Source organism: Tessaracoccus yangjingae (assembly GCF_055326235.1).
The window spans coordinates 1-57,671 of the sequence record NZ_JBUZNN010000009.1 but is presented as its reverse complement, the minus strand read 5'-3'; the positions used below and the strand labels follow the sequence as shown (position 1 = coordinate 57,671).

The window sequence follows — 57,671 nt, the reverse complement described above, 5'->3', positions numbered from 1 at the left end:
ATGCCCTCGATGTCCTCCTTGAGGCTGGCCATGAGCCCGAGCGGATCGGTGGACCCGATGATGTCCGCGGTCACGATGAGCGGGCCGTTGACGCCGGCTCCGAAGTGCTCGCTGATGAGGTCGAACGCGATGCGGGCGGGCTGCTCGGGGCGCTGCTGCCCGGCGTTCGGCAGCGAGACCTGCAGCCCCAGCGCCGGGACGGCCATCGCCAGCAGGGCGCCCACCGTGACGACGATGGTGACGATCGGGTGCGTGGTCGTCAGGGTGACCCACCACGCGAACGCCCCGCCGTGCGTCGGCGGCTTGGCGGCCGCCTTGCGTGGCCTGGGGCGCATCCGCTCCCCCATCAGGCCCATGAGCGCGGGCAGGAAGGTCAGCGCGATGGCCACCGAGATGGCCACGGTGACGGCGGCGAAGATGCCCATCACGGTCAGGAACGGGATGTTCGCCACCCCCAGGCCGAGCAGCGCGATGAAGACGGTGAGCCCCGCGAACACGACGGCGGAGCCGGACGTGCCGACGGCGCGGCCCGCCGATTCCTCGGGCTCGAGTCCGTCGCGGAGCTGGTCGCGGTGGCGCGAGAGGATGAAGAGGGCGTAGTCGATGCCGACGGCGAGCCCGAGCATCACCGAGAGGAGCGGGGTGGTGGAGTTGATGTCGAAGAGACGGGTGAGCAGGAACATCAGCGCCATCGCGATGCCCACGCCGGTGATGGCGGTCAGCAGCGGCAGGCCCGCGGCCACCACCGAGCCGAGCACGACCGTCAGCACCACCATCGCCACGAGCAGGCCGATGGCCTCGATGACGCTGAGATGCGGGAGCTCGATGTTGTAGGCCTCGCCGCCCATGCTCACCTGCGTGCCCTCGGGCATGGCCGCCTCGAGCGCGTCGGCGACCTCGGTGATGGGCTCGAGCTGCGCCTCGGTGGGCGTCTGGCCGTCGAAGTCCAGGCTGAGCTGGATGATCGCGGCGCGGCCGGAGTCGGAGACCAGCCCGTCGACGTACTCGTTCCACGGCGAGGTGACGGCCTCCACCATGCTGAGGCCGCCGAACTCCTCGATGGCGTCCTCGATCTCCGCGCGGTGGTCGGCGATCTGTTCCCCCTCCGGCGCGACGACGACGGCCAGCGCGGACAGCGCAGCCCCCTGCGGGAAGGTCATCCGAAGCTTGTCCAGGGCCTCCTGGGACTTCGACGACGGGATCTCGAAGGCGTTGTTGAACGAGCCCGAGAACACGGCGGCGGAACCGCCCAGGAGGATCAACAGGCCCAGCCACAGCCCGATCACGGTGAGCCGACGCCGGTAACACCAGCGGCCGACGGCGTACAACACAGCAGACATGCGGGGGGCCTTATCCGTAGAGTGAGGAGGCGCGTTAGGCTCGCTCTCTGAGGATACAACTATGCATCGAGTTGCCTACAAACCTGAATCGGCGGGAGACCTTGACCATGACGACTGAACCCACGAAACGGCGCGAGGACACCCGCCGAAGGCTCGTCCTGGCCGCCATCGACGAGTTCAGCCGCCGCGGCATCGACGCCACCAGCGTCGAGCACCTCTGCCAGGCGGCCGGGTTCACACGCGGCGCCTTCTACTCCAACTTCGCCACGAAGGACGACCTCTGCGTCGAGATCATGCGCCACGTGGCCCAGGAACAGGTGGACACCTACCGCTCCGCCCTGGCCGGGCTGCCGGAGGAGATGACCACCGAGCAGATCATCGCCGGCATCCTCAACGTCAACGACGCGGGCCCCGAGGTGCTGCGCACCCTGATGGAGATCGACCTGCGCGCCTACCGGGACCCGGCCTTCGGCGATCGGGTGGACGAGGTCCGCAAGGACGCCTGGCCGTCCTACGTGGACCTGGTCACCTCAGCGGCCGAGCGCGCCGGCGTCGAGTTCGAGGTGGACGTCGAGGACCTGCTCCTCATCTTCGAGGCCATCTGGCACCACCCCCGGACCGCCGCCAGCGGGCAGGCCGGGCTGCGGAACCGGCTGATCACCGCCGTCGCGAGCCGCCTCACGAGGGGGAAGGCGTGAGCGCGCGCGTGGTGCGCCTGGTCACGGCCGGGAACCACGACCCCGCCGGCCCCCCGGTTCACGAGAACAACGTGTGGATCGTCGGCGACGATGTGTGCGTCGTCGTGATCGACCCCGCACACGACGCCCGGGCCGTCGAGCGTGCCGTTGCAGGCCGGGAGGTCTCGGCCGTCCTGCTCACGCACGGGCACTGGGACCACGTCCGGGCGGCACTCGACTTCGCCGCCCTGGTCGGGGCACCGGTGCACCTGCACGAGGCCGACCGCTTCCTGTGGGCGGCGGAGCACGGCGAAGCCGCGTTCACGCCGCTGCCCGACGGCGACACTTTCTTGGCCGGAGACCTCACCCTGGAGGCCCGCCACACGCCGGGGCACACCCCAGGCTCGACGTCGTTCGTCGCGCAGCACGTGGGCTGCGTGTTCACCGGCGACACCCTCTTCGAGGGGGGCCCGGGCGCCACGAGGTGGGACTACTCGAGTTTCGACACCATCATCGGCTCGATCGGGTCGCGGCTGTTCACGCTCCCCGACGAGACGGTGGTGCACACCGGCCACGGCCCGTCGACGTCGATCGGCGCCGAGCGCCCGAACCTCGACGAGTGGGTCCGCCGCGGCTGGTGAGCTTCCTCACCACACATTGTTGCTTCGCGCACGCGAATCGGTGCGAAAGTTAGCATCCCGCGGCCGCTAGGCACCGCAGCAGAATCGCGCTGACAAGTGATGAAACAGCGCCCCCGGAGCAAGATGAGAAAGCTCTCATTTCCCCCCTCCCTCCCGCAGCCACCCCCTCATAGTCTCTGAAGCGAAACCTCTCCCAGGCCAGCACCACCTGGCTCGTGAGACCCAGCAGGGGGGACGTCGGCCATGATCCGATCCATTGTCTCGGCGAGTGTTCGCCTCCGTCTCCTGATCCTCACCCTGGCGGCAGCCATCCTGGTCCTCGGCTTCGTCCGACTCCCTCAGGCAACCGTCGACGCGCTACCCGAGTTTGCGCCGCCGTTTGTCGAGGTGCAGACCGAGGCCCTCGGACTCTCGGCAGAAGAGGTTGAGCAGCTCATCACCGTCCCCCTGGAGGCGGACCTGCTCAACGGCGTCCAGGACGTGGACGTCATCCGGTCCGAGTCGATGCCCGGGCTCTCCCGCATCGTCATGGTCTTCGCGGCGGAGACGAGTCTGTACGAGGCCCGCTCCAGGGTCCAGGAGAAGCTGACCCAGGCCCACGCGCTGCCCCAGGTGTCCAAGCCACCAACGATGCTCCAGCCGCTATCGTCGAGCAGCCGCCTGCTGATGGTCAGCATGTCGTCCGACACGCTGACCGCCATCGAGCGCTCGGTCCTGGCCCGGTGGGTGGTACGCCCGCGGTTGATGGGCATCCCCGGCGTGGCCAACGTCGCGATCTGGGGCCTGCGTGAGCGCCAGCTCCAGGTCCAGGTGGACCCGGAGGTCCTGGCGGCCAAGGACGTGTCCCTGGAACAGATCATCTCCTCGGCCGGGAACGCTCAGATCGTCTCGCCGCTGACCTTCCTGGAAGCCTCGACCCCGGGCACCGGCGGCTTCATCGAGACCGTGCAGCAACGGCTGCAGGTGAGGCACGTCTTCGACAAGTTCGCCACCACCGACGAGCTCGGGAAGATCCCCGTCGACGAGGGCGGCGGCCTCCTGCTGCGCGACGTGGCCACCATCGTCGAGTCGCATCAACCGATGATCGGCGACGCGATCGTCGGCGGCGCGGGCGAGGGTCTGCTCCTGGTGGTCGAGAAGTTCCCCCATGCCGACCCCGCCGTGGTGACGGGCGCCGTCGAGGATGCGCTCGACGAACTCCGCCCGGGACTCGCCGGGGTCGAGGTGGACTCCTCCACGTTCCGGGCAGCCGACTACGTCGACGCCGCGACGGCGAATCTCCGCCTCGCCGCCACCCTGGGCGTGGCTCTTCTGATCGCGGGTGTGGGGCTGTGGCTCCTCAGCTGGCGGGCCGCGGCCTTGACCCTGGCGTCCGTCGTCGTGTCGCTCACTGCGGCAGGGCTTGTCCTGCAGTGGCGGGGCGAGACGTTCAACGCCATGACCTTCCTCGGACTGGCCGCCGGCGCGGTCCTCCTCGCCTACGACGCCGCCCACTCGGCGACTGGACAGGCCGTCGCGGACCCCGGGGGCGGTGCCGCGTCGGCGCACGACGCGTCGGCCCTACCGGGCCTGCGTGGGTATGCCCTGGCGATCGGGCTGGCCTGGATCGTTCCCGTCGCCGTCGTCGAAGGCCGGCCGGGCGCGTTCATCACGCCCGCCGTGTCCGCGTACGTGGTGGCGCTGCTGGCCTCCTTCGTCGTCGGCATGACGGTCACAGCCGCGCTGGCCTCACTCCTGGCGCGTGGCGCATCGGCGAGACCGGCACCGCCGGCCGCGCGGATGGGCGCCGGATACGGGTCCCGCATCGCCAGCCTCGCCGGGGGCCCGATCGCGATGGTGGCGGTGGGGGTGCTGGCGATGGTCACCGTGGCGGGCGCCGCGCTCGTGCCGTCCAACATCATCCCCACCCTGCAGGATCGAAACGTGCAGGTGAGCCTCACGGGGGACTCCGGCGCCTCGCTGGCCACGACGACTGCAGCGGTTGCCCAACTGTCCGACGAGTTGAGCGCTGTGCAGGGAGTCGACGCCGTCGCCGCACACGTGGGGCGCGCGATCACCGGCGATCAGATCGCCGACGTCAACACGGCGAGGATCTGGGTACGCCTGGCCGCCGACACCGACTACGACCAGGCCCTGCCCGAGATCGAGGAGACCGTCGCAGGACTCTCCGGCTACGCGCACGACGTGGTGCCGTACTCGAGCCAGCGCCTCCGTGACATCGGCGCGGTGGTGCATGGCACGGCCGTCTCCGGCAGCACCTTCGACGTCCTCACCGGCTCGGCGCATCCGTTGACCGTCCGCATCTACGGCGAGGACCTGACCTCCATGCTGGCGAAGGCCGACGAGGTCCAGCAGGCGCTGTCGGCCGTCGAAGGGGTCGTCGACCCACGGGTCATCGCCCCGGCGATGGAGAAGGCTGTGGAGATCACCGTGGACCTCGACAAGGCCGCGGTGCACGGCATCAAGCCCGGCGACGTCCGCCGCGCCGAGGCCACGCTCGTGCAGGGGATCCAGGTGGGCAGCATCTTCGAGGGCCAGAAGGTCTTCGACGTGATCGTCCAAGGCACTCCCGCCACACGCGCCAGCGTCGAGGCCGTCTCCAGCCTCCCGATCGAGAAGCCCGCCGGTGGCGTCGTCGTCTTGTCCGAGGTGGCCGACATCAGGATCGTCGACGTGCCCGAGCGCATCGATCGCGACGCAGTGGCCCGACGGGTGGACGTCGTGGCCGACCTGGACGGACTCGATCCGGCCGGTGCGGCCCTGGCCGCCCAGGAGGTCGTCGACGGCGTCACCTTCCCCTTGGAGCATCACGCCGAGGTACTGACCTCGTCCACCGCGGACGAGCTGAACCTGGTGGCGGTGATCGGCTTCGCACTCGCCGCCGCGCTGGCCACCTTCCTGATCCTGCAGGCAGCCGTCCAGTCGTGGACACACGGCGCCCTGGCGTTCCTGTCCTTGGTCGCGGCGCTGGCCGGTGGCGTGTTGGTGGCTCTCGTGATCGGCGGTTCCCTCGGCGCCTGGGCGGGGGTGTTGGTGTTGGTAGGAATCGCCGCACGCAACACTCTGCTCCACATCGAGGACAGCGGCCGCACGGCCACCGAGGGAAGGCGTGCCGATCCGGGCCGGCACCTCTCCGTCGTCCTCGGCACGGCCATCGGCGTCGCGTTGCTGCTACTGCCGGCAGCGGTCATGGGACCGGTCGCGGGTCTGGAGCTCGTTCAGCCGCTGGCCCTCGTGGTTCTCGGCGGGCTGGTCACCACCACGGCCGTCGGGCTGTTGCTCCCCGCCGTGACACCCCCCAGACCGGCGTCCGCTGCGTCGCACGGGGGCGCGCTGGGGACGGAGGTGGCGTGATGCGCGCCCGGATGATCACGGCCACGGCCCTCGTGGTCCTGTGTGGTGTCCTCGGCGGGTGTGCGCAGGCTGAGGGACAGGCGGCCGGCCACTACGAGCCCGCGCACGTGGAGACCGTCGACCCGGCGTCGGGGCTGAAGCGGGTCACGTTCACCGAGGAGAGCGCCGCGCGGGCCGACATCCAGACCGCCCCCGTGACGGCGGCCGGGGTCCTGCTCGAGATCCCCAGCGCAGCGCTGATCTACGACAACGTGGGCACCACGGTCGTCTACGTCGCCCTGGATCCGCTGACGTACCAGCGAGAGACGGTCGAGGTGGTCGTCGACGACGGCCGGACCGTGACGCTGTCGCAGGGGCCGAAGGCCGGCACACTGGTGGTCACCACAGGTGCGAACCAGGTGTGGGGCGCCGAACTCGGGGTCGGTCACTGATGATGCGCCGGATTGTGGCCTCGAGCCTCCGGTTCCGGTGGCTGGTGCTGTTCGCCGCCGGCACGTTGATGCTGCTCGGATTCCTCGACCTGCGCACCGCCTCGGTGGACGTGTTCCCCGAGTTCGCACCCCCCAGGGTGGAGATCCAGACCATCGCCATCGGCAACAGCTCGACCGAGGTGGAGGAGCTGATCACCACGCCGATGGAGGAGCAGCTGGCCGGCATCGAGGGCGTCGAGGAGCTGCGCTCCAAGTCGGTGAGCGACCTGTCCTCGATCACCCTGATCTTCGCCCGCAGCTTCGACCAGGAGCGGGCCCGCCAACTGGTGGCCGAACGGATCGCCCAGCTGACGCCATCGCTGCCCACGTGGGCCTCCCCGCCGGTCCTGATGCCCCCCTTGTCCTCCACGAGCCGGGTGCTCAAGATCGGGCTCTCCTCCGAGACCATCTCGCAGATGGAGATGTCGCGGATCTCGTACTGGACCATCCGGCAGCGGCTGCTGCGCGTGCCCGGCGTCGCCAACGTGGCCATCTGGGGTGAGCAGTTGCAGCAGCTCCACGTGCAGGTTGACCCCCGCAAGTTGGCCCAGCACAACGTGACGATCGACGAGGTGATGGACACCACGGCGCAGGCTCTGGACGCCCAGATCCTGCGCTACACCGAAGGCTCCGTGATCGGCACCGGCGGCTTCGTGGAGCAGAACGGGATGAGGCTCACCGTGCGCTCGGTCCAGCCCATCGACAACCCGGAGGCGCTGGCCAAGGTCACGGTGGAGACCGACGACGAGACCCTGGTCACCCTTGGCGACCTCGGCGAGGTGCTGACGACCTACGGCCCCACCTGGGGCGACGGCGTCGTCAACGACAAGGCCAGCATCCTGCTGGTGGTGCAGAAGTTCCCCGACACCAACACCCTCCAGGTGACCAGGGGTCTTGAGGACGCGATGGCCGAGCTGCAGCCCGCCCTGACCGGCATCACCGTCGACACCACCATCTTCCGTCCCGCGACGTTCATCGAGACGGCGGTCGACAACCTGACCACCTCTCTGCTCATCGGCATCCTGCTGGTGGTGGCGATCCTGATCGCGTTCCTGATGGAGTGGCGCACCACCCTCATCAGCCTGATCGCCATCCCGTTGTCCCTGATCATCGCGCTGATGATCCTCGACCTCAACAACCAGAGCATCAACGTGATGGTCCTGGCGGGCCTGGTGGTGTCGATCGGCGTGGTGGTCGACGACGCCATCATCGACGTGGAGAACATCGTCCGCCGGCTGCGGGAGGAGAAGGCCAACCCGACCGGCACGTCGGTGTTCAACGTCGTCGTCGACGCCTCCGTCGAGGTCCGCAGCGCCATCATCTACGCGACCCTGATCGACGTGGCCGCGATCGTACCCGTCTTCTTCCTGGGCGGGCTCTCCGGGGCGTTCTTCCAGCCGCTGGTGCTGGCCTACGGCCTGGCCGTGATGGCCTCCATGATGGTGGCGATGACCGTGACCCCTGCCCTCTGCTTCCTCCTGCTGGGCAGGGGCGCAGTCAAGGCCCGCGAACCCTGGCTGCTGACCAGGCTGAAGGCCGGCTACACGCGACTGCTGGACCGGGTCACCCGCACCACCAGGCCCGCGATGACGGCCGTGCTCGTCTCCGTCCTGGCCGGGATCATCATCGCCCCCACGCTCGGCCAGTCGCTCCTGCCCAACTTCAAGGAGCGCGACTTCCTCATGCACTGGCTGACCCCGGCGGGCACCTCCCAGGGCGAAGAGGTCCGTATCTCGATCCGCGGCTGCCAGGACCTGCGTGAGATCCCCGGCGTCAACAACTGCGGATCGCACATCGGCCAGGCCCTGCTCGCCGACGAAGTGTACGGCGTGAACTTCGGCGAGAACTGGATCAGCGTCAGCGAGGAGGTCGACTACGACTCCACGCTGGCCGAGGTCCAGCGCGTCGTCGACAGTTACCCCGGCATCTACCGCGACGTTCAGACCTACCTCCGCGAGCGCGTCAAGGAGGTCCTCACCGGCACCAGCGAGGCGATCGTCATCCGTGTCAGCGGTCCCGACCTGGCCGTCCTGGAGGCGAAGGCGAACGAGATCGCTGACCGGATCAAGGACGTGCCCGGCATCGCCGACGCGCACGCCTCACTCCTCACCACCATCCCTCACATCGAGGTTGAGGTGAACGAGGCCGTCGCGGCCGCCCACGGGTTGAAGCCAGGAGACATCCGGCGTCAGGCCGCGACACTGGTCGCCAGCGAGGAGGTCGCTGACATCTTCCACGGCGGCAGGGCCTACGACGTCCACGTCTGGAGCACCCCGGAGACCCGGGGCAGCGTCTCGGCGCTCGGCGAGCTGCCCATCGACACGCCGGACGGTGAACGCATCAAGCTGAAGGACCTGGCCACGATCCGGATCGCCCCCACACCCAACGCGATCGAGCGCGTCGAGGGATCGCGCCACATCGACGTCGGCGCCAACATCGAGGGCGCCGACCTGAGCGCCGTCGTGCGCGAGGTCGAGGCGCGCCTCGTGGGCGTCGAGATCCCGGCCGAGACACACATCGAGGTTCTGGGGGAGGCCGACGAGTTCGGAGCCGCGCAGTCTCGGCTGCTGCTCTACGGGGCGGGCTCGTTCATCGTGATCTTCATGCTCCTCCAAGCCGCGTTCGGGCGGCTGCGCCTGGCCGTGCTCCTGTTCGCGACCCTCCCCATGTCCCTCGTGGGTGGCATCCTCGCCGCCCGGCTCACCGGAGGCGTCATCACACTCGGCTCCCTCGTCGGCTTCCTGACGGTGTTCGGCATCGCCGCCCGCAACGGGATCCTGCTGATCAGCCACTGCCAGCACCTTGAACGCGTCGAGGGCGTCCCCTTCGGCCATGACATGGTGATGCGGGGGGCATCCGAGCGGTTGGCACCGATCCTGATGACCGCCTCGGCGACGGGGCTGGCATTGATTCCCCTGGTGGTCATGGGCAACCAGCCCGGCCACGAGATCGAGTACCCGATGGCCGTGGTGATCCTGGGCGGCCTGGTCACGTCGACGCTGCTCAACCTGTTCGTCCTGCCGTCGCTGTACCTCCGCTTCGGCCGGTCGAGGAAGGAACGCCAGTCCGCCGTCGAGACTGAGCCGCAGCCCGTGGCCGGGTGAGCGTTGAGCCGGACACGGCTCTCGGCGGGCGGGCTTGAGCCGGACACGGCTCTCGGCGAGCCGCCTTGAGCACGCATCCGGAGTCAGTCGCGATTCCAGGGATTTGAACGATCCAAGCGCAACGACTCCGAAGTCGTGCTCAACGCCACCCCGGGGAGCAGGCTCGGAGCGGTGCATCGCGACGGGGGCTCGGGCACCACTGACGGCGTCCCAGCAATAGGATGGGGCGAGTCACCACGGAAGGTTAGGCATGAAGGTCTTGATCACCGGCGGCGCCGGGTACATCGGCAGCACCGTCGCATCGGCATGTGAGGACGCGGGCCACGAGGTGGTCATCCTCGACGACTTCTCCACAGGGCGCCGCGAGTTCATCGGGAACCGGGCCGTGTACGAGGGCGACTTCGCCGACGAGGCCCTCCTCGAGCGCGTCTTCTCCGAGCACGCCATCGACGCTGTGGTGCACTGCGCCGCGAAGATCGTGGTGCCCGAGTCGGTCGAGCAGCCTTTGGACTACTACGAGAACAACGTGTCCAAGACCATCACGCTGCTGCGGGCCATGGAGCGCGCCGGGGTGCTGCGCTTCCTCTTCTCGTCGTCGGCCTCCATCTACGCCCCCGACGAGAACTTCATCGTCACCGAGGCCTCCCCGCTGTCCCCGGGCTCGCCGTACGCGCGCACCAAGTACATCGTCGAGATGATCCTGGAGGACTTCACCAGGGCCTCCGCCATGAAGGTGCTGTCGCTGCGCTACTTCAACCCCATCGGCACGGACCCGAAGCTGCGCTCCGGGCAGCAGCTCGAGAAGCCCAGCCACGTGCTGGCCAAGCTGCTCGAGGCGTGGAGCAAGGGTGAGACCTTCACCGTCACCGGCGTCGACTGGCCCACCCGCGACGGCTCCGGCATCCGCGACTTCATCCACGTCTGGGACCTGGCCCAGGCGCACGTCGCCGCACTGGAGGGGTTCGACAAGGCCACCGCCAACTCCTCCTACGAGGTGTTCAACATCGGCACCGGCAACGGGGTGACCGTCAAGGAGCTGGCGGCATCCTTCGAGGCGATCTCCGGCGACGCCCTGAGCGTCGCTGAGGGCCCGTCGCGCCCGGGCGACGTGGCCGGCGTCTACACCGTCTCGTCGAAGGCCAAGGACGTTCTGGGCTGGGAGGCGAAGCTGACCGAGCAGGAAGCCGTCCGCGACGCAATCGCCTGGCTGCCCGTCCGCAAGGAGATGCTCGGCTACTGAGGTCCGCACACTTCTCGCTGTGAGGCCGATGGTGTGCAGATGCGCAGCGACGGCTCCACAGCGAGAGAGTGCGCCTGCTCCCGTCCGCCCCACCGGCTGGCTCCCCGCGGGAGCCGGCCATAGAGTGGGACCCATGTTGCGCAAGCTGGTGTGGATGGCGGCCATCCTGGTGATCGTTTCCGCGGTCTCCACCATCGTCGACCGTCGAGAGGCGGCGCGACGCCGCGAACTCTGGGCCGAGGCCACCGACCCCGCCTGACGCCCCTCCACTCCGCCGACTGCGCTCGTCGCGGCTGATTCGGCGAATAGGACCCTGAGGGCCGCCGATTTGCCGATAGTGAGTTGTAGGCTGCATGAAAGTAGGGTGCATTCCGGCTCGAGGGGGGCTGACATGGGATTCGTCAAGGCGGGTTCGTTGATTCTGGGGATCGTGCTGCTCTCAGCACTGGTGCCGCCGCCGACATCCGCTGAGGAGGTCACCCCACCTCCGGTCGTCTCCTCGGTCGAGCCCGAACCGACTGGCCCGACGCCCGAGGTCACCGCCGACCCCACACCCATCGATCCCACCCCAGACCCGACGCTGGATCCGACACCGGACCCCACCCCAGACCCGACGCTGGATCCGACCCCAGACCCGACGCCGGACCCCACGCTGGATCCGACCCCAGACCCCACCCCAGACCCGACGCCGGACCCCACCCCAGACCCGACCCCAGACCCGACCCCAGACCCAACGCCGGGCGAGCCCAGCGGCCCTGTCGCCCCGACGATCCAGCGCACGGCCGAGCAACGCGTCGGTGGGGCTGATCGGTACGCGACCGCCGCCAACCTCGCGCGGTGGCTCCCTGTTGGGGACGGGCACCGCGTCGTCGTCACCACCGGTGAGCTCTTCCCCGACGCACTCAGCGCCGGCCCCATGGCGGCGCGCGAGCAGTCGCGCCTGCTCCTGACCCGAACCGCCTCGCTCCCCGACGCCGTCGCGGCAGAGCTGGCGCGCAGCGAGCCGCAGGAGATCGTCATCGTCGGCGGAACCGGTGCGGTCTCGGCGACGGTGGCCTCGCAACTCGCGGCGATCGCCCCTGTCACCCGGATCGCGGGCGCCGACCGGTACGCGACCGCCGCGGGCGTCGCCGCCGGCATGACCGTGACCGACGTCGTCATCGCCTCCGGCGAGTCGTTCCCCGATGCCCTGTCGGCCGGGCCCCTCGCCGCGAAACTGGGAGCGCCCCTGCTCCTGGCACGCCAGCTCTCGCTCCCACCGGCCACCGCGCAGGCCCTCCAGGATCTGGCGCCCACCACGGTGACGGTCCTCGGTGGCCCCGGCGCCGTCGGCGACGCGGTCCTCCAGGAGATCAGGCGTGTCACCAGCGCCGTCGTCGTCCGCATCGGCGGCCAGGACCGCTACGACACCGCCGCCAAGGTGGCGCGAACCTACTTCGACGGCGCCGACACGGCCCTGTTCGCCTCCGGCGTGGAATTCCCCGACGGACTCAGCGGCGCCCCCCTGGCACACGCCTATGGCGCGCCGGTACTGCTGAGCACGGGCACCTGCGCCTCGACCTACACCACCGGAGCGGTCTCCGCGCTGGCCCCCGCTCACCGGTTCTACCTCGGCGGGGTCTCCGCGGTCACCAGCTCGCCCACACCCTGCGGCACATCGGCCGTCCGGCGCGGCGTCAATCCCCCTGTCGCGTCCATCCCCGACGACGTGCCCACCGGCAGCGCGGCGGACGAGGCCTTCTACTTCGTGCCGCATCAGGACGACGAGTTGATCTCGATGGTCGGGGGGATCACCCGCGACATCAACGCCGGACGTCGGGTCCACGTCTACCTGATCTTCGCCGGCTACTGGACGAGCGTGAAGGACTACCTCTGCGAGGACCTGAACCGGTGCCTCACGAACGCTCAGCTCACCGCGTCGCGCAACGCCGAGCTGTTCACCTCGCTCGAGAGGCTGGGCGTGCCGGCGGGCAACGTCCACTTCCTCTACATCACCGAGGAGGATTCGGACGCAGAGGAGGTCGCACGGGCGGCCATGGGCAAGATCATGGCGGCCGCAGGCTCTGGCGCACGGTTCCGCTCGATGAGCTGGCTCGACGCCCACCCCAGCCACTACCGGCTCGGCCACGCCGTTCGCGAGATGTGCGACGCGGACAGGGTCGACGACTGCCTGTTCTTCCAGTCCCCGCTGTACCAGGTCCACCCGGACGCGTTGGGCACGCGACCGGTCGTGACCCCCGTCGGCTCCGTCCTGACAGCTCAGCGTCCCCCTGTGAGCGGCGCGGTCGCGGCGTACAAGGAGGACTATCCGACGCTCGGCCGCCACTCGGTGGGGTGGCGCTCGGTGCACCAGCAGATCACGTGGATCGAGCAGAACGCCTATTCCTGGGCGCACGGCCGCACCTGGGCCTCGGCCGCAGACAAGCGGGCAGCTGATGCTTGGATAGCGCTCTATCAACCCGAATACTCGACCAGCGGCCTCGCCCGCATGGCCGCGCCTGCGGCGATCCCTCTCGAGGAGTACTCGGGCGGCTGATCGGTGCGCCACACTCCGGGCGCTGGGTTCACGACGGACCCGGGCCTCCGGAGTGCTCCGCCTCGGGGTCCGCGATGCCGAGCTCGGCAGACGCCTCGCGTCGGTCCACCGCCGGGTGCGGTCACAGGACGAGCAACGCCTCGCTCCGAGCCCACAGCCCCTCGGCAAGGCCGTCGTCGCGGGCCTGGGGATTCATCCGACCGGGCCTGTTGCGCTGTCGCGGAGGGCTGTCAGCCAAGTCGTCGACGATGGATACGAGCGCACGGAGATGGGTCGATCCACCTGGAGGCTCCTCCACCGCAATGATCGCCGTGCCACTGTCCAAACACAACGCGACCACGGGCCGCATCAGCCGTTCGTGGGCGACCGGCCGCCACGACTTCGACCGTGATGTGCCGTGCAGTCGACGGGCCATGGAGCCAGCTGTCAGACTGCGGTGCACCCGCGGCGGCGGATCGGCACCGACGGTCTGACACTCCCCCGCGACGCCTCCGCCTAGGCTGACCCCATCATGATGGACTTCCGATGGTCGCGCGACGGGCGGACGGTGCTGCGCGACGCCGCCCTGGCAGCGGTGTTCGCCGTCGGCACCGGCGTGCCCGTCCTGGCCGTGCCCGACGCGGACTTCTCCGGGCGAGCCATCATGTGGTCGCTCCTGATGTGTTCCTCGCTGGCGCTGCGTCGCATCGCCCCGCTGGCCGCGCTGGGCGTGCTCACCGCGGCGGGAATCGGCATGGCCGCGACGCTCGACACTCCCGTCCCAGCCCTTCTCGCCGTCCCCGTCGTGGTCTACAGCGTCGGCCGCCACCAGAGGATGTCGACGGTGCTGCTGGTGGCCGCCTTCGGGGTTGCCGGCTCGCTCGCCGGGCCACTGAGCTGGACCGCCGGCATGCCGCAGCCCTACCGGCTGCTCGGCACCACCCTGTTGGTGCTGCTCTGCTTCGCCATCGTCGCGCTGTCGTTCCTGTGGGGCCGTTTTCTGCGCGAACGGGCGCTGACGGAGACGCTGGACCGCGAGATCGTGACCGAACGGTTCGCCGCGGCGCAACGCTCCGAGCGGCAGCGCACCGAGCTCGCCGAGCGGCGGGCCCGCTCCGAGGTGGCGCAGGAGCTGCACGACGTCCTGGCCCACTCCCTCTCCGTGATCGTGGTGCAGGCCGAGGGTGCGCGGGCATTGGCCACGAAGCGCCCCGACGCCGCCGTCGAGGCCCTGGACGTCATCGCCGACACCGGCCGCAAGTCCATCGCCGAGGTGCGGCGGATCGTCGCCCTGATGCGCGGCGAGTCGGACTCGCCCTCATTCGGCCCCTCCCCCACCCTCAGCCAGATCCCCGAGCTGATCGCCGGCGCCGGTGACCGGATCACGCTGACGGTCGACGGCGACGTCCCGCTGGTGCCAGACTCGCTCGGGGTGACGGCCTTCCGGGTGCTCCAGGAGGCCGTCACGAACTTCCTCAAGCACGCCGGCCCCACGGCCACGGCGGAGGCGCGGGTGACCTTCACCCCCGAGGCCATCGAGCTCCAGGTGCGCGACGACGGCATCGGGGGCCTGTCCACGTCGGACGGGCACGGGTCGGGGCTGCCGGGCATGCGCGAACGGGTGCTGGCCATGGGCGGCGAGTTCCACGCCGGGCCGCGCTCCGGCGGCGGGTACGAGGTGCGGGTGCGGCTGCCGATGCCAAGCCAGCTGGGCAAGAGTTGGCTGAGAGGGGCCTAGATGATCTCCGTGCTGCTGGCGGACGACCAGTCGCTCGTCCGGAGCGGTCTGCGGATGCTGATCGATTCCGCGGACGACATGACGACGGTGGGCGAGGTGGACAACGGCCGCGACGCCGTCGCCGCCGTCCGCACGAGACCCATCGACGTGGTGCTGATGGACATCCGGATGCCCGTGATGGACGGCATCGAGGCCACCCGGCAGATCACCGCCTCCGGGGTGGACACGAAGGTGTTGGTGCTCACCACGTTCGACCTCGACGAGTACGTCTTCGCCGCCATCCGCAACGGGGCGAGCGGCTTCCTGCTCAAGGACGCCCTGCCCGAGGAACTACTGGGCGCGATCCGGGCGGTGGCCGCCGGTGACGCCGTCGTGGCCCCGTCCGCGACCAAGCGCCTCCTCACCCGCTTCGCTCCGCTGCTGCCCCGCGCCGCCAAGGACCCGGACGGCCGGCTCGACGCGCTGACCGATCGGGAGCGGGAGGTGCTCGCCGAGGTGGCGCGCGGCGCCAACAACACCGAGATCTCGCAGCGCCTCTTCATGGCCGAGGGCACGGTCAAGACCCACATCGGCAGGCTGCTGAGCAAGCTGGGCGCCCGGGACCGCGTGGGCCTGGTGCTCATCGCCCACGAGGCCGGCCTCCTCGACGGCTGACTCACGCGCGCAGCAGGTCCTCCGTGCCGCGCTCCAGCACGGCCGGGCCGAGCCGTCGGCTCACCGCCAGCAGAACGCCTGCGCACGCGGCGTAGGCGAGCGCGACCCCCAGGAAGGCCGCCGTCGAGAGGCCCGTGGGGGGCAGCGCCCAGACGGCCACCACCCCGGCGAGGACGAAGGCGGCGTTGAAGCCCATGTCGTAGAAGGTGAACGTCCTGCCCTTGTACTCCTCGTCGACGTGGGCCTGCACGACGGTGTCCACGCAGATCTTGAACGACTGGACCGTGAGACCGATGAGGAAGCTCGCCGCGAACAGGACCGGTTTGGCGGTGGTGAACGCGGCCCCCGCCGACACCACCGAGGCCACCAGCAGCACCAGCGCCGCGCCCCGGCGCAGCCCGAGCCGCCGCACCAGCGCCGGCACCGCGGGTGCCGCCAGCACGAAGCCCGCCCCGGTGAACAGCCCCCACACCGTGAGGTCCGCCAGCGCGTCACCCGGGCGGTCGACGGGGTGCCACAGGTGCCGTGCGGCCAGGATCACCGCCACACTCCACACCCCGAACAGCAGCCGGGTCATCGACATCAGCGCCAGCGCCAGCACGGACGCCGGCCGCGACACCAGGTGCCGCCCGGCCTCCGCCAGGCCCCCCAGCACGTCTCGCGCGCTGACGCGCTCGGCCGCGACGTCCGGGCCCAGCGCCCCCCGCGCGAACCCGCGACACACCAGCACCGAGCCCACGAACATGGCGGCGGCCAGGCCGAACACGACGGCGTCGGCCTGGTGCGTGGACACCACCCCGCCGAGGACCGCCCTGGTGGTGAAGCCGAGGATCGCACCGATCACCACCCCCAGCGGGCCTACCGTCGGCAGGATCGACGACGCGGTCAGGTACTCGTCGGCGTCGACGGTGTGCTGCAGACCTGCCGACAGCCCGGCCAGCATGAACCGGTTGATGCTCATCGCCAGCAGGAGGGCAACGTAGAGCGTCACGGAGGAACTCCCCGTCGTGGCGCCGGCCGCGATGATCAGGCCGATGACGGTGGCAAGCGCCGCGCGGGTCACGTCCGAGTACAAGGCCACGTTGCGCCTGGGCCACCGGTCCAGCAGGGGCGCCACGAACGGTCCGAGCAGCGTGTACGGCAGAAGCGTGAGGGCGAGCACCCCCGCGATCGACGCCGCGTCCGGCTGGGACTGCGGGGAGAACAGGATGTAGGAGGCCATCCCCACCTGCAGGGTGCCGTCGGCCGCCTGGCTGAGCGTACGCAGGGCCAGGAGGCGGCGGAACGGCGCGTGGCGCCACAACCGCCTGAGGGCGGCGATCACCTGCATGGTGGGGAGGGGTGCACTAGGAGCGCGTGGCCTCGGCGTGCATCCGGTGGGCCTTCTCCACCGCCCGGAGCGCGCCGCTCTCCTCCATCTGCTCCATCAGCTTGTCCTGGTTGAACTGCGTCAGGGAGGCCTCGGCATCCAGCATGCGCTGGTAGTTGGCCTCGCGTTCCGCCTCGTCGCCGTGGTACTCCGTGTGGATGTAGCCGTAGGCGAGGCGGTCGATCTGGCGGACGGCCGTCAGCATCTTGCCGGCCGGGCTGAACACGGAGGCCAGCACCGTGACGATGAGGATGCCCAGGATCACCGAGAGTGACAGGCCGATCTCGATCTCGTAGACCGGCACCGGCTCGCCGCCGTTGATGAACGGCAGGCTGTTCTCGTGCAGGGCGTGCAGGATCAGCTTGACGCCGATGAAGCCCAGGATGAGCGACAGGCCGTACTTGAGGTAGATGAGGCGGTCCAGCAGGCCGTCGATGAGGAAGTACAGCTGGCGGAGCCCCATCAGGGAGAACGCGGTGGCCGTGAAGACGATGAAGACGTTCTGGGTGAGGCCGTAGATGGCGGGGATGGAGTCCAGCGCGAAGAGGATGTCCGTGCCGCCGATGGCGATCATCACCAGCAGCATCGGGGTGAGGACGCGCCGCCCGTTCTCGATGGTGAACAGCTTGTCGCCGTCGTAGTGGTCCGTGGTGCGCAGGTACTTCTTGGCCAGGCGGATGATGAAGTTGTTCGCGCCCTCCTCCTCTCCCTCCTTCTCCGGCGCCAGCAGCTTGCCGGCCGTGAAGATGAGGATGAGTCCGAAGAGGTAGAACGTCCAGGAGAACGCCTCGATCATGGCCTTGCCCGCGAAGATGAACCCGGTGCGGGCGATCAGCGCGAACACGATGCCGAACAGCAGCACCTTCTGCTGGTCCTGCCGCGGCACGGCGAAGCTGGACATGATGATGAGGAACACGAAGAGGTTGTCGACGCTGAGCGCCTTCTCGGTGATGTAGCCGCCGAAGTACTCGGCTCCCATCTGGGCGCCGCCGAAGATCCAGACCAGCACGCCGAAAACGAGGGCCAGACCGACGTAGATGGCGGACCAGACGGCCGCCTCACGCAGGGTTGGAATATGTGCCTTGCGGACGTGGAAGAAGAAGTCGAAGGCCAGCAGGCCGAGGATGACGACGATGGTGATGGCCCACACCCAGAGGGGTACGTTCAACTGAGATCTGCTCCTGTTTCGGGGACTGGCGCGCCGAGGCAAGGCCTGCGAGGCGCCCTTCCAGGGTACCGGCGCCGGCGCCGTCGACAAACACCGTGGTGGGGGGCCGGTCGGCGGAGCCCCGTCGGCGGGGGCGGGTAGCCTGGGCGCGAACAGGAGGTCCGATGCGACGACGACTACTGGCAGCAGCGATGACGCTGGCGCTGCTCCTGGCCGGGTGCGCCCCCGGGCCGGACAACCCGGAACCCAACCCGAGCGGTTCCTCGTCGCCCAGGCGGGACCTCCCCTCCGCGGACGAGGCCATCACCGCCGCCGTCGAGGCCCTCAACGCGCAGGACGTCTCGGCGCTGCCCATGGTCGGCCCGGCCGAGGACGCGCAGGCGGACTTCGAGACCATCTTCGCCGGCATGGACGAGATCTACCCCGAGGTCTCGTCGGGCTCAGTCGCCTATCAGGCCGACGACGACGTGGCCATCGTCGAACTCACCATGACCTACCCCCTCGGCCGTGAGGGGTGGACCTACCAGACGGAGGCGCGGCTGCGGTACTCGGGCGACAGGTGGCGGCTGGACTGGGCGCCGTCGATCATCCACCCGGAGCTGACGGACACCACCCGGCTGCGGCACACGCAGCGGGAGGGACGCCGCTCCCCGATCAACGACAACGAGGGCGTGGCGATCGTCGAAGAGGGCGCCATGTTCGAGGTGGGCCTGGACAAGTCCTCGGTGGAGGCGGCCGAGTGGGAGACCGCGTCCGCGGACCTTGCGGCCATCCTCAAGGTGGACGCCGCGGCCTTCACGCGGAAGGTGCTGGCCAACGGTCCGCGGGCTTTCGTTGTCGCGGCCACCATGGTCCAGGCCGAGATCCCGCCCACCATCAGCCAGGTCCCCGGCGCCTACGTGCGGGAGATCTCGGCCATCGTGGGGCCGGGCGGCTCCTTCGCCGCGCCCATCCTCGGCAGCGTGGGCACCCCCACCAAGGAGATGATCGACGAGTCCGGCGGCACGCTCACGATCAACGACCGCGTGGGGCTGAGCGGCCTCCAGGCACGCTACGACGAGCAGCTGCGCGGCGTGCCGCTGGTGAGGGTGGACCTGGTGCCGCGCACGGACGCCTCGGCGTCCCCGTCGTCCTCCCCCGCGCCGGAGAAAGCGCTGTTCCAGCAGGACGAGAGCGTAGGCGCCGGCATCGACCTCAGCCTGGACCGTGACCTCCAGACCAAGGCGGAGGAGGTGCTCAGCACGCAGACCGGCATGGCCGCGCTGGTGGTGCTGGACATCGCGACCGGCGGCGTGCTGGCCGCCGCCCAGTCGCCCGCGGGCGGCACCTACCCGCACGTCACGTACGGCAACTACGCGCCCGGCTCCACCTTCAAGGCCGTGTCCGCGCTGGCGATGCTGCGGACCGGGCTGACGCCGTCGTCGCTCGTGAACTGCCCGTCGTCGCTGAAGGTGGGCACCTACACGTTCGGCAACTACTCCGGCTACCCCTCCAGCGCGCTCGGGCGCATCCCGCTGACGACGGCGTTCGCCCAGTCCTGCAACACGGCCTTCGCCGGGGCCGCGGGCACCGTCACCGGGGACCAACTGCACGCGGCGGCGGGGTCGCTGGGGGTGGGCACGGACTACGACGTGGGCTTCACCTCCAACTTCGGCACCGTCCAGCCGGGCAACTCCATCGACCTGGCCGCCTCGATGATCGGGCAGGGGCAGGTCACCATGTCGCCGCTGGGGATGGCCACCGTCGCGGCGTCGATCGGGGCGGGCCGCACGGTCCTGCCCTGGCTGGTGAAGGGCGAGGAGGCCACGCCGACGGCGGCGCCGCTGACGCCCGCCGAGGCGCAGAGCCTGCAGGCGCTCATGAAGGCCACCGTGGACTCCGGCACCGGGCGCTCCCTGCAGGGCCTGATGACCGGCGCGAAGACCGGCACTGCCCAGTGGGGCCCGACGGGGGCGCTGCAGACCAGTGCGTGGATGATCGCCTACAACGCCGACTACGCGGTGGCGTCCTTCGTCGAGGTGGGCGACTCGGGAGGCACGACGGCGGCCCCGTTGATCATCTCGCTGTTCCGCTGACCCGGAGGCGCGTCGAGGCGCTTGAGCCCCACCACGCAGCCGATGATCCCGGCGAGGAACACCGCCTTCAGCCAGGTCATCCCCTCCGCGCCGATCGCGACCGCGTACGCCACCGTCAACACAGTGCCGACGCTGGTCCAGACCGCGTAGGCGGTGCCGGTGGGGATGTGGCGCATGGCGAAGGCGAGCCCGACGACAGAGGCGACGGTGGCCACCAGGAACACGACGACGGGCACGGGGCGGGTGAAGCCCTCGCTGGCGGACAGCGCGTTGGCCCACACCGCCTCGAGGACGGCGCTGATCAGGAGCAGGGGCCAGGCCCAGCGCGCGCTCACGCGACCACCTTCAGGCCCACGACGCAGGTGACGATGCCCACCAGGAGCAGCACCTTGGCGAGGCTCACCGGTTCGACGCGGGTGATCATCGCCCAGGCGACGGTCAGTGACGCTCCGGTCGCGGTCCACACGGCGTAGGCGGTGCCGGTGGGCAGCGTGTTGAGGGCGAATCCGAGGCCCGCGAGGCTGAGGATGGCGGCCACCACGAAGACGACAGTGGGTGCGGGGCGACGCAGGCCGTCCGAGCGGCCGAGGGCCGTGGCCCACACGGCTTCAAGGACGCCCGAGGCGAGCAGGATGACCCAATCCATGACTGATCCTTTCAAGGAATGGCCAGTCTTGTCTTCACCGGGTACTGATCCGTCGTCCGGGGCGGGTCGCCGTCGACCACGCTAGCACCGGGCGGCGCGGAAACGGTCCCCCAGTGCGACACCCCACGCTCAGCCGGGCCGAAGGTGACCGCCACTACTGGCAGCATTCCGCGCTGTCCACAGGTCGCCGCGTGGCGGGAGATACGGCCGTGCTCACGCGAACAAGGGAGGCATGCACACAGACATCGCCACCATCCTCACCGATCACGGGATCATCTGCCCCCGGCAGCATCCCCACTTGGCAGACCGGATCGACCGCGCCGTGAAGTCGGGGCAGTTGGCACCAATTCTGCGCGGCGCCTACGGGCTGCCGGACTGGGCACCGACCATCGAGGCACGCGTTGCGGCCATCTCTGCCCTCTACCCGAACGCCACGTTCGTCCGGGAGACCGCGGCCCACCTGACCTGGTGGCCCGAGCTTCAGCTCGACGCCGTGCAGGTCGCAGGGCCTCGCGTGCGCCGTGCGGGCGGCTTCAGGTTCGAACGACGCACGGTGGGCCCCGATCTCCGGGACTGGGATGGGGACAAGTTCGTCACCACTCCCGCACAGACCGTCCTCGACCTGACGGAGTCGATGGGCGGAGCGGCCATCGACGAGGCGTTGCGGCGCCAGGTAATCACACTGGATGACCTCTGGACGGCACTTCGTCTCGGAAAGGACCGAGCGGGCAACGGCGAGCGGGAGCGCCTGCTCCGCGAATCCCGCGACCTCCCCTGGTCCGAGTTGGAGCGCACAGCCCACATCGCGTTGCGCAAGGCGCACATCGCCGGGTGGGTGACCAATCATCGAGTGACGGTGAAGGACCGCGACTATTTCCTGGACGCCGCCTTCCCCCGCCTGATGCTGGCGCTCGAGTTCGACGGATGGGAATTCCACCGGTCTCTGGAGTCATTCATCGCGGACCGACAGCGTGACGTGCAGCTCAGTCTCGCCGGGTGGACCGTCCTTCGGTTCACCGACTCAACCATGGCAACGATGCCGGGGTGCGTGTCGGCAATGATCAAGCAGCTCGAGGCGCGGTAACGCGACAGTAGTGACGGTCACCCTGCCCCAGGTTGAGCGCAGGGACCTTCAGTGGCGTCCCACCTCCGCGGTTGACGAGTGGGCTAGGCTGAAGATAGTTGATCTCTCAATCTTTGCGAGGACCCCATGGACATCGACAGGCTCGAATTCGGCATCGACACGTTCGGCGACGTCACCGCCGGGCCCGACGGCGCCCTCCTCCCCCACGACCAGGTGATCCGCAACCTCGTGGACGAGGCCGTCCTTGCCGACGAGGTGGGGCTGCACGCCATCGGCATCGGCGAGCACCACCGCGAGGACTTCGCAGTCTCCGCACCCGACATGGTGCTGGCCGGCATCGCCACCCGCACCACACGGCTCAAGCTCGCCACCGCCGTCACCGTCCTCTCCTCCGACGACCCGGTGCGGGTGTTCGAGCGCTTCTCCACCCTCGACGCGCTCAGTAACGGCCGCGCCGAGCTCATCGCCGGGCGTGGGTCGTTCATCGAGTCCTTCCCCCTCTTCGGCTACGACCTGTCCGACTACGAGGCCCTCTTCGAGGAGAAGATGGCCATGATGGCCCAACTGATCCACGGGGGCAGGCAGTCGTGGACGGGTCAGCTCACCCAGAGCCTCGACGACGTGGAGCTGTTCCCGCGCCTTGCCGCGACACCGCTCACCACGTGGGTCGCCGTCGGCGGCAGCCCGCAGTCGGTGCTGCGCGCCGCCAACTACGGCCTGCCCCTCATGCTCGCGATCATCGGCGGGCCGGTGGACCGGTTCGCGCCGTTCGCCGACCTCCATCGCCGCGCCCTGGACGAACTCGGCAAGGACCCGCAGCCGGTGGGTTGGCACTCCTACGGCCACATCGCGGCCACCGACGACGCCGCCCGGAGCCGCATGTTCAAGCCATGGCTCGAGCAGACGTCGAAGATCGGGCGCGAACGCGGCTGGGGACGGATGACCCGGGACCACTTCGACGACGAGGCCGATCACGGCGCCATGGCCGTCGGCTCACCCGAGACGGTCGCGGCCAAGATCGCCCACGGCTTCCGCACGCTCGGCGCGCAGCGGTTCCAGCTCAAGGTGTCCACCGGCCGCCTGTCCCACGAGGCGATCATGGACACCATCGGCCTCTACGGCACCGAGGTGGTCCCGCTGGTCAAGGACATGCTCTCAGCCGACTGACAAGGCCGCTGGTAGCGTCGGCGGCATGACGACACGCACGCGCACCGCGCTCGATCAGGTCGCCGACGCCTACGTCGACACCATCGTCCGCATCAGCCCCATCACCGCCACCCACATCGGCGCGCCGGGCCACGACCACGAACTCGACGACTTCTCCCCCTCCGGCGCCGCCCAACGCGCCGAGGCGGCGCGTGCGGCGCTGCGCCAGGTGGAGGCCACGGAGATCGCCGACGACGTGGACGCCGTCACGGCCGCGGCCATGCGTGAGCGGCTCGGCCTCAGCGTCGAGCTGTTCGAGGCCGGCGAGGACTACGCGGATCTCAACAACATCGCGTCCCCGCTGCAGAACATCCGCGACGTCTTCGACCTCATGCCGACCACCACCTCGGACCACTGGGAGATCATCGCGGCCCGCATGGGCGCGGTTCCGGCGGCGGTCGACGGGTACATCGAGTCGCTGCGCCTCGCCGTCGACAACGGTCCGGCCCCAGCGCTGCGCCAGGTGGAGATCGGCATCGGGCAGGCCGAGGAACTGGCCGGGGACGGCTCGTTCTGGACCGCCTTCGCTGCCTCGCCCGAGGCACCCGAGGGCCTGGCCAGCGCGCTGAACCGCAACGCCGACGTGGCCCGCGCCGCCTACGCGCGGCTCGCCGAGGCCCTGCGCGAGCTCGCCCCACGGGCCCCGCAGGCGGACGCCGTCGGGCGGGAGCGCTACGGGCGGCTGTCGCGGCTGTTCCTCGGCGCCACCGTCGACCTCGACGAGACCTACGAATGGGGCCGCGAGGAGCTGGCCCGCATCGTCGCGGAGCAGGACGAGGTGGCGCACCAGCTCTACGGCGACGGCACCACCGCGGACGAGGCCATGCACCGGCTCGACGACGACGTCACCCGTCAGCTCCACGGCACGGACGCGCTGCAGCGCTGGATGCAGGAGACCTCCGACGCGGCCATCGAGGCACTGGCGGGGACGCACTTCGACATCGCGGATCCCATCCGCACGCTCGAGTGCCGCATCGCGCCCACGCAGAACGGCGGCATCTACTACACCGGCCCCACCGACGACTTCTCGCGGCCTGGGCGCATGTGGTGGTCGGTCCCACCGGGCGTGGAGAACTTCGGCACCTGGCGCGAGAAGACCACCGTCTACCACGAGGGCGTCCCCGGCCATCACCTGCAGATCGCGCAGGCCACCTACCGCGCGGGCGAGCTCAACCGCTGGCGGAGCCTGATCTGCTGGGTGTCGGGCCACGGCGAGGGTTGGGCGCTCTACGCGGAGCGGCTGATGGAGCAGCTCGGCTTCCTCGACGATCCCGGGGACCGGATGGGCATGCTCGACGCGCAGCGGATGCGCGCCGCGCGGGTGGTCCTCGACATCGGCGTCCACCTCGGCAAGCCCGCCCCCGAGGAGTGGGGCGGCGGCACGTGGGACGCAGACAAGGCATGGCCCTTCCTCAAGGCGAACGTGAACATGGCCGAGGAGTTCGTGCGCTTCGAGCTGGACCGCTACCTGGGCTGGCCCGGGCAGGCGCCCGCCTACAAGGTGGGTCAGCGGCTCTGGGAGCAGGCGCGCGACGAGGCGGCTGCCCGGGCCGGCGAGGCGTTCGACCTGCGGGAGTTCCACCGTCGGGCGCTCGACGTGGGCTCCGTCGGGCTCGACGTTCTGCGGGAGGCGCTGCGCTCAGCGGCCGTCTGAGCGGGTGTCAGCCGCCCGACGCGGCCCCGGTGAGGAACTCGCGCCAGCCGTCGGGATCGGCCAGCGGGGCGGTGATGCCCAGCTCCCGCTGGACCCCGCGGACGGCGGAGCGGGTGGCGTCGTCGTAGGAGCCCGAGGCCGCGACATCACGGCCGAACACGTAACGCAGCACGCCCTGCACCAGCTCCACCTGCGTCCGTGACCGCTCCCGGAACGAGGCGTCCTCGAAGCCGTTGACCCCGTTGTCGATGTGGATGTGGTTGTGGTGCTGCGCGTTGTAGCGGTAGGTCAGCGTGTAGGTGAAGCGCGAGGCGACGGAGGCGGCCAGCCGCCAGTAGCCCGGCAGCTCGGCCGGGTCGTCGCCCCAGACGTCGTAGCGGCAGGACACCCGGCCGCCCTCGTGGACCAGCTCGGCGAAGTCGAAGGCCCGGCCCGCGGCGTGCCAGGAGTCGCACTTGTCGACGAAGGCGCCGTAGGTGGACACCTCCCGGAGCGGTCCGAGGCCGCTGGCCGCGACCCAGTCCGCGGCCCACTCCTCGAGCAGCTCGATGAACCGCGGGTCCGCCCGGAAGGACTGCGGCGTGCCCGACACCTCGTACCTGAGGGGCGCGCCCCCCAGCGTCGAGAACGCGGCAAGGGAATCCGGCGTGCGGCACCCGACGACGCCGCCGACGTCAGGGATGGGCAGCGACACCGGGCCGGAGCAGGCGGCCGCGGGCAGGGCGGCGGCTCCGAGGAGGATGGCACGTCGTCGCATGGCTTCGATGGTATGCGCGCCCGTGGGCCGCTCCCCCGGCGGCGGGCAGGGCCGAATGGGCCCCGGCGCTCACTCAGCCGGGTGGGCGGGGGTGCGGATCAGGGTGGAGGCCCAGGCGCGGACAGCGTCGAGGTCGAGGTGGTCCTGCGTCGGCTTCTGCATGGTGTGCAGGAACATCCGCCTCCACCAGCTGACGTGTTCGGGGACGAAGCGGCCAGCGAACGACTCGCTGGCCTCCGCCCCCATCCGGTCCGCCATCGACGCGTTGTAGGCCAGGGACTCGGTGCGCTTGGCGGGGTCCGCGGCGTTGAGGCAGGCGTTGAATACCGCGACCCTCGTCACCAGGAGGGCCGGCTCCTGCGACGAGACCCACGCGGTCGCCTCCTGGTACCAAGTGCCGGCGTTGACGCCGCTCCCGACCACGACGAGCTCAGCGTCATCGACGGCGGGGCGGGACTTCAGGTCCGCCACCCGCACGTCGTGCCCGGCGGAGCGGAGGGTGGAGCCGACGGCGTCGGCGATGTCGCGTGCGGTGCCCCCGCGGGTCGCGTACGCAACCAGAACCTTGCCCATGCCACCCACGCTAGCCAAGGGGTGTTCCCGGCCCGAGGCCGGGGTGGACTAATAGATCCAAATGTCACGTAGCAATCGTGGATCGGGGAGCCGGCCCAACAGCCCGCCGGCGCGGTGACCGACGACCCACTGTCGCCCGAGCCGAGCTGTGGGACCGGGTGGCCTGCGTCGCCGATGCCTGAGCGCACAGAGACCGAGGGCGGATGACCCTCGGTCTCTCGCGGCCCCGCGGGGCGCTGTCTCCTCAGTCGAAGATCGGGTCCACGGTGCGGGTGCGCTTCAGCTCGAAGAAGCCCGGGTAGGCGGTCACCTTGACGAAGCCGTCGAACAGGTTTCCTGCCTCCTCGCCCTTCGGGGCAGGGGAGATCACGGGGCCGAACAGGCTCATGCCGTTGACCCGGAGCACGGGGGTGCCCACCTCGTCGCCCACGGGGTCCATGCCCTCGTGGTGCGACCGGCGCAGGTCGTCGTCTGGGGCCTCGGTCTGCGCGATGTCGAGGATGTCGGCATCCGCCCCGACGGCGGCGAGCGCGGCCGCGACGGTCTCCACCCCCTGCTTCTCGCCACCCGGATGGAACCGCGTGCCCACCTCGGTGTAGAACTCGCGCAGCTTGTCAGAACCGTGTCGCTGCTCGACGAGGAGCGCGGCGCGCGCGGGCATCCAGGCCCGGTCCATGTGCCGACGGTAGGCCGGCGGAAGGTCGCGGCGGTGATTGAGCACGGCCAGGCTCATGACGTGGAAGGTGACCTTCACGTCGCGGACCTTCTCCACCTCGAGCATCCAGCGGGAGGTCATCCAGGCCCAGGGGCAGATGGGGTCGAACCAGAAATCAACGTCTGTGGTCATGCCTCCATCTCAGCACACAGGCCAAGGCGCCCCGCCGTCGTAGTCGGGCGTCGGACCAGACCGTCGCCCGCCGTCGGACCGGGTGGTGGTACGGGACGGTGTTGGCCGGGTACCGGCCACCGCGTTGAGCCTGACACGGCTCTCAACGATGCGGCTTGAGCCTGATCTGGACCTCACGACGAAATCGACCACTTTGATCGTTCAAGCCGACTTCGAGACTCGAATCAGGCTCAACTCACCCCACCAAAGCCGTGTCAGGCTCAACGCACCTCCCGCGCTCAGGCGGCGGCGCGGACCGACGCCTCGTCGGCCAGCTCTTCCTTGCGTGCGGAACGCGACACCCACTTGTCCACGATGGCCGCGAGGGCGCCGTCGCCGGTGACGTTGGTGGCGGTGCCGAAGGAGTCGATGGCGATGTAGGCCGCGATCATCAGGCCCACCTGCGCCTCGGAGAACCCGAGCATTGTGGACAGCAGACCCGCCGCAGTCATGATCGCACCCCCGGGCACGCCGGGCGCCGCGACCATCATGACCCCCAGCATCATCACGAAGCCGATCATCACGCCGACGTTGATCTCCATCCCCGCCAGCATCATCACCGCCAGCGAGAAGCACGTGATCTTGATGGTGGACCCGGCCAGGTGGATGGTGGCGTTGAGCGGGATCGCGAACGCGGCCACCGGCTGCGAGACGCCCATCTTGATCGCCTGGCGCAGCGTCACCGGGATGGTGGCGGCCGACGACGAGGTGCCGAGCGCGGTGGCGTAGGCCGGCAGCATGGTGCCGAGCATCTTCAGCGGGTTGCGGCCGGTGATGGCGCCCGCCACCGAGTACTGCAGCAGCAGCATGATCCACGTGAGGATGAACACGAAGATGATCACGCCGAGGAAGGTGGCGATGACGGTGTAGACCTGCCCGCCCTGGGTCATGTTGAGGAAGATGCCGAAGATGTAGAGCGGCAGCAGCGGGATGAGGATCTTCGAGATGACCATGTTGATCACCTCGCGGAACTCGAAGAAGCCTCGCTGCAGCGAGCCGCCCTCGATCGCCGTGAGCGCCACGCCGACGATGAAGGCCAGCACCAACGCCGACATGACCCCGAACAGCGGGGGGATCTCGAGCGCGAAGTAGGGCGCGAGCAGGGCCTCGTCGGGATTGGTGAGCGACGGCGCGCCACCCTCTGGGAGCACGCGCGGCAACACCAGCAGCGACGAACCCAGGCCGATGAAGCCCGCGACCAGAGTGGATCCGTACGCCAATGCGGCAGAGATCGCCAGCCAGCGGCCCGCCCCCTTGCCCAGTTCGGCGATGGCGGGCGCGATCAGGCCCAGGATGATGAGCGGGATCGCGAAACCGAGGAACTGTCCGAAGAGCGCGTTGAAGGTGACGAAGACCCGCGTCAGCCAATCGGGGAAGAAGTTGCCGAACAGCACGCCGAGCGCGATGGCGACGGCGATCTGGGGCAGAAGCCCGAACGTGAACTTCTTCTGGGCGGCGGCGGTGCTCATGCGCGCAAACTTAACCCAGAGGGGGTACCCACGCGCAGCCGAGGCCCCCTAAACACACGCCCCCGTGCCGCCCCGCGCCATGGGTGGCGCCCTCATCGTGGCCGGTCACTCTGACCGGGTTCCCCGCGAACGGTGAGCCGCGAGCGCGTCTGCGCCGTGGTCGCACGTCACCGCCGTTGCGTGCGCGTGATCCCGCAGATGCCCCTGGTGCGGGCGCTCAGCGCATGCCCGACAGCCAGCCCGTCAGAACGTCCTCCAGCCGGCCGTGCAGGCGGAGGGTGGCGAGGTCGTCGCCGCGGGTGGCGCCGTCGTTGACGATCACCACGTCGCGGCCCTGCTGCGCGGCCCGTCGCACGAACCGGAGGCCGCTCATCACCGACAGGCTCGAGCCGAGCACCACCAGGGCGGCGGCCTCGTCGAGGAGCGCCATGGCCTGGTCGACGACGGCGCGGTCCGCGTTCTCGCCGAAGAACACCACGTCAGGCTTGAGCATGCCGCCGCAGGACGGGCACGCCGGGTACCGGAAGTCCTCCGTGCGGTCCACCTCGGCGTCGCCGTCGGGGGCGGTGCGGCTCTCGACCGCGAGCTCATCCAACCGCTCGGCAAAGCGCGGGTTCAGGGTGAGGAGCTGCTCCTGCATGCGATGCCGGTCCATCAGGGCGCGGCAGTCGAGGCAGATCACGCGGTCGAGCGCCCCGTGCAGGTCCAGCACCGGCCGCGACCCCGCCGCCTGGTGCAGCCCGTCCACGTTCTGGGTCACCACCCCGGTCAACGGCGTCACCTCGCCCAACTCCGCCAGCGCGTGGTGCGCCGCGTTGGGCCGGGCCTGGGCGAACCACCGCCAGCCGACCGTGCTGCGCGCCCAGTAGCGACGGCGGCTCAGCTCCGACCCGACGAACTCCTGGTAGGTCATCGGGGAGCGCGGCACGGCGTCGCGGCCCCGGTAGTCCGGCAGCCCTGAGCCCGTGGACATGCCCGCGCCGGTCAGCACCAGCGTGGGACGGCCGCGGAAGAGGTCGGCGGCGGCGGCCAGATCGTCGTCGTGGGAGCGCCGGCCGAAGCCGCCGGTGCCGGGCCCCCAGGCGGTCGCGGGGAGCGCGACGGTGTGGTCCGCGGTGCGGAACCAGCCGCCCACGTCGGGGATCGGGGCGCTGCTCATGTGGCCTCCTTTCCCGCCAAGCCTAGGCCCGTCGTGAGTGTCGGATCCCGGACGGCTGTCGTCCGAGATCCGACAGTCAACAGCGCCCTTCGCGGGTCGGCCGTCGCATCCGAGGGCTCCAGGTGGCGCGTCACCGTAGAATCGCCCCGAACCAGGTGAGAGGGGAACCCATGGCCGGCGGCCTTGCAGCACTACTCGACGACGTGGCCGCGATCGCGCGCGCCGCAGCGGCCTCGGTCGACGACATCGCGGCGGCGGCGGGCAAGGCGTCCACGAAGGCGGTGGGCGTCGTCGTCGACGACGCCGCGGTGACGCCCCGATACGTCGACGGCTTCACCCCGGACCGCGAGCTTCCGGTGATCTGGAAGATCGCCAAGGGGTCCATCCGCAACAAGCTGCTGTTCATCCTCCCGGCCATCCTGCTGCTCAGCCAGTTCCTGCCGTGGGCGCTCACCCCGCTGCTCATGGTGGGCGGCCTCTACCTCTCGTACGAGGGCGCCGAGAAGATCTGGGAGGCGGTCAGCGGGCACTCCAAGGCCAAGGAGGCCCCCGCCGCGATCCAGGGCGAGAACCAGGAGGACAAGATGGTGGGCGGCGCCATCCGGACCGACTTCATCCTCTCGGCGGAGATCATGGTCATCTCGCTCAACGAGATCGCCGACGTGGGCTTCTGGATGCGCGCGATCACGCTGGTGGTGGTCGCCTTCGGCATCACCGCGCTGGTCTACGGCGTGGTGGCGCTGATCGTGAAGATGGACGACGTGGGCCTCAAGCTGGCCGCCAACCCGCCCACGTCGCGCCTCGGCGAAGGCCTGGTCAAGGCCATGCCCATCGTGATGAAGGTGCTGTCGACGGTGGGGATCGCGGCCATGTTGTGGGTGGGTGGTCACATCCTGCTGGTCGGCATCAACGACCTGGGCTGGCCCGTCATCTACGACTTCGTGCACCACTGGGAGGTGCTGGCCGCCGAGGCGGCCGGCGGCTTCGTCGGCTGGCTGGTCAACACGCTGGCCTCCGCGGTGCTGGGCCTGGCGGCCGGCGCCATCGTCGTGGTGATCATGCATCTGATCCCGCGGAAGAAGAAGGTCGCGGCCCACTGACCCTCCAGCTCGGAGGAGGCCCCCTACCGCTGGCTGAAGTACGAGGAGCGCCCCCACCGCCGGCCGAGGCGCGAGGAGCGCCCCCACCGCCAGCCGAGGCGCGAGGAGCGCCCCCACCGCCAGCCGAGGCGCGAGGAGCGCCCCCACCGCCAGCCGAGGCGCGAGGAGCGCCCCCACCGCCGGCCCCCACCGCTGGCTGAGGTGCGAGGAGCGCCAGCGACGAGCCTCGAAGCTGTCCTAAGATAAGTGACCTTGTCAGCCAGCGTTTCATAGGCTTCGAGGCCGCTTCGCGGCACCTCAGCCAGCGGGAGGCGGCACCTCAGCCAGCGGGAGGCGGCACCTCAGCCAGCGGTAAGGGCACCGCAGCCAGCGGAGAGGCAGAGCACCTCAGCTGGCCTACTTTTCAGCGGTGGGGGCGCCTCAGCGGGCGGTGCGGGTCAGCGGTTGGGGCGACCGCCGCCACCGCCCATGCCGCCGCCCATTCCACCGCCGGTGGCGGTGCCGGCGGTCGCCGTCGTGGCCTGGCCGTCGACCGTGATGGTGTACGCCTGACCGCTGGTGATCCCCTCGCCGGAGTAGACCACGTTGGAGAAGTCCTTCTCAGCCGTGAATTCCCCGAGCACCGTGGAGCCGTTGCTGATCTGGATGGTGGAGCCGCCAGACCCCGACACCGTCGCCTGGACCCAGCCCTGCGTCGAGGACTCATCTGGCGTCTCGGCCATCCCGGAGGAGCCGACGGCGAGCAGCGTGCCGCCGCTGATCGTGAAGGTGCCGTTGACGTCCAGTGCCCCGTTGCCGTCGTTCAGGGGGCCGTGCACGATGACGGTGCCGCCGGTGATCTCTGCGCTCCCGTTGGAGTCGAACCCGTCGCCGCCGGCGTCGATGGTCAGCGTTCCGCCGCTGACCAGGGCCAACCCGTCGATCGCGGCCATCCCCCCGCCCGGGCCGCCACCCATCTGCCGGTCGGTGGAGGCCGTGTCTGTTGACGTGGTGTCGGCGGCCGACACGTTGAGGCCGTCGTCGTCGGCCGTCACGTCGATGGTGCCGCCGGTGATGGCGATGTACTGCGCCTCGAGGCCCTCGTAGGAGCGCGTGACGGTGACCTCGCCGTCGCCTATGACGAGGCTGAGTTCGGCGTGGATGCCGTCGTCGGCGGCGTCGACGGTGAGGGTGCCGCCGGAGATGATGACGTCGGTGGCGGCGTCGAAGCCGTCTGTTCCGGCGGCGAGCGTGAGCGTCCCGCCGGAGATGTCGATGAATCCTGAGTCCGCCTCGGTGTCGTTGGTGGACTTCAGCGCGTCACCCCCCGCCTCGACCGTCAGGGTGCCGCCCGTGATCGCGAGGTGGTCCTTCCCTCGGATGCCGTCGTCCGCCGCGGTCACCTGGATGTCGCCTCCGACGATCACCAGGCCGTCCGCGCTCGCGATGCCGTCGAGGCTGCGGCCCGTGACGCTGAGCGATCCCTCGCCGCCGATCGTCAGATCCGACTTCGAGTACAGCGCCGCGTTGGCCGCCTCCTCGGAGGTGTCGGCGTAGCTCTCGGCATCCGTGAGGGCGTTGCTTGTGCCGTCGGCCAGGACGACGACGGCTTCGCCCGCGTCTGCGAAGGTGATCGCCGGGCCGGTGTCGGAGGTGATCTGGGCGTCGGAGAGGACGAGCTTGACCTCGTCGTCGGAGGCCGAGTTGACCACCACCTGCCCGTCGAGGGCGCCGGTGAGCACGTACGTGCCGCCGGCGGTGATGGTGACGGTGTTGCCGTCGATGGTGACGCCCTCGCCGTCGGCGGTGGCGGTGCTGCCGCTGAGCGTGATGGTGGTGGCCGAGGACGCGTCCCAGGTCACGTCGGCGGCGTCCGGGGTGGCGTTCGAGGCGCGGGCGGAGTCCACCGTGAGGGCGGCGCCGTCGACGGTGGTCGCGGTGGTGGTGGTCGAGTTGGTCGCGGTGTCGGTGCCCGCGGACGATGCGGCGGTTCCGGCGGCGGCCGTGCTCTCGACGCCGTTGGCGCCGCAGCCCACGAGCAGCGCGCCCACAGCGAGCGAGGACAGGGTGGCGAGTAGCTTCTTCGGATTCATGGTGATATCTCCAAGGGTGTCTGATGGATGTCGGGTTGGGCGGGGGTCGGGCCGTGGGGGCATGTCAGGTTGTCAGGTCACTTTTTCTAGGCTTCGAGGCTCGTCGCTTCGCTCCTCGCACCTCAGCCAGCGGGAAGGGGCCATCGCTTCGCTCCTCGCACCTCAGCCGGCGGGAAGGGGCCGTCGCTTCGCTCCTCGCACCTCAGCCAGCGGGAAGGGGCCATCGCTTCGCTCCTCGCACCTCAGCCGGCGGTTGAGGTCAGGCGGCGGTCAGCTCGGTCTGGGTGAGCAGCCGGTGCCAGCGGTTGTGGGGCAGCTCGGGGCGGAGGGTGGCCAGGCCGGTGGCGTACTTGGACACGGCCACCGGGCGGTGGCCGCGACCCCACAGCACCCGGTCCGCAGCAGACGGGCTGGAGCTGGACTTAGTCTCCACGATGACCAGGCCGTCTGCCGTCCGCTCGCAGCCGGTCTGCCGGTCGGACCAGGCCAGGTGGGTGTCGACGGTGGCGCGGGCCGCGCCGTCGGGCATGAGGAAGGTGGAGCGCGTGTAGGTGACGTCCAGGACGGGCTCCAGGTCCCCGTCGAGCCGCAGGCGGTCCTCTCCAAGGGCCTCCGCGACGTAGGCGCGGGCGCCGCCGTCGAGGTGCCGGATCGGCTCCTCCCACGGCACCCGGTGCTTGACCGTGGAGCCGCCCCGGCGGGTCTTCACCTCGAGGAACTGCTGGCCGGAGTCCACGTAGCGGCGGGTGCGGACCTTGTAGCGGCGACGGCGCCGGTGGGCGGTGCCGAGGAAGCAGGCGAGGCCCGCAGTGTCGAAGTAGGTGGAGTGGTAGCCGAACCGGCGGCGGCCGTCGATCTCGAGGACCCGGGCCTCGCGCGGGAGGCCGAGGATGAAGGCGTCGGCCTCGGCGGAGGTGAGCACGTACTTGCGGTCCACCCGGGTGAGCAGCGCGGCGGTCAGGTTCAGGTCGTCGAGGGTCACGGGCTCGCGGGCGGCGAGGCCGCGGAGCGGGAGTGTCGCGGCGGTCATCGGGCGTCCGTGAGGACGACGCGGCGGGTGCGGGCGGGGGTGGCGTCGCGGTAGCGGACGTCCACCGTCGTGGTGTCGTTGACGAGGTCGAGGCGCTGGACGGCGAGGTGCTTGACGGTGCCGCCGAGGCGGTCCTGGAGGTAGCCGATGAGCGTGGCCTCGTCGGTGATGGCGCGGTCCACCACCACCACCTCGCGCTTGTAGCCGCGCAGCAGCATGCCGTGGTCGGCGACGAACATGCCCACCAGGACCACGGCCATGAGGCTGAGCGCCATCACCGGTTCGGCGCCGAGGCCGCTGAGCAGGCCGAGCGCCAGGGCGCTGAAGTAGTAGGCGATCTCGTGCTGGGCCAGCTCGTCGGAGCGGAGCCGGATGATCGACAGCACGCCGAAGAGCCCGAGGCCCAGGCCGGCCCCCACGGCGGTGGAGAGCAGGACGGAGCTGACCGCCATGATGCCGATGTTCACGCCGAGGTAGGCGACGACGAGGTCGCGGCGGCCGTGGCGGGGGAAGTAGAGGCCGAGCGTCAGGATCAGGATGCCGACGATGTTGGCCAGGTACAGGATGGCGGTGGTGGTCACGGGGGTACTCCTCGGTGGCGGTTTCGGTGATGTACCCATTCCGCCAGCGGAGCCTGTGGGGTTTCTGTGGGCGTGCTGCGCCCCGCCTATGAGTCCGCGACCAGGCTCTTTATCGCGGGAAGCGGCTCAGGGAGTCAGCGGTGGACCCGTGACCGGAACAGCCCGGAGGGGTCGTAGAGCTCCTTGACCGCCGCCAGCCGTTCGGTGTTCTCGCCGTGGGCGCGGTGGGCGGCCGCGGGGTCGCTGAGATCGTCGAAGTTGAGGTAGGAGCCGCCGGTGCCGAAGGGCTCGAGCGCCTTCGCGGTCTCCCGGGCCCACGCGACGTTGGCCGCGTCCTGCGAGGGGTCGTCCCAGTTCGACTCGATCCCGATCATGTACGGCGCTGTGCGGTCCGCGATCGGGGTGGCGGCTGAGGGCACCTCCGCAATGGCGCCGCCGTTGATCCAGATGTCCAGCGACGTCAGCGGCGACGGGCGGCGCGCAGCCAGCTCGACGAGCGTGGCTGCCGCGTCGCGGTCGAGGTCGCGCAGGTGCGCGGACTTCCAGTGGTACCGCCGACCGCGAGGGTAGTCCTCGTCGAAGAACCGCTGCGCGTCGAGCCACGGCACCACGGACCCCATGTCGGTGAGCACCGTGCCGAGGTTGCGCAGCTCGCCGCACACCCGCTCCCCTTCGGCCGGGTCGCCGATGTAGGGGCCGGCCACCCCCACGAAGTCCCGTCCCCACAGGTCCTCAGGGAACGGCTCGGCCGGTGGGAACGTCCAGCAGACGGCGATGCACCCGAACTCCGGCGGCGCGGACCGGGCGAACTCGCGCAGCCGGCCCAGGACGGCCTCCCCCTCGCTCAGGGCGAAGGTGAGGAAGGGCAGGTAGACGTCGGGACCGACGGGGTGCGCGAGGTACTCGATCGCGGTCACCACGCCCAGGCCGAAGCCACCGCCACGCAACGCCCAGAACAGCTCGGGGTGCTCGTCGGGTCCGGCATGGACGAGCCTGCCGTCGGCCGTGACGATGTCCATCCCCACCACGTTGTCGCAACTCAGGCCGTGCTTGCGGCGCATCCAGCCGTAGCCGCCGGCCAGGGTGAGGCCGGCCACGCCCGTCTCGGACACGACTCCCAGGGGCACGGCCAGCCCGTGCGCCTGGGTCGCCGCATCGACGTCACCGATCTGCGCGCCACCGGCCGCGCGCACCCGCCGCGACACCGGGTCGACGGCGACGCCCCGCATCCGCCCGAGGTCGATGACCAGCCCGCCGTCGAGCACGGACAGCCCGGCGACGTGATGCCCGCCGCTGCGGGCCGAGACGTGGAGGTCGTGCGAGCGGGCGAAGAGCAAGGCCGCGACCACGTCGTCGACGCCCTCACACTCGACGATCAGCGCCGGCCGCCTGTCGATGACGCCGTTCCAGACGCTCCGGGCGCCGTCGTAGGCGGCATCCTCGGGGCCGATGACCGTCCCGTGGACGCCGCTGGCCAGCCTGGCCAGGGATGCCGTGTCCATCTCCGGAGTGTGCTCGCGCCCACGGCGGTATCCCAGCCCGCCCTCTGGCGGCCCCGGGGACAAGCGGCTCACCAGCGGCGATGCGTGCCGCTTAGCGTCGCGACACTCCAATAGCGCCGGGCCTTCGACTTCAGGGGCTGGCGCATTGACCAAGGTTTGTATAAGCTTTGTTCAAGGTTAGTCACAGAGAGGGTGGGCAATGCTCAACAACGATCGAGTCCGCCAGGTGGTCGTCACCGCCAGCGCGGTGTTCATGATCATCGGCACGCTGTTCGGCATCGGCGTCATCGGCACCCGGGTCGAGGAGAGCTCCGGCGGCAGCCTGTCCGCCACCGCGACCCTCATCGCCCCCGCGGTCAACGCGTTCTCCATCTGGTCCGTCATCTACGCCGGCCTGATCGCCTACGTGATCTGGCAGTGGCTGCCCGCCAACACGACGAGCCGCCGCGCCCGCTCCATCGGGTGGCTGGCCGCCGCGTCGATGGTGCTCAACGCGTCCTGGCTCCTGGTCACGCAGGTGGGGTGGCTGTGGGCGAGTGTCGCGGTGATCGTCGCGTTGGCCCTGGTGCTCGGCGAGTTGGTGCGCCGCCTCACCGCCATCCCCGCGGCGGAGGGCAGCGGCCCGGCCTGGGCCGAGCGCTTTATCGTCGACGGCTCCTTCGGGCTGTACCTCGGCTGGGTGTCCGTGGCGACGGCGGCCAACATCACCGCGACCCTCGTGGACTCGGGCGTCAACCCCGCCGCCCCCGTCTCCGAGTACCTGGCCGTCGTGGTGCTGGCCGTGGCCGCGACCCTCGGCGTCATCCTGGCCCGCAGCTTCGGGGGTCGCTTCGCGATCGCCGCGGCCATGGCCTGGGGGCTGAGCTGGATCGCGGTGGGACGCCTCACCGACGCGCCCGAGTCCACGATCACGGGTGTGGCCGCTGGTGTCGCGGCCGCCGTTGTGGTCGCGGCGGCGCTGGCGGTGCGCCTCCGCCACTCGTCCGTGGCTTCGACACCGGCGCCCGCGCACGCCTGACCGCCCCACACCCGCTGGCTGAGCTGCCCCACACCCAACGGGCTGAGCTGCCCCACACCCGCTGGGCTGAGCTGCCCCACACCCGCTGGCTGAGGTGCCGCGAAGCGGCCTCGAAGCCTAAGAAACGTGAGCTGACAAGGAACGTTTCCTAGGCTTCGAGGCTCGTCGCTGCGCTCCCCGCACCTCACCCAGCGGCGGGAGGCGCTGCGCGGTGGCTCACCCAACGGGCTTCAGCCGGCGGCGGGCGCGGGGGGCAGATCCGTGACCGCCGGGCCCTCCAGGACGGCGCCGTCGGGCGCGAACCGCGACCCGTGCAGCGGGCAATCCCATGACTTCTCCGCGTCGTTCCAGTGCACGACGCCCCCCAGGTGGGTGCACACGCCCGACAGCCGGCAGGTGACACCGTCGACTGTGGACACCGCCTCGGGCAGCCCACGCGCACCGCGCCCGACGACCCCCTCCCCCTCCGACGGCGGCTCGTCCGGGGCCGCGCGCAGCTCGGCCTGCACCCAATCCTTGGCCAGCGCGGCCGCCACCTTCGCATTCGGGGCCACTGCACCGAGCAGGGCTGCCGCCCCCGGCTTCCGGGAGGCCAGCACGTCCGCCCATGGCATGGATCCGCCGAGGAGGCGGGCGCTGAGGCTCAGCGCCGCCGCGACACCGTTGGTCATGCCCCACTTGTTGTAGCCGGTGGCGACGTGGATCCGTCCCCCGCCGCGCGGCATCTCCCCCACATAGGGCACCCGGTCCATCGCCCGGTAGTCCTGCGCCGACCAGGCGTGCGTCATCTTCGCGCCGGGGAAGTAGCGGCCGGTCCACCTCCTGAGATCGTCGACGGCGGCCGCCTCGGAGTCCGTCCGGCCCACCACGTGACCGTTGCCGCCCACCATGAGCAGCTCCCCGCCGTCGACCGGGATGGTGCGCAGCGAGCGGGTGGGGTGGTCGACGCCCAGGTACATGCCCTGAGGGATGGAGCCGGGCACCGAGTAGGCCGTGGCGTACGAGCGCAGCGGGACGAGCTTGGCGAAGTAGCCGCCGCGGTCCAGGACGGGGCTGCCGGTGGCGAGAATGAGCTGGTCGGCCTGCAGCTCGCCGAGGGTGGTGGTGATCCGCACACCGGACCCGGTCTCGGCGTCGGTCACCCGGGCCCCCTCGACCACCATCCCGCCGTGCGCGACCAGTTCGGCCGCGAGGGCGTCGAGGACGACGAGGGGATGGATCTGCGCCTGGTCCGCCAGGACGAGCGCGCCGGCCACCTCGAACGGCAGGCCGGTCTGGGTGGTCCAGGCCACGTCGAGGCCCGCCGCCCGGCTGGCGTGCAGCTCGTCCTCCAGGGTGCGCACCCCGTCGCCCTGCACCGCGATGGTGAACGCGGTGCGGCGCTGGTAGTCCACCTCACGTTCGTCGAGGAACCGAAGCAGCCACGCCTTAGCCTCGCGGTTGCCGTCGACGTAGGCCCGCAGGACCTCGTCGTCCTGGTGCGCCCGGATCCCGGAGAGGGTGCTGCCCTGCAGCAGCGACACCTTCCCGGTGGTGTTGCCGGTGGCCACCGCGCCCACCCGCCGCGCCTCGACGACGGCGATCTTCTGCCCTGCGCGGGCCAGGAGGACGGCCACCGTGAGGCCGGTGATGCCCGCCCCGGCGACGACGGTGTCGAATCGGCCGCCTTCGGGAAAGGCGCTCGACGGTGCACTCATCACGGGGTGGGTGGCGAACCAGACCGACTGCATGGACTCCATGGGCCCATCATCGCCCCGCCTGGTCAACTGCCCGGCCGGTTGACGAAATCGGGCCCGGGAACCGCCCCTTCCGCGGGCCCACGCCCCGCCGTTACTGTGAGCCATGAGTGAGCGGGCCCCCGTCGAACGGGTGGATGCGGTGGTGGTGGGATCAGGCTTCGGAGGGTCCGTGACGGCCTTCCGGCTGGCCGAGGCCGGCCACGCGACGGTTCTTTTGGAGCGCGGTCGCCCATACCCACCGGGCAGCTTCGCCCGAAATCCGCACGAGATGAGCCGGGCGTTCTGGGAGCCCGACGACGAGCTGTTCGGGCTGTTCGACATCAAGTCCTTCCGCAAGCTCGAGGCGATCGTCTCCAGCGGCCTGGGCGGGGGGTCGCTCATCTACGCCAACGTGCTGCTGCGCAAGGACGAGAAGTGGTTCGTGCAGGACGCCCCGCTGCCCGGCGGCGGGTACGAGCACTGGCCGATCGGGCGGGCGGACCTGGAGCCGCACTACGACGCCGTCGAGCGGATGCTGGATCCGGTCCCATCCCCCTACCCGGACCTGCCGAAGACGCGGGCGCTGCGCGAGGCGGCGGAGTCGTTGGGGCTGGAGGTCATGCACCCGCCGCTGGCGATCTCCTTCTCGGCCACCCCCCACGGGGCGCCGGCCATTAAGCAGGTGATCCCGCCGCCTGAGTACGGGAACCTGCACGGCACCACGCGCCTCAGCTGCCGGCTCTGCGGCGAGTGCGACATCGGCTGCAACGAGGGGGCCAAGAACACCCTCGACCACACGTACCTGTCCGCGGCCGTCCACCACGGCGCCGACGTGCGCCCCAACTGCGAGGTCTCCGGCATCGCCCCGCTGAGCGGCGGCGGCTACTCGGTGCGCTACACCGAGTACGGCGATCCGCTGGAGGACAACGGGCCCCGCACCCGTGTGACCCGCACGGTGCACTGCGACCGCCTTTTCCTGGCCGCCGGGGCGCTCGGCACCACCACGCTGCTGCTGCGCAACCGGGTGAACCTGCCGGGCCTCAGCCGGGCGTTGGGGTCGCGGTTCTGCGGCAACGGCGACCTGCTCACCTTCGCGATGGGCGCCCGCGTGGACACGGCCTCGGGCAATCCCCGGCTCATCGACGGCAGCCACGGCCCGGTGATCACCACGTCGATCCGGGTTCCCGATGCGGCCGACGGCGACCCTCGGCAGGGCCGCGGGTACTACGTGCAGGAGGCGGGCTTCCCGGAGTTCGCCAACTGGCTGATCGAGACCGCGCAGGTCACGTCGTCGATGCAGCGGGCGGCCAAGGTGGTGCGCGAGATCATGGCGCACCGCCTGCGGGGCCAGAACGAGTCGACGATCTCGGCGGAGGTGGCGGGGCTCGTGGGCCAGGGACGCCTCGGGTCCAGCTCGCTGCCGATGCTGGGCATGGGCCGCGATATCGCGGACGGGCGCGTGGTGCTCAAGGACGGCCAGATCGACGTCGACTGGTCCACGGCCACCTCGATGCGCTACTTCTCCGCGATGCGCGAGACCATGCGGGCCATGTCGGACAAGCTGAACGCCGACTTCCACGACAACCCGCTGTGGTGGACCCGCCGCGTCGTGACGGTGCACCCGCTGGGCGGCGCGCCCATGGGCCGCTCCCCCCACGACGGGCTGGTCGACGCGCACGGCGAGGTGTTCGGCCACCCCGGCCTGTTCGTCGTCGACGGCGCCGCGATGCCAGGGCCCGTCGGCCCCAACCCGGCCCTGACGATCGCGGCGAACGCCGACCGGATCGTGGAGCGGGTCCTCGAGTCAGCCCCGGGGGGACGGCGCTCCGACGACCTCGACGACGACCTTCCCGGCTCCGCCCCGGCGGCCCCCCTCGACGGTGACAGCGTCGAGTTCACCGAGCAGATGAAGGGCTTCCTGGCGCTCGGCGAGACGGACCCCGTCGTCGGCTGGAAGCGGGCGCGGCTGGTGAACCAGCGGTTCATGTTCGAGCTCACCATCACCGTGCCGGACGTGGAGCGGTTCCTGGCCGACGACCTGCACCCGGGTGTCGCGGAGGGGTACGTGAGGTGCGAGGAGCTCGGCGGCAAGCTCCCCGTGGAGCGCGGGTTCTTCAACCTGTTCGTGGCCACCGAGTTCGCGGCTACGCGGGAGATGAGGTACCGGCTGTGGTTCCGCGACCTCGCCGGTGCGCCGGTGACGATGTACGGGTTCAAGACGGTGCGCAACGACCCCGGCCTGGACATCTGGCGCGACACCTCCACCCTGTACATCACGCTCCTCAAGGGGCACGTGCCGCCCGGCGGCGACGGGCCGGTCCTGGGCGCGGGGCTGCTGCGGATCCTGCCGCGCGACTTCGCCCGCCAGCTCACCACGTTCCGGGCCGACGGCCGCACCCCGTTGCGCTCGCTCGGCCGGTTCGGCTCGCACTTCGCCCGCACGCTGACCGACACCTACGGGCCCGTCAGGAAGGAGGACCGATGACCGCCGAGGCGCCCACCCGGCCCACCAGCGGCACGCACGTCGCCCGCACGCTCACCCACACCAACAGGCCCATCCAGAGGGAGGACCGATGACCGCCGAGGCGCCCACCCGGCCCACCACGCGCACCGATCACCGGGTCACCCTGCACGTGATCGCCGCCCTTGACGGGCACCCGCTCACCCTGCTGCGCATCCGCGGACGGCACGAGCCCACGCGGGAGCCGGTGATTCTGGTCCACGGCGCCGGGGTGCGCGGGGAGATCTTCAGGCCCCCCGTGTCGCGGACCCTGGTGGACGCGCTGATCGACGACGGCTGGGACGTATGGCTGCTCAACTGGCGGGCCTCCATCGACCTCGACCCCGTCGCCTGGACCCTCGACGACGCGGCCGCCTGGGACCATCCCGCCGCGGTGCGGTACGTGAGCGAGGTGTCCGGGTCGCCGTCGATGAAGGCGATCATCCACTGCCAGGGCTCGACGTCGTTCGCGATGGCGGCCGCGGCGGGGCTGCTGCCGCAGGTGACGACGATCGTGTCGAACGCCGTGTCGCTGCACCCGGTGATCCCGGCGGTGTCGGTGTTCAAGATCCGACGGCTCCGGCCGCTGATCCAGTCGCTCAGTCCCTACCTCAACCCGGCGTGGGGGGACGAGCCGGACTCGCTGTTCGCGCGGGCTGCGAGGGCCGCGGTGAACGCGACGCACCGCGAGTGCGACAACGCCGTCTGCCGGCAGGTGAGCTTCACCTACGGGGCGGGGCGTCCGGCGCTGTGGTCGCACTCGAACCTCGGCCCGGACGTGCACGAGTGGATCCGGGGCGAGTTCGGGAAGGTGCCGATGAGCTTCTTCGCCCAGATGGACGCCTGCGTGAGGGCGGGTCACCTGGTGTCGGTGTCGCGGCGGGAGGGGCTCCCGGAGGACTACGGCGTGAGCGCGCCGCAGACGGATGCCCGGTGGGTGCTGTACGCCGGGCGCGACAACCGCTGCTTCCTTCCCGAGAGCCAGGAGCGCACCTACCGGTGGTTGGAGGGGATTGAGCCGGGGAGGCACGCGCTGCACGTTGTGCCGGGGTACGGCCACCTGGACATCTTCCTGGGCCGCAACGCGGCGAGGGACATCTTCCCGGGCATGCTGGCGGAGTTGTCGCGCTGACCCCACCCGCCGGCTGAGCCGGGCCGCCTCTTTCCGCAGGTTGAGCCGGGCCGCCCATTTCTGCTGGTTGAGCCGGGCCGAAGGAGCGAAGCGACGCGTGACCGTGTCGAAACCTACGCTGGCTAGGGGTGTCGGTTGGGTTCCGCGGCGGCTGAGGGGGACCGGCCTCGCCCATGGGCGCCCTCGGCACGCCCAAAACCGCCGGCGTGCCTCGCCCAACGCCCGACCCACCGCGACCGGTCCCCCTCATCCACCGCTCCGCGGACACGTCGCGTCCCCTCACCGCTGGTTGAGCCGGGCCGAAGGAGCGAAGCGACGCACGCCCGCGTCGAAACCCACCCGGGATGGTCCGTGGACTCTCCCACGAGTCGACGATCCGGCCTACCGGAGGCTGTGACGAGGTCGGCGGCGCTGCGCGCCCGACCGGCTCACCCAGCGTCGGAGGCTGCGAGCAGCAGCGACAGCACCCGCCGGTAGCCGGCGCGCAGGACCAGCGCCGCCGTCGGCTGGAGGAAGCCCGGCAGCCAAGGCAGGTGCACCGACTGCTCCCAGCGGACGACGCTTCCCGTCGCCGACGGCGTGGCTGTGACGCGCACGTCACCCCTGATGACGCGACCCAGCTTCACGATGGTCGCGTCTGCGGGCTCGAACGTCAGCGACTCGAGGCGCATCGGGTCGTCGAACCCGAACCTGCCCACCGCCGTACGCCCCACGAACCGCGACCCCACCGCCAACTCGTCCGCCGACACCGCGGGGCTCACCCTGGTCAGGGGGATGAGCCGGTTGTGCGCACGCAGGTCGAGCACGCGACGCAGCGCCTCATCAGGCGGGCATGCGGCCGGGAGTTCGACGGTGAAGTGGGCCCGGGTCATCGCCCAATCGTAGGCGTGCGGGCCGGGCGGGCCAGGGCTCTGCATCTTTCTACCCATGTAGCGGCATCTGTGGATATATGCAGATGCCGCTGCATAGGTAGGAAGATGCAGACGGCCCTGGCCCCCGGGCCGGGCTATCGTGGGGCGGAGGAGGTTCGTTGATGATCCGCCCCGCATCTTCCCTTGTCGGAGCCTTGGCCGTCGCGCTGGGCGTCGCCGGCTGCGCACCCGGCCCTCCCTCCCCCACGCCCACGGCGAGCGGGTCGGCCTCGCAACCGGCATCCCCCAGCCCCGCGACCACACAGCCGAGCCCCACCCCTTCGGAGTCCCTCCTCGACTTCACCGCGGGCGAGCCCGTCCTGCTCGAGGCCCCGGGCGAACTCGGCCCCGACTGGTCGGAACTCCTCAGCCTCCCGTACGGGGAGGCCGACGACCAGCTGGGCACCTCCCTCGGCGGCGACGGCGAGGGCCTCGAGTGGGGCCCCAGCTACGGCACCCAGCTGCCCGACGGCACCTGGTGGATCCTCGACGCAGCCAACTTCCGCCTGGCCCACTACGACGAGACGGGCGGCTACCTCGGCGACGCCCCGCTCCCCGAGGAGCACCTCGCCCAAGGCGAGTTCTTCCAGTGGCAGTCCCCGCAGGCGCTGGCGGACGGCACCCTCGTGCTGCAGAGCACCACCCCGGACCGCCCCGGCCTGCTGCGCCTGTCCGCCGACGGCACCTTCAGCCAGGTGGACATGGCGGAGTTCGTCGCGCTGAAGACCACCGACGGCGAGACCGTCTTCGGCTTCGACGAGGAGGGCGCCCCTGTCGCGGTGGACCCGTCGAGCGGCGCAATCTCGCCCGTCGGGGACTTCACCGGCCAGGCGGGACTCGCCTACACCGTCGAGACCGAACCCGGCAGCATCTCGGTGACGCTCGGCGAACTGACGACCGCGATCCCACTCACGGCCGCCGAGTACCCCGACGCGTTGCTCTACCCCGTCATCGAGGCCGCGACCGGAACCGACGGCGTGCTCACCCTCCTGATCAACGGGATCGTCGAGCTGGAGCCCGGCACCGCCGTGGACACCCAGGCGCTCCTGCGCATCGACGAGACCGGCCGCGGCACCGTCGAGCCCCTCCCTCCCCTCTCCAGCGGGTCCGACCCCGGCGACGGCGCCCGCCTGGGCATCCGCCTTGGCGACGACCGGCCCTGGCTGATGATCGTCGGCGACGACGCCCTCACGGTCTACCGCCGTGGCTGAGGACTGGATCGCCGGCCTGGCCGCTGAGATCGACGGCGAGCTCCGCGCCCGGGCCATCCCCGAGCGGGCCGCGGGAGAGAAGGCGTACCTGAAGAGCGACCTCACGCACTACGGGGCCTCGGTGCCGGCCATGCGCGCCGCGGTCAGGGCCGCGATGGCAGGCGTCGCGCTGAACCACGACTCGCTCGTCGCGCTGGTCGAGGTCCTGTGGGCCGAGCCGGTGCACGAGCGCCGCGCGGCCGTCGTCGAGCTGCTGGAATCGCACCGCGGGCTCCTGGGCGTGGCGGACGCGGACCTGCTGGAACGGCTGCTGCGGGAGTCGCGGACGTGGGCGCTGGTGGACTCGCTGGCCGCCTCCGTCGTGGGGCCGCTGACCGAGGCGGATCCCGCGTGGGGACCCGTCCTGGACCGCTGGGCCGCCGACGGGGACTTCTGGATCAGGCGCTCCGCGCTGCTCGCCCATCTGATCCCGCTGCGCACCGGCGGCGGGGACTGGGCGCGCTTCACCCGCTTCGCGGACGCCATGCTGGAGGAGAAGGAGTTCTTCATCCGCAAGGCGATCGGCTGGATCCTCCGCGACACCGCCCGCCGGCGCCCCGAGCTGGTCTTCGACTGGCTGCTGCCGCGGGCGGCCCGGGCGTCGGGGCTGACCGTGCGGGAGGCGGTCAAGTACCTCGCGCCCGAGCAGCGCGACGCCGTCATGGCAGCCCGCTGACTCGGGCGGTCAGGCGGTCGGCGGTGGCGGAGGCTGCTGGGTCGATGGCGGAGGCTGGGTCGAAGGTGGTGGCGGGGACGGGGGCTGCGCCGACGGCGGAGGCTGGGTCGGAGGTGTCGGCGGCGGGAACGGGGGCTGGGCCGACGGCGGGGCGTCGTCGGTGGGCCAACCATCGTCCCAGGTGGGCGGCAGCGGCATCAGCCGTGGGCCGCCAGGCTCGTAGGGGCCCTGGTCCAGCCGGAATGGCGGGTAGTCGTCCGTCATGAGGAGCGTGTAGGCCGTCACGCGCAGCTGCCACCGGCTGAACCCCATGGCCACCCGGTAGACCTGCTGCGGGTAAGTGCCGGACACCAGCACCATGATGAGCGCGATCAGGACGAGGATCGGGACCAGGCCGGGCCAGTTGGTGTCGGTGGTGACCTGCCCCGCCTCGTTGTTGTGGGGGCGGCTGAAGCCGAACAGCACGGCCAGGATGATGTAGTGCGGGATGGCCAGCAGCCACCACTTCAACAGCACCAGCCCGCGGGAGAGCCGCTCGGGGTAGCGCACGTCCAGCCGCGCGGGGTAGTCCGGCACGTCAGCGAGCGTGAACGGCGGGTAGCGGTCCGTGGCGCCGACGTTGTAGAGGTAGTAGGAGAGGCGCCATCCCCACCGCATCATGCCGACGAGGTAGTCGAACGCGGCGCGGGGGTACTGCCCGGTGATGAGGATCGCGATCAACGCCCAGAGCCAGGCGAACACGGCGCCGATGGCGAGAAAGGCGAGCGCGATGTAGTGCGGGAAGGCCAGGAGCCACTTCACCAGCCAGAGAGCACGCGACACGTCCGGTCGTTCGGCGCCCTCGACGGCGACAGGGGCATCGGGACCGCGGAACGTATCCATGTCCATAAGGCGAATTCTTCCACTACGACCGGTAGAAGATGACCGTTCCGGCCGGTCAGGTCACGCGCGGGATCCGGCGACGGACGTCCTCCACCGTCGCGGGTCCCGGCTCCCACGCCGCGACCCACGGCAGGTCGTCGGCGACGTGCAGAACCCCGTCCTCCAGCCGCGCACGATGCCCGTCGAGCACCCGGCGCGCGAGGTGCCGGTCGCTGCGGTCGGAGTTGTGCCACAGCGCCCCGAACAGCGCATCGACCCTCACTCTGGACTGCTCACAGAACGCCGCCGCGAGTTCCACCCCCTCGGGACTGGTCTCCCGCTCCGCCGTCGCCCGCACGCACGCGGCGGACATGGCGAACAGCTCGGCGCCGATGTCGACGATCCGGCCCAGGTACGCCTGCCGATGCTCCAACCGGCCCTGCCAGCGGGCCATCCCCGCGAAGATCGACCTGGCGAGGCGCCTGGCCGCCCGCTCCACGTACCGTAGGTGCTCGGCCAGCGGCCCGTGCTCCCGGTACGCCCCGGGCACGGTGCCCGCACCGACGGCGAGCATCGGCAGCCACTTGGCGTAGAAGGCGGAGGCCCTCGCCACCGCCTCGGCGCGGGCGCGCGTCGTCGCGTCGGGGTCGATGATCTCGCCGGCCACCTCGAGGTGCACGTCGACAGCCTCGCGCGCGATGAGGAGGTGCATGATCTCCGTGGATCCCTCGAAGATGCGGTTGATGCGGATGTCGCGCATGAGCTGCTCGACCTCCGCGGGGCGCTCGCCTCGGGCGGCCAGCGACTCGGCGGTCTCGTAGCCGCGGCCACCGCGGATCTGGACCAGGTCGTCGATGATCCGCCACGCCATCTCGGAGGCGTAGAGCTTGACCAGCGCCGCCTCGATGCGGATGTCGTTGGCGTCGTCGTCGGCCAGCATGCTCGCCAGGTCAAGCATCGACTCCATGCCGTAGGTGGTGGCCGCGATGAACGCGATCCGGGTGGCGATGGCCTCGTGGTCCCCCACGCGTCGGCCCCACTGCACCCGCTCCGCAGCCCAGCCGCGGGCCACGTGCAGCGACCACTTCGACGCGCCCACGCACATCGCGGGCAGCGACAGCCGGCCGGTGTTGAGGGTGGCCAGGGCGATCTTCAGCCCCTTGCCGGCGTCGCCCAGGACGTTGGCCGCAGGCACCCGCACCTGGTGGAACCGGATGAGGGCGTTCTCGATGCCGCGCAGGCCGACGAAGGTGTTGCGCCGCTCGACCGTGATACCGGGCGAGTCCGCCTCCACGACGAACGCGGTGATCCCTCCCCTGCCGCCGGCGGTGGCCGGGACGCGGGCGAGCACGACGAACAGGCCGGCGATGGTGCCGTTGGTGGCCCACAGCTTCAGCCCGTCGAGGACGTAGGAATCGCCGTCGGGCGTGGCCGTGGTGGCGAGGCGCGCGGGATCGGATCCGACGTCTGGCTCGGTGAGCAGGAACGCCGACACCTCACCGGCGGCCACGCGCGGGAGGTATGCCTCCTGCTGTGCCGCGGTGCCGAACATCTTCACCGGCTGCGGCACGCCGATGGACTGGTGGGCCGACAGCATCGCGGAGACCGCGGGGTTGGCCGAGCCGATCAGCATCAGCGCCTTGTTGAAGTAGTACTGGGTGAGCCCCTGGCCGCCGTGCGACTCGGGCACCTTCATCCCGAACGCCCCGATCCGGGCCAGGTCGGCGAAGGTCTCGTCGGGAATCATCGCCTCCCGCTCGATCCGGGCGCCGTCGATCCGGCGGCACGCCTCCTCGACGCGGGTCAGGTAGTTCTCCCCCTTGGCCCTGGCCGCCGGGCTGGGCGTGGGCCAGGGCTCGATGAGGTCCAGCCGCAGTCTGCCGAGGAACAGCTCCTTGCCGAAGCTGGGCTTCGTCCACTCGGTCTGTCGTGCCGCCTCCGCAACTGTGCGGGCCTCGCGGGCGCTGGGACCTTGGGTGGGCGCGGTTGTGGGGTGAGTCGTGGTGCTCATGATGCCCTCCAGGAACTCATTCCACGATACTCCTGGGCGGTCTCCGACGAGGCAGCAACGGCAGCCCACCCTGCTGGCTGAGGTGGGGAGCGAAGCGACGATCCCACCACCGCTGGCTGACTTGTAGGAACGCTCCTCCTTGCGCCACAAGGGACACCCGCGGCCCCGGACGCTGAGGTGCGAGGAGCGAAGCGACGATGATCCCTCCCCGCTGGCTGAGTGCGAGGAGCGAAGCGACGATCCCACCCCGCTGGCTGAGGTGCGAGGAGCGAAGCGACGAGCCTCGAAGCCTCGAGAACGTTCCTTGTCAGCTCAAGTTTCTGAGCCTTCGAGGCTGCTACGCGACACCTCGGCCCGCGGAGGGCGCGGCACGCGACCCACGCGAGACTGCCCGGCAGCCGCCGCTCCTTGTCAGCCGGGGACGACGGCGGGACACTCTGATCCATGGAGGCCGCACCCTCGACGGGTCGTCGCGCCTGGCTCGACACCCTCAAGACCCTGCTGATCTGCCTGGTCATCGTCATCCACGGCGTCCTCAGCTACGCCGGCACGGTCGAGGTGTGGACGTACAGCGAGTTCCGCGAAGTGACCCTGAGCCTTGCGACGGAGGCCGTCCTGTTCGTGCTGGTCGTGCCACTCGGCCTGGTGATGATGCCTCTGCTGTTCCTGGTCTCCGGGCTCGTGGCCGCGCCGTCGATGGCCCGGCGCGGCCCGGCAGGCTTCGCGCGCGACAGGCTCATGCGGCTGGGGATCCCGTTCGCCGTCTTCGTGCTCCTGCTTCAGCCCACCCTCACCTACCTCATGCGCCGCTCGATCGGCCGCGACACCGTCACCTGGGCGGAGGAGTTTCTCGGCACCGGCCGGCTCGACACCGGACCGGCGTGGTTCGTCGGCGTCCTGCTGATCTTCTCGCTCGCGTACGCGGCGCTGGTGCGGCTGACCGGCCGCGACCCCGCGTCGGCGCGCCCGGTCACGCTCACCCACCTGCTCACGCTCGCGGCCGCCGTCGCCGCCGCCTCGTGGGCGGTGCGGCTGCAGTACAGCTACGGGTCGGAGGCCGGCCCGAGCGACCTCAACTTCTGGGAGTGGCCGGAACTTCTGGGAGTGGCCGGCATGCCTGGCCGCGTTCGCGGTGGGTGTGGCGTCGTCGGGTGGGTCTGCCGACGGATCGTGGCTCGACGGCGTCCCGGTGGGACTGGCGAGGCGGTGCCGAACCGTCACGGTCGCGGCGTTGGCTGCGATGACGCTGTTGGTGGTCTCGGCAGGGATGGCGGGGCGGATTCCCGCGTTGCTCGGGGGGCCCGGCCCGTGGGCAGCCGCCTTTGCGGTGGTGGAGGCGCTGTTGGTGGTCTGCGGTCCGGTGTGGCTCGTCGGCGTCGCGCAACGGACCATGGGCCGGTGCTGGCGCGGCGACACGGCGTTGTCGCGGCTCAGCTACGCGGCGTTCCTGCTTCAGGGGATTCCGCTGCTCGCGCTGGCCGTACTCCTCAGACCGGTCGCGGCACCCGCGGAGGTGAAGGCGCTGGCGGTCGCGGCCGGCGGGCTCGTCGGCTCCTTCGGCCTCGCCTGGGTGGCAGTGCGGCTGCGGGGGCTGCGGCGGGCACTCTGAGGCGGGAGCATCCTGCGCCACAGGCGGGTAGCGAGGCCGTCTGACAAGGTTATTCACGTCTCCCGACGGCGTAGCCAACGGTTTCCTGGATGCTCGTCTGGACGGCCAGAAATTGCCCGAAGAATTTCTTGCTGGGAGGGCTTTCCGGGCCTGTTCCTGTCGGTGGTCGTTGACAGAATAGTTCACATGAGCGAGACGGTGATGGACCTGGGGCAGCGGTATCTCGCTGCGCTGTGGGACGCCGCCGGCGCGTCCACATCACCCTGGACTACAACACGCTGGTTACGGGCCTCGGGCAGGTGACGACGCTTGGTGTGGGCGGGATCGACGGGCTGTCGGCCGGTGCAGAAGGAAAGATGGCCTGCGACGCACGCCTGACCCCCATGGTCCTGGGCACCGCATCCCGCACCCTCGACGGCGGCCGCACCCACCGCCACTTCACCCCCGCCCTCCGCGCCGCGATCACCCAACGCGACCAAGGATGCGTGTTTCCCGGCCGCACCGCCACCCCCGCCGCCTGTGAGGCGCATGACATCATCCCCTGGTGGACAGGCGGACCCACGAGTCCGGCCAACCTCGCAAGGTAGGAATCTGCCTACTCGGAGGTGGACCGGGCACCAGCTATGGTGGCCGAGTGCCGCCAGATGACAAGAAGTACGACGTTGCTCTTTCGTTCGCTGGAGAACAAAGGGAGTATGTTGAGGCCACCGCCTCGTTGCTGCGCGATGCTGGCGTCAAAGTGTTCTACGACGACTATGAGGCTGCCCAGCTTTGGGGGAAGAATCTTGTAGAGCATTTTGACTGGGTCTATCGGCAGGCCAGCGAGTACTGCGTGATGTTTGTCTCCGGCGATTATGCCAAGAAGGCTTGGACCTCTGTCGAACGACGGAGCGCCCAGGCGCGGGCGATGAACGATCGCGCGGAGTATATTCTCCCAGTCAGATTCGACGACACAGAGATTCCTGGCCTGCTCCCCACCATAAGCTACCTTCGGGCCGAATCTATGCAGCCACGGGGGCTGGCCTCGGCAATCATCGAGAAGCTCGGCCCGCGTGAACTTGCTCCTGCCTTTCCGCAGAATGTCGACGAACTCTTCAAGGCGCTAGGCGTCAAGGACCGTAGTCAGCGGGAACGGCGGAAGCGCCGAGAAGTCCGCCGTGTGGCTGAGTCGTTCTATGAAGCACTAGGCCGGATGACGGAGGGTGAGCGGTTGGCTGTGTGCGGGTTGCTGGCTTTCGGCTGCCCAGCAGAGTTGCCTGACGGGGTGCACATAAGCCTTGATCTACTCAGCCGCATGATTGACCAGCCCGCGTCAGAAATTCTGGACAATCTGTCGACCATCCGAAGTCTCAACATTCATGTAGTTAATCGAGAGCCATCGGAAGAACACGATGATCACGAACTCATCCCTGATGATCGAGATATCCTGCTGGCCTTCTGGTCCTCGGCAGTTCCGGACTGCGGCGACGCGACGACGATTGCATACCAAATGATTCATTGTGCCACGGAACACTTCTGCGCAGACCATGGACTGTCCGTAGTCACGGGACTAGACTTCACCAACCTAGCCCCCAGCGATCTTGTGAGGCCAGTCCAGATCCCAGCGCCGAAGGCGCTTAACTTGACCAGTTAGCCGCATAACTCGGTTGGATGGCCGGGAGCAACTCGCTGGTGAACTCACGTTGGTTTCGACGCGGGCGCGCGTCGCTTCGCTCCTCACGGCCCGGCTCAACCAGCGGGACTACCGCTGGCTGACTGAGGTGTGAGGAGCGTCAGCGACGAGCCTCGAAGCCTGAGATGAGAAACGTTCCTTGTCAGCTCCCGTTTTCTAGGCTTCGAGGCCGCTACGCGGCACCTCAGCCAGCTGGTAGGGGCACAGGGGCGGCTGGGACAGCAGGGAGGTGGGCGATGGGGGGAGGCAGGGGCGGTGGGTACAGCAGGGCGGTGGGTGGTGGGGGCCGGGGCAGGTTGGGTGGGCGTTGCTGACGGCGCAGGCGCGAAGCGCCACCGCCGGAAGTATGGGCGGCCCGGCCCCCACCACCCACCGCCCCACCCGACCACACACAATGGGGGCCAAGTTCCCTTGTCAACGCACGTTTCTTAGGCTTCGAGGCCGCTGCGCGGCACCTCAGCCAGCGGAGGGGCGGCACCCCGGCCTCGCCCGCGGGCTGGGGTGTCAGTCGGCGATCACCCTCGCCCGGGCGATGTTGTGCACCCGCCCCACGGAGGTGCCGCGATCCGCGGGATCCTGACTGGTGACCCTGGCCGCGACGAAGTAGGTGCCCGGCCGGTCGAAGCTCGTGGAGAACGCCTCCACCCTCGAGGTGCCGCCGTCCAGCTCCCGGGTCTGGCCGAAGTCCCCGACGCCGGCAAGGTCGAGGGCGAGCTCGCGGAGGGGGAGGCCTCCCGACGGCAACTCGGCCGCGACCACGACGTCGACCACCTCACCAGCGCGCACCCGAGCCACTTGGGCGCCGTTGACCAGCACCTCCACCACCGGTTGGACCCCCGCACGCTCGCTCGCGGCCGCAGGAATGGCCACCTGGCCGTCTGAGACGGTGTACGACGTGGTCCGCGCCGGCTCCACCCCGTCCTCCACCCAGGCGGCGAGCTGGCGCAGCGCCGCATGCAGGGCGCCGACGTAGGAGACGGTGTGCGTCCGCTCCTCCTGGCCCTCGGAGTCTCCGTGCGTCGCGTTGTCCATGAACCACAGGCGGAACCGGTGGCTCGCGTCGCCGCCGGCGTGCTCGTCGACGCGGCGCCGGTACCAGTCGGCCTGCCAGGGGAAGGCCTCCCTGTCGAGGAGGCAGGCTACGACGATCATCTTGCCGGTCACCGCCCCGGTAGGCACGGTCCCCGACGCGCTGGCCGTGAACAGGGGGCCCAGCAGCATCTGGCGCTGCGGGTAGATCGCCGAGCCCGACTCGTCGCGGAACTGGTCCCACACCTCGTACTCGGACCCCGGCACCTGGTGCCGGTGGTAGGTCTGGGCGGCGAGGAAGTTGGAGTTGTCCAGGACGACGGGGTTGCCCGCAGCGAGCAGCGCGGCGGTCGCGGCCTGTCCCGGCTCGAGGTGCACGACGTCCCCGTCGACCGACTCCACGCGGAGGGTCTGCCCCGCCGCCGCGCCGCCCGTGACGCGCAGCTCGGCACCCAGCATCCACCCCGATGGGGGCGGGTCGAGCCGAAGCTCCACCGGAGCCGCGACCACCCCGCCCGCGTTCCGGAACGACTCGTCGACGCCCCCGGCGCCGGCGGCATCCAGGCCGGCCTCACCCGACCCCAGGCCCACGATCATGGCCTCGTGCACCACCCGGTCGGCGTGGACGCCGGACTCCGGATCCGCGCCGAGGTAGCCGGGCTGCGTCCAGAAGTCGTCGGGATACGAGGGATCGGCGGCGAGCACCCCGGGGTAGAGCGCGCTGAAGCCGTGCATGCCCATCGTGCGCCAGCCGAACCACGAGCGCACCGGGAAGCCCATGCGGGTGACCTCCTCGAAGGCGGCCCGCTGCTCGGCGTTCAGGGTCAGCGACGACGGGTCACCGCCCACGTCGTAGGCGTCGGCGATGCCGGGGAGCACGTCGCGGAGGACGCGCTGGGCGTGCATCCTCACGCAGAACACGTTGGGCATCGCCATGGGGCTGCCGATGACGTAGGGCACGAAGCCGTCCCACACGCCCGACGTGTTCTCGGCCGCGCCGATGGTGCGGAACCCGCCACCGCTGCCGCCGTACAGATAGCCGTAGGGCCGGTGATCGCCGTAGATCGCGCGGGCGACCTCACGGGAGAACTGCGCCGCGGCCGCGTTGGCACGGTAGGCGCCGATCGTCGGATCCATCCCGGAGAAGGGATTGGCCGCGTCCGGCCCGCCGCCGTTGGTCTCGACGAGGTAGCCGCCGCTCGTGAGGGCGAAGGTGATCTTGTCCTCCTCGCCCGTGGCGAGCGGGGCGAGGTTCTCGCTCTGCGGCACGGGCGTCACGTGCTGGAAGAACCGCACCTGGTAGCCCTCGGCCGGCGGGAAATAGAAGGAGAAGCGCGTGTCGGTGCCGGCGAACCCCCCGTGGACGTACCGGTGCGGCACGGGGAGGGCACGTGCCTCGTCGACGTCGACATAGGGCGCCTCGAACCCAGGAACGTCGAGCTGCCAGGTGTCCGGGAGGCCTGCGTCCGCGTCGGGGCGGAGCGACGAGCGGCTGGGCTCTCCGGCGGGGATCGCCCTGTCGGCGAGGAGGGAGTCGGTCATGGGTCTGCCTTCGTCTCGTTGCGGAAGATGGTGTGGTGGATCCCGGCTCTACCGGGCGCGCTTGACGGGAAGGATGGCCACGGCGGCGATCGTGACGATCACCGCGCCCATGATCCAGACCCCGGAGTAACCGCCCGTGAAGGCGACGAGCTGCCCGGCGAGCAGGGGGCCGAGCGCCTGGCCGAGGTTGCCGCCGAGGGCGCTCATGCCGAGATCCCGCCCGGCCGTGCGCTTGTCCTGGATGACGTCGATGAACAGCGCCTGGTCCACCACCATGTACCCACCCAGCGCGATCCCGCTGATCACAGCCTGGATGAACAAGGCGGGCAGCGAGGGCCAGAACAGCGGCAGGAGGAACGAGGCCGCCATCAGCACCGAGGTCCAGAACACGAACGGCTTGCGGCGCTGGATGCGGTCCGACCAGCGGCCGCACACGAGCATCGACACCACCATGCCCGGGAGGGCGACGAGGCCGAGGAGCGGGGCCAGCTGGGTGGCCTCGGCCGCGCTAAGCGCCGGGCGGATGTAGCTCTGCATCATGAAGAAGCCGAACGCCGTCGACACGGCGTAGCCGAACATCATCACGATCTTGGCGAGCCAGACCCAGCGGTAGTCGGCATCGCGCAGCGGGATCAGGAACGACGCGAAGAACCCGCCCCAGCGCATGGGGGCGACCTCCAGCCCCCGGGAGGAACGGTCGGGCGCCATGAAGACGAATGCCAGGCACAACGCGAGCATCACCCCGGCGAACACGTAGTAGACGTCCAGCCCAATCGAGCCGAACAGGACGCCGGCCAGGACGCCGCCGAACACGCCGCCCACCATGCTGCCCAGGCCCGTGATCGCCGAGGCGCCCCCGAGCTTGTCCTCCCGGACGCGGTCCGCGACGGTGGTGTTGAGCGGCCCCTGGGCGATGTTGACCACCAGCTGCGCCAGCGCCCAGAAGACGGCGACGAGCAGGATCGAGTTCGCGTACCGCAGACCCACCAGCAGGCCCGAGCCGATCACGGCCCCGCCGAGGATCCACGGCGCCCTGCGCCCCCAGCCGGACCGGGTGCGGTCCGACAGCACGCCGGTGATGGGCTGGATGAACATGGTGACGAAGACGCCGATGGCGCTGACCAGCGCCAGGCTCTGGGCGCGGGCGGCATCGAAGCCGGCGAGGATGCCCAGGAGCCGGGTCTGCTCGGCGGTGGGCTGCACCGCCCCGGCGTCGACCTGGGCCTTGAGGTTGTTCAGTGCCACCAGGTCGACGGCGGCGTCGAGCCCCGTGAACCACTCGCGGAAGGCGATGCCCTGGATGTGGTTGGGCAGGATCACCCCGGCAGCGGCGCCCCAGAGCGCGACGATGCCCGCGGTGGCGAGGCCGTACCAGAGCAGGTATTTGCGGTACGGGCGCCCGCCCGAGTACCGGGCGGACGTGCCCGGGCTGGACGGCTCCTCCGTCATGGGGGCTTCGGCCTCGACGGCCGGCGATTCGGGGGTGGTCATGGGTGTGTGCTCCTCCTTGAGCGGCGTGGGCCTCGTGTCCCAAAACCAAGGAAAGCATGCTTTTCAGTCCGGGTCAACGACTGGACTCTGGGCCCAGTGCGCCCAAAGGTTGCGCCAAGCCTTGTTTTGGGTGACAGTGGGAGCGTGACCGACACCACCGCCCCTCGGAAACGAGGTCCCTACGCCAAGACACGTAAACGGCGCGAGCAGATCGGCCGCGCCGCCCTCGCGCTCGTCAACGACAAGGGGCATGAGAACGTGGCCGTCGCCGACGTGGTCGAGCTGTCCGGGCTGCCGGAGGCCACGGTCCTCTACCACTGCCCCACGCGGGACCACCTGTTCGTGGCCGCCCTCGAGCAGGCCGACCTCGACAGCGCGAGCGAACAGTTGAGACGCACGGGGGACCCCGCTGAAGGGATCCGCGCGTTGGCCGCCGCCGACAGGGGGCACCGCAACCGGGTCCGGCTCTTCACCGTCCAGTCCGCCAACGCCAGCGCGCCGGGGCACCCCGCCCACGAGTGGTTCATGGCCCGCGCCGCTATGGTCCGCCGCACCTGGGGGGAGTTGCTGGTGAGTCTCCAGCAGGAGGGCCGGGCTCATCCGGACATCGAGCCTGAGCAGTTCGCCCGGCAGATGGCCGCCGTCTGGGACGGCCTCCAGGTCCAGTGGTTGGTCAGCCCGGACTTCGACCTGCCAGGCGAGGTCGCCGACGCCTTCCGTGCCCTGACCCGGGCCGACTCCCTCGCCGCGCGTCGGGCTATCGAGCTCGCCGTCGCCGACCTGTAGGCCGGCCCTCCCCCCGACAGCTGGTTGAGCCGGGCCGCAAGGAGCGCAGCGACGAGCCGTACTCGCTGGCTGAGGTGCGAGGAGCGAAGCGACGAGCCTCGAAGCTGTGAGTCTGGTGTCACCACCTCATTGGTGGTGTTGTTGGGATCGACGGTCGCGTCGTGACTCTCCTCGAAGCTGGCCCTCCGGGTGCCTTGGTCAGGACATGTCCGGCGTGAGCGTCGACCCCGACCCGAGCAGAAACCAGTGGCCTGATTCAGGAGCTTGACCAACCAGCGTCAGCAGCGCCGGTTGTGTCCCATCACAGTTGTGCCTAGTCCCTGCCCGGATCGGAACCCGATGGTTGACGTCCATGGAAGGGGACGCATGTCCAGTGTGAAGAATCTCCGCGAGCTTGTCGACCTCGTGATCGGGGTCGACACCCACGAGCAGTTCCACGTCGCCGCGGCCGTTGACGCGGTCACCGGCGGGGTGCTCGACACGATCAAGACCCCGGCCGACCCGGCCGGCTATCAGCAGCTCATCGACTGGGCCCACACCCGTCCCGGCCGGCGCGGGTGGGCCATCGAGGGCACCAACAGCCACGGCATCGGCCTGACCCGCGCCCTGGCCGGCGAACTGGTGGTCGAGGTCGACCGACCAGAGCGGATCAAGCGCCGCAACGGCGCAAAGTCCGACTCCATCGACGCGGTCCGGGCAGCCCGGGACGCGTTGGGCCGGGACTCCCTGTCCACCCCGCGGGCGGTCACCGGTGACCGTGCCGCGCTCCAGGTCCTTGTCACCAGCAGACACCTGACGATCACGCAGGCCACCGACACCGAACGCCAACTCCGCTCGATGGTGCTCACCGCCCCCGACGAGCTCCGGTCACGGTTCACCGGCCGCAAGACCGCCCCGATGGTCACCCAGGCCCTGAAACTACGACCCCACACCAATGACGACCCCCTGACCGGGATCCTGATGCCGGTACTGAAGGAACTCGCACAGCGGGCCCGGTCGCTGCGGCTCTACGCCAAGGCCCTGCAACGGCAGATCCTCGACATCGTCAGGAAGTGGCGCCCTGACCTGCTCGACCTCAACGGCGTCGGACCGATCGTCGCGGCGAGCCTGCTGCTGGTGTGGTCCCATCCCGGACGCGTCCACTCCGAGGCCGCATTCGCGATGCTCTCCGGAACCGCCCCCATCCCGGCCACCAGCGGCACACAACAGACCAGACACCGCCTTAACCGCTCCGGCGACCGCCACCTCAACCAGGCCATCCACACCATCATCCTCTGCAGACAACGCAACGACCCAGCCACCAAGGCCTACATCGAACGCCGCACCGCTGAAGGCCGAACCAAGCGAGAGATCCGCCGCTGCCTCAAACGATACGTCGCCCGCCAGACCTTCAGAATCCTC

44 protein-coding genes, 1 pseudogene and 1 riboswitch (1 of these 46 running past the window's edge) are annotated in these 57,671 nt (G+C 70.3%); of the genes and pseudogenes, 25 read left to right on the top strand and 20 right to left on the bottom strand.

The genetic code is table 11. The annotated features are described in order from the left end of the window. A protein-coding gene (locus ACZK5D_RS12790) for an MMPL family transporter (protein WP_463665566.1) crosses the window boundary here: on the bottom strand, nt 1-1,340 show its 5' portion. The gene continues 1,318 nt to the left of window position 1, outside the view; 1,340 of the gene's 2,658 nt are visible here — the first part of the coding sequence; it begins with the start codon at nt 1,338-1,340; its stop codon lies off the left edge, out of view. A 107-nt stretch (nt 1,341-1,447) separates the two neighbouring features. Here ACZK5D_RS12790 and ACZK5D_RS12785 point away from each other — a divergent pair, with 107 nt between their 5' ends. From ACZK5D_RS12785 to ACZK5D_RS12740, 10 genes are all read left to right on the top strand, one after another. After that, entirely contained in the window at nt 1,448-2,038 is a 591-nt protein-coding gene (locus ACZK5D_RS12785) for a TetR/AcrR family transcriptional regulator (protein WP_463665565.1), read from the top strand. Beyond that, nucleotides 2,035-2,658, top strand: a complete 624-nt coding sequence (locus tag ACZK5D_RS12780) for an MBL fold metallo-hydrolase (protein ID WP_463665564.1) — start codon at nt 2,035-2,037, stop codon at nt 2,656-2,658. Before ACZK5D_RS12785 ends, ACZK5D_RS12780 begins: the two co-directional genes overlap by 4 nt. 243 nt (nt 2,659-2,901) lie before the next feature. Then, entirely contained in the window at nt 2,902-6,012 is a 3,111-nt protein-coding gene (locus ACZK5D_RS12775; protein WP_463665563.1) for an efflux RND transporter permease subunit, read from the top strand. Then, nucleotides 6,012-6,443 carry an efflux RND transporter periplasmic adaptor subunit gene (locus ACZK5D_RS12770; RefSeq protein ID WP_463665562.1) on the top strand — a complete coding sequence of 144 codons (432 nt, stop codon included), beginning with the start codon at nt 6,012-6,014 and terminating at the stop codon, nt 6,441-6,443. Before ACZK5D_RS12775 ends, ACZK5D_RS12770 begins: the two co-directional genes overlap by 1 nt. Further along, entirely contained in the window at nt 6,443-9,586 is a 3,144-nt protein-coding gene (locus ACZK5D_RS12765) for an efflux RND transporter permease subunit (RefSeq protein ID WP_463665561.1), read from the top strand. The genes ACZK5D_RS12770 and ACZK5D_RS12765 overlap by 1 nt, the downstream gene beginning before the upstream one ends. A gap of 250 nt (nt 9,587-9,836) precedes the next feature. Beyond that, complete coding sequence (gene galE / locus ACZK5D_RS12760) at nt 9,837-10,826, top strand: UDP-glucose 4-epimerase GalE (protein WP_463665560.1); 990 nt, start codon at nt 9,837-9,839, stop codon at nt 10,824-10,826. Nucleotides 10,827-10,959: 133 nt separating this feature from the next. Continuing rightward, a complete protein-coding gene (locus ACZK5D_RS12755) occupies nt 10,960-11,085 on the top strand; it encodes a hypothetical protein (protein WP_463665559.1) in 126 nt (41 codons plus the stop codon). A 132-nt stretch (nt 11,086-11,217) separates the two neighbouring features. Then, on the top strand, nt 11,218-13,362 hold the full coding sequence (locus tag ACZK5D_RS12750) for a cell wall-binding repeat-containing protein (RefSeq protein WP_463665558.1): 2,145 nt from the start codon (nt 11,218-11,220) through the stop codon (nt 13,360-13,362). A gap of 511 nt (nt 13,363-13,873) precedes the next feature. After that, complete coding sequence (locus tag ACZK5D_RS12745; protein ID WP_463665557.1) at nt 13,874-15,079, top strand: sensor histidine kinase; 1,206 nt, start codon at nt 13,874-13,876, stop codon at nt 15,077-15,079. Next, the gene (locus ACZK5D_RS12740; RefSeq protein ID WP_463665556.1) at nt 15,080-15,733 is read left to right on the top strand and encodes a response regulator transcription factor; all 654 of its coding nucleotides are present in this window, start codon (nt 15,080-15,082) and stop codon (nt 15,731-15,733) included. Nucleotide 15,734: 1 nt separating this feature from the next. On the opposite strand, the gene ACZK5D_RS12735 is transcribed toward ACZK5D_RS12740, so the two are convergent. Both ACZK5D_RS12735 and ACZK5D_RS12730 read right to left on the bottom strand, forming a co-directional pair. Continuing rightward, complete coding sequence (locus tag ACZK5D_RS12735; protein WP_463665555.1) at nt 15,735-17,063, bottom strand: MFS transporter; 1,329 nt, start codon at nt 17,061-17,063, stop codon at nt 15,735-15,737. A gap of 16 nt (nt 17,064-17,079) precedes the next feature. Further along, complete coding sequence (locus tag ACZK5D_RS12730) at nt 17,080-18,270, bottom strand: TerC family protein (protein WP_463665554.1); 1,191 nt, start codon at nt 18,268-18,270, stop codon at nt 17,080-17,082. 164 nt (nt 18,271-18,434) lie between these two features. Between ACZK5D_RS12730 and ACZK5D_RS12725 the strand changes: the two genes are divergently transcribed. Then, nucleotides 18,435-20,345, top strand: a complete 1,911-nt coding sequence (locus tag ACZK5D_RS12725; RefSeq protein WP_463665553.1) for a penicillin-binding transpeptidase domain-containing protein — start codon at nt 18,435-18,437, stop codon at nt 20,343-20,345. Here ACZK5D_RS12725 and ACZK5D_RS12720 read toward each other — a convergent pair. Continuing rightward, on the bottom strand, nt 20,264-20,680 hold the full coding sequence (locus tag ACZK5D_RS12720; protein WP_463665552.1) for a DMT family transporter: 417 nt from the start codon (nt 20,678-20,680) through the stop codon (nt 20,264-20,266). The genes ACZK5D_RS12725 and ACZK5D_RS12720 overlap by 82 nt on opposite strands. Further along, nucleotides 20,677-20,991 carry a DMT family transporter gene (locus ACZK5D_RS12715; protein WP_458995745.1) on the bottom strand — a complete coding sequence of 105 codons (315 nt, stop codon included), beginning with the start codon at nt 20,989-20,991 and terminating at the stop codon, nt 20,677-20,679. Before ACZK5D_RS12715 ends, ACZK5D_RS12720 begins: the two co-directional genes overlap by 4 nt. A 17-nt stretch (nt 20,992-21,008) precedes the next feature. Continuing rightward, nucleotides 21,009-21,074, bottom strand: a riboswitch (guanidine-III (ykkC-III) riboswitch). A gap of 149 nt (nt 21,075-21,223) precedes the next feature. On the opposite strand from ACZK5D_RS12715, the gene ACZK5D_RS12710 reads away from it, so the two are divergent. The 3 genes from ACZK5D_RS12710 to ACZK5D_RS12700 all read left to right on the top strand — a co-directional run bounded on the left by ACZK5D_RS12710 (nt 21,224) and on the right by ACZK5D_RS12700 (nt 24,935). Next, nucleotides 21,224-22,075 (top strand): DUF559 domain-containing protein, encoded by an 852-nt coding sequence (locus ACZK5D_RS12710; protein ID WP_463665551.1) that lies wholly within the window; start codon nt 21,224-21,226, stop codon nt 22,073-22,075. 126 nt (nt 22,076-22,201) lie between these two features. After that, nucleotides 22,202-23,242, top strand: a complete 1,041-nt coding sequence (locus ACZK5D_RS12705) for an LLM class flavin-dependent oxidoreductase (protein WP_463665550.1) — start codon at nt 22,202-22,204, stop codon at nt 23,240-23,242. Nucleotides 23,243-23,267: 25 nt separating this feature from the next. Beyond that, entirely contained in the window at nt 23,268-24,935 is a 1,668-nt protein-coding gene (locus ACZK5D_RS12700; protein WP_458995742.1) for a DUF885 domain-containing protein, read from the top strand. Nucleotides 24,936-24,942: 7 nt separating this feature from the next. Here the strand turns inward: ACZK5D_RS12700 and ACZK5D_RS12695 are convergent, their stop codons facing one another. From ACZK5D_RS12695 to ACZK5D_RS12675, 5 genes are all read right to left on the bottom strand, one after another. After that, entirely contained in the window at nt 24,943-25,692 is a 750-nt protein-coding gene (locus ACZK5D_RS12695; protein ID WP_458995741.1) for an extensin family protein, read from the bottom strand. A gap of 69 nt (nt 25,693-25,761) precedes the next feature. Continuing rightward, nucleotides 25,762-26,265, bottom strand: a complete 504-nt coding sequence (locus ACZK5D_RS12690; protein WP_458995740.1) for a flavodoxin domain-containing protein — start codon at nt 26,263-26,265, stop codon at nt 25,762-25,764. 244 nt (nt 26,266-26,509) lie between these two features. Further along, the gene (locus tag ACZK5D_RS12685; RefSeq protein ID WP_458995739.1) at nt 26,510-27,112 is read right to left on the bottom strand and encodes a DsbA family protein; all 603 of its coding nucleotides are present in this window, start codon (nt 27,110-27,112) and stop codon (nt 26,510-26,512) included. Between the two features lie 278 nt (nt 27,113-27,390). Further along, nucleotides 27,391-28,620 (bottom strand): dicarboxylate/amino acid:cation symporter, encoded by a 1,230-nt coding sequence (locus ACZK5D_RS12680; protein WP_463665549.1) that lies wholly within the window; start codon nt 28,618-28,620, stop codon nt 27,391-27,393. A 217-nt stretch (nt 28,621-28,837) separates the two neighbouring features. Next, entirely contained in the window at nt 28,838-29,779 is a 942-nt protein-coding gene (locus ACZK5D_RS12675; RefSeq protein WP_463665548.1) for an NAD-dependent protein deacetylase, read from the bottom strand. Between the two features lie 170 nt (nt 29,780-29,949). Here ACZK5D_RS12675 and ACZK5D_RS12670 point away from each other — a divergent pair, with 170 nt between their 5' ends. Then, on the top strand, nt 29,950-30,879 hold the full coding sequence (locus tag ACZK5D_RS12670; protein ID WP_458995736.1) for a DUF808 domain-containing protein: 930 nt from the start codon (nt 29,950-29,952) through the stop codon (nt 30,877-30,879). A 437-nt stretch (nt 30,880-31,316) separates the two neighbouring features. Here ACZK5D_RS12670 and ACZK5D_RS12665 read toward each other — a convergent pair whose 3' ends face one another. The 4 genes from ACZK5D_RS12665 to ACZK5D_RS12650 form a co-directional block, all read right to left on the bottom strand. Beyond that, nucleotides 31,317-32,951, bottom strand: a complete 1,635-nt coding sequence (locus ACZK5D_RS12665; RefSeq protein ID WP_463665547.1) for a carbohydrate-binding domain-containing protein — start codon at nt 32,949-32,951, stop codon at nt 31,317-31,319. A 259-nt stretch (nt 32,952-33,210) separates the two neighbouring features. After that, the gene (locus tag ACZK5D_RS12660; protein ID WP_463665546.1) at nt 33,211-33,981 is read right to left on the bottom strand and encodes a polyphosphate polymerase domain-containing protein; all 771 of its coding nucleotides are present in this window, start codon (nt 33,979-33,981) and stop codon (nt 33,211-33,213) included. After that, nucleotides 33,978-34,562: a DUF4956 domain-containing protein gene (locus tag ACZK5D_RS12655; protein WP_463665545.1), complete on the bottom strand. Its 585-nt coding sequence runs from the start codon at nt 34,560-34,562 to the stop codon at nt 33,978-33,980. The genes ACZK5D_RS12660 and ACZK5D_RS12655 overlap by 4 nt, the downstream gene beginning before the upstream one ends. A gap of 134 nt (nt 34,563-34,696) precedes the next feature. Next, nucleotides 34,697-36,064, bottom strand: a complete 1,368-nt coding sequence (locus ACZK5D_RS12650) for an FAD-binding oxidoreductase (protein WP_463665544.1) — start codon at nt 36,062-36,064, stop codon at nt 34,697-34,699. A 199-nt stretch (nt 36,065-36,263) separates the two neighbouring features. Between ACZK5D_RS12650 and ACZK5D_RS12645 the strand changes: the two genes are divergently transcribed. Then, the gene (locus ACZK5D_RS12645; protein ID WP_463665543.1) at nt 36,264-37,082 is read left to right on the top strand and encodes a TspO/MBR family protein; all 819 of its coding nucleotides are present in this window, start codon (nt 36,264-36,266) and stop codon (nt 37,080-37,082) included. A 230-nt stretch (nt 37,083-37,312) separates the two neighbouring features. Here the strand turns inward: ACZK5D_RS12645 and ACZK5D_RS12640 are convergent, their stop codons facing one another. Next, nucleotides 37,313-38,821, bottom strand: coding sequence for an FAD-dependent oxidoreductase (locus tag ACZK5D_RS12640; protein ID WP_463665542.1), 1,509 nt, complete (start codon nt 38,819-38,821; stop codon nt 37,313-37,315). A gap of 103 nt (nt 38,822-38,924) precedes the next feature. On the opposite strand from ACZK5D_RS12640, the gene ACZK5D_RS12635 reads away from it, so the two are divergent. Both ACZK5D_RS12635 and ACZK5D_RS12630 read left to right on the top strand, forming a co-directional pair. Then, on the top strand, nt 38,925-41,285 hold the full coding sequence (locus ACZK5D_RS12635; RefSeq protein ID WP_463665541.1) for a GMC oxidoreductase: 2,361 nt from the start codon (nt 38,925-38,927) through the stop codon (nt 41,283-41,285). Nucleotides 41,286-41,373: 88 nt separating this feature from the next. Further along, a complete protein-coding gene (locus ACZK5D_RS12630; RefSeq protein WP_463665540.1) occupies nt 41,374-42,432 on the top strand; it encodes an alpha/beta hydrolase family protein in 1,059 nt (352 codons plus the stop codon). 428 nt (nt 42,433-42,860) lie between these two features. Here the strand turns inward: ACZK5D_RS12630 and ACZK5D_RS12625 are convergent, their stop codons facing one another. Further along, the gene (locus ACZK5D_RS12625; RefSeq protein WP_463665539.1) at nt 42,861-43,304 is read right to left on the bottom strand and encodes an SRPBCC family protein; all 444 of its coding nucleotides are present in this window, start codon (nt 43,302-43,304) and stop codon (nt 42,861-42,863) included. A gap of 161 nt (nt 43,305-43,465) precedes the next feature. Between ACZK5D_RS12625 and ACZK5D_RS12620 the strand changes: the two genes are divergently transcribed. Next, entirely contained in the window at nt 43,466-44,554 is a 1,089-nt protein-coding gene (locus ACZK5D_RS12620) for a DUF7485 domain-containing protein (RefSeq protein WP_463665538.1), read from the top strand. Then, entirely contained in the window at nt 44,547-45,269 is a 723-nt protein-coding gene (locus tag ACZK5D_RS12615; protein WP_463665537.1) for a DNA alkylation repair protein, read from the top strand. Before ACZK5D_RS12620 ends, ACZK5D_RS12615 begins: the two co-directional genes overlap by 8 nt. Nucleotides 45,270-45,278: 9 nt before the next feature. Here the strand turns inward: ACZK5D_RS12615 and ACZK5D_RS12610 are convergent, their stop codons facing one another. Both ACZK5D_RS12610 and ACZK5D_RS12605 read right to left on the bottom strand, forming a co-directional pair. Continuing rightward, on the bottom strand, nt 45,279-46,151 hold the full coding sequence (locus ACZK5D_RS12610; RefSeq protein ID WP_463665536.1) for a DUF4389 domain-containing protein: 873 nt from the start codon (nt 46,149-46,151) through the stop codon (nt 45,279-45,281). A gap of 55 nt (nt 46,152-46,206) precedes the next feature. Then, nucleotides 46,207-48,141 carry an acyl-CoA dehydrogenase family protein gene (locus tag ACZK5D_RS12605; protein ID WP_463665535.1) on the bottom strand — a complete coding sequence of 645 codons (1,935 nt, stop codon included), beginning with the start codon at nt 48,139-48,141 and terminating at the stop codon, nt 46,207-46,209. A gap of 444 nt (nt 48,142-48,585) precedes the next feature. Between ACZK5D_RS12605 and ACZK5D_RS12600 the strand changes: the two genes are divergently transcribed. From ACZK5D_RS12600 to ACZK5D_RS12590, 3 genes and pseudogenes are all read left to right on the top strand, one after another. Next, nucleotides 48,586-49,794 carry an acyltransferase family protein gene (locus ACZK5D_RS12600; RefSeq protein WP_463665534.1) on the top strand — a complete coding sequence of 403 codons (1,209 nt, stop codon included), beginning with the start codon at nt 48,586-48,588 and terminating at the stop codon, nt 49,792-49,794. A 186-nt stretch (nt 49,795-49,980) separates the two neighbouring features. Next, nucleotides 49,981-50,337: pseudogene (locus ACZK5D_RS12595) on the top strand (HNH endonuclease signature motif containing protein); the annotation flags it as partial. 47 nt (nt 50,338-50,384) lie between these two features. Beyond that, nucleotides 50,385-51,383, top strand: coding sequence for a toll/interleukin-1 receptor domain-containing protein (locus ACZK5D_RS12590; protein ID WP_463665533.1), 999 nt, complete (start codon nt 50,385-50,387; stop codon nt 51,381-51,383). A 543-nt stretch (nt 51,384-51,926) separates the two neighbouring features. Here the strand turns inward: ACZK5D_RS12590 and ACZK5D_RS12585 are convergent. Together ACZK5D_RS12585 and ACZK5D_RS12580 are read right to left on the bottom strand one after the other, a co-directional pair. Next, the gene (locus ACZK5D_RS12585; RefSeq protein ID WP_463665532.1) at nt 51,927-53,993 is read right to left on the bottom strand and encodes a hypothetical protein; all 2,067 of its coding nucleotides are present in this window, start codon (nt 53,991-53,993) and stop codon (nt 51,927-51,929) included. Between the two features lie 48 nt (nt 53,994-54,041). Beyond that, entirely contained in the window at nt 54,042-55,484 is a 1,443-nt protein-coding gene (locus ACZK5D_RS12580; RefSeq protein ID WP_458995718.1) for an MFS transporter, read from the bottom strand. Between the two features lie 144 nt (nt 55,485-55,628). On the opposite strand from ACZK5D_RS12580, the gene ACZK5D_RS12575 reads away from it, so the two are divergent. Next, a complete protein-coding gene (locus tag ACZK5D_RS12575) occupies nt 55,629-56,270 on the top strand; it encodes a TetR/AcrR family transcriptional regulator (RefSeq protein ID WP_458995717.1) in 642 nt (213 codons plus the stop codon). 366 nt (nt 56,271-56,636) lie between these two features. Then, nucleotides 56,637-57,671, top strand: a 1,035-nt coding sequence (locus ACZK5D_RS12570) for an IS110 family RNA-guided transposase (RefSeq protein ID WP_463665531.1), incomplete at its 3' end; no start/stop codon positions are given.

Excerpts from the sequence above, each read along its gene's own strand:
- ACZK5D_RS12785 (WP_463665565.1), top strand. The coding sequence starts at position 1,448 with ATGACGACTGAACCCACGAAACGGCGCGAGGACACCCGCCGAAGGCTC.
- ACZK5D_RS12775 (WP_463665563.1), top strand. The coding sequence starts at position 2,902 with ATGATCCGATCCATTGTCTCGGCGAGTGTTCGCCTCCGTCTCCTGATC.
- ACZK5D_RS12770 (WP_463665562.1), top strand. The coding sequence starts at position 6,012 with ATGCGCGCCCGGATGATCACGGCCACGGCCCTCGTGGTCCTGTGTGGT.
- ACZK5D_RS12765 (WP_463665561.1), top strand. The coding sequence starts at position 6,443 with ATGATGCGCCGGATTGTGGCCTCGAGCCTCCGGTTCCGGTGGCTGGTG.
- galE (WP_463665560.1), top strand. The coding sequence starts at position 9,837 with ATGAAGGTCTTGATCACCGGCGGCGCCGGGTACATCGGCAGCACCGTC.
- ACZK5D_RS12755 (WP_463665559.1), top strand. The coding sequence starts at position 10,960 with ATGTTGCGCAAGCTGGTGTGGATGGCGGCCATCCTGGTGATCGTTTCC.
- ACZK5D_RS12750 (WP_463665558.1), top strand. The coding sequence starts at position 11,218 with ATGGGATTCGTCAAGGCGGGTTCGTTGATTCTGGGGATCGTGCTGCTC.
- ACZK5D_RS12745 (WP_463665557.1), top strand. The coding sequence starts at position 13,874 with ATGATGGACTTCCGATGGTCGCGCGACGGGCGGACGGTGCTGCGCGAC.
- ACZK5D_RS12740 (WP_463665556.1), top strand. The coding sequence starts at position 15,080 with ATGATCTCCGTGCTGCTGGCGGACGACCAGTCGCTCGTCCGGAGCGGT.
- ACZK5D_RS12735 (WP_463665555.1), bottom strand. The coding sequence starts at position 17,063 with ATGCAGGTGATCGCCGCCCTCAGGCGGTTGTGGCGCCACGCGCCGTTC.
- ACZK5D_RS12725 (WP_463665553.1), top strand. The coding sequence starts at position 18,435 with ATGCGACGACGACTACTGGCAGCAGCGATGACGCTGGCGCTGCTCCTG.
- ACZK5D_RS12715 (WP_458995745.1), bottom strand. The coding sequence starts at position 20,991 with ATGGATTGGGTCATCCTGCTCGCCTCGGGCGTCCTTGAAGCCGTGTGG.
- ACZK5D_RS12710 (WP_463665551.1), top strand. The coding sequence starts at position 21,224 with ATGCACACAGACATCGCCACCATCCTCACCGATCACGGGATCATCTGC.
- ACZK5D_RS12705 (WP_463665550.1), top strand. The coding sequence starts at position 22,202 with ATGGACATCGACAGGCTCGAATTCGGCATCGACACGTTCGGCGACGTC.
- ACZK5D_RS12700 (WP_458995742.1), top strand. The coding sequence starts at position 23,268 with ATGACGACACGCACGCGCACCGCGCTCGATCAGGTCGCCGACGCCTAC.
- ACZK5D_RS12695 (WP_458995741.1), bottom strand. The coding sequence starts at position 25,692 with ATGCGACGACGTGCCATCCTCCTCGGAGCCGCCGCCCTGCCCGCGGCC.
- ACZK5D_RS12690 (WP_458995740.1), bottom strand. The coding sequence starts at position 26,265 with ATGGGCAAGGTTCTGGTTGCGTACGCGACCCGCGGGGGCACCGCACGC.
- ACZK5D_RS12685 (WP_458995739.1), bottom strand. The coding sequence starts at position 27,112 with ATGACCACAGACGTTGATTTCTGGTTCGACCCCATCTGCCCCTGGGCC.
- ACZK5D_RS12680 (WP_463665549.1), bottom strand. The coding sequence starts at position 28,620 with ATGAGCACCGCCGCCGCCCAGAAGAAGTTCACGTTCGGGCTTCTGCCC.
- ACZK5D_RS12675 (WP_463665548.1), bottom strand. The coding sequence starts at position 29,779 with ATGAGCAGCGCCCCGATCCCCGACGTGGGCGGCTGGTTCCGCACCGCG.
- ACZK5D_RS12670 (WP_458995736.1), top strand. The coding sequence starts at position 29,950 with ATGGCCGGCGGCCTTGCAGCACTACTCGACGACGTGGCCGCGATCGCG.
- ACZK5D_RS12665 (WP_463665547.1), bottom strand. The coding sequence starts at position 32,951 with ATGAATCCGAAGAAGCTACTCGCCACCCTGTCCTCGCTCGCTGTGGGC.
- ACZK5D_RS12660 (WP_463665546.1), bottom strand. The coding sequence starts at position 33,981 with ATGACCGCCGCGACACTCCCGCTCCGCGGCCTCGCCGCCCGCGAGCCC.
- ACZK5D_RS12650 (WP_463665544.1), bottom strand. The coding sequence starts at position 36,064 with ATGGACACGGCATCCCTGGCCAGGCTGGCCAGCGGCGTCCACGGGACG.
- ACZK5D_RS12645 (WP_463665543.1), top strand. The coding sequence starts at position 36,264 with ATGCTCAACAACGATCGAGTCCGCCAGGTGGTCGTCACCGCCAGCGCG.
- ACZK5D_RS12640 (WP_463665542.1), bottom strand. The coding sequence starts at position 38,821 with ATGGAGTCCATGCAGTCGGTCTGGTTCGCCACCCACCCCGTGATGAGT.
- ACZK5D_RS12635 (WP_463665541.1), top strand. The coding sequence starts at position 38,925 with ATGAGTGAGCGGGCCCCCGTCGAACGGGTGGATGCGGTGGTGGTGGGA.
- ACZK5D_RS12630 (WP_463665540.1), top strand. The coding sequence starts at position 41,374 with ATGACCGCCGAGGCGCCCACCCGGCCCACCACGCGCACCGATCACCGG.
- ACZK5D_RS12625 (WP_463665539.1), bottom strand. The coding sequence starts at position 43,304 with ATGACCCGGGCCCACTTCACCGTCGAACTCCCGGCCGCATGCCCGCCT.
- ACZK5D_RS12620 (WP_463665538.1), top strand. The coding sequence starts at position 43,466 with ATGATCCGCCCCGCATCTTCCCTTGTCGGAGCCTTGGCCGTCGCGCTG.
- ACZK5D_RS12610 (WP_463665536.1), bottom strand. The coding sequence starts at position 46,151 with ATGGATACGTTCCGCGGTCCCGATGCCCCTGTCGCCGTCGAGGGCGCC.
- ACZK5D_RS12605 (WP_463665535.1), bottom strand. The coding sequence starts at position 48,141 with ATGAGCACCACGACTCACCCCACAACCGCGCCCACCCAAGGTCCCAGC.
- ACZK5D_RS12600 (WP_463665534.1), top strand. The coding sequence starts at position 48,586 with ATGGAGGCCGCACCCTCGACGGGTCGTCGCGCCTGGCTCGACACCCTC.
- ACZK5D_RS12585 (WP_463665532.1), bottom strand. The coding sequence starts at position 53,993 with ATGACCGACTCCCTCCTCGCCGACAGGGCGATCCCCGCCGGAGAGCCC.
- ACZK5D_RS12580 (WP_458995718.1), bottom strand. The coding sequence starts at position 55,484 with ATGACCACCCCCGAATCGCCGGCCGTCGAGGCCGAAGCCCCCATGACG.